57 protein-coding genes and 3 tRNA genes (2 of these 60 running past the window's edge) are annotated in these 56,412 nt (G+C 59.1%); 22 read left to right on the forward strand and 38 right to left on the reverse strand.

The window, feature by feature from the left end; all coding sequences use genetic code 11:
- Nucleotides 1-1,417: the 3' portion of a toxin-antitoxin system YwqK family antitoxin gene (locus FQ192_RS03095; RefSeq protein ID WP_149657317.1), read on the forward strand. The gene continues 14 nt to the left of window position 1, outside the view; only the last 1,417 of its 1,431 coding nucleotides appear in the window; its start codon lies off the left edge, out of view; it ends in the stop codon at nt 1,415-1,417.
- A gap of 108 nt (nt 1,418-1,525) precedes the next feature.
- Here FQ192_RS03095 and FQ192_RS03100 read toward each other — a convergent pair whose 3' ends face one another.
- Complete coding sequence (locus FQ192_RS03100; protein ID WP_149657318.1) at nt 1,526-2,533, reverse strand: DUF481 domain-containing protein; 1,008 nt, start codon at nt 2,531-2,533, stop codon at nt 1,526-1,528.
- 164 nt (nt 2,534-2,697) lie between these two features.
- Here FQ192_RS03100 and FQ192_RS03105 point away from each other — a divergent pair, with 164 nt between their 5' ends.
- The 4 genes from FQ192_RS03105 (at nt 2,698) to FQ192_RS03120 (ending at nt 7,471) form a co-directional block, all read left to right on the forward strand.
- A complete protein-coding gene (locus FQ192_RS03105) occupies nt 2,698-3,051 on the forward strand; it encodes an MGMT family protein (protein WP_149657319.1) in 354 nt (117 codons plus the stop codon).
- Between the two features lie 43 nt (nt 3,052-3,094).
- The gene (locus tag FQ192_RS03110; RefSeq protein ID WP_149657320.1) at nt 3,095-4,654 is read left to right on the forward strand and encodes an AmpG family muropeptide MFS transporter; all 1,560 of its coding nucleotides are present in this window, start codon (nt 3,095-3,097) and stop codon (nt 4,652-4,654) included.
- A 130-nt stretch (nt 4,655-4,784) separates the two neighbouring features.
- Nucleotides 4,785-6,500: a proline--tRNA ligase gene (locus tag FQ192_RS03115; protein WP_149657321.1), complete on the forward strand. Its 1,716-nt coding sequence runs from the start codon at nt 4,785-4,787 to the stop codon at nt 6,498-6,500.
- 17 nt (nt 6,501-6,517) lie between these two features.
- Complete coding sequence (locus FQ192_RS03120) at nt 6,518-7,471, forward strand: hypothetical protein (protein WP_149657322.1); 954 nt, start codon at nt 6,518-6,520, stop codon at nt 7,469-7,471.
- Nucleotides 7,472-7,595: 124 nt separating this feature from the next.
- On the opposite strand, the gene dinB is transcribed toward FQ192_RS03120, so the two are convergent.
- Complete coding sequence (dinB, locus tag FQ192_RS03125) at nt 7,596-8,657, reverse strand: DNA polymerase IV (RefSeq protein ID WP_149657323.1); 1,062 nt, start codon at nt 8,655-8,657, stop codon at nt 7,596-7,598.
- Nucleotides 8,658-8,957: 300 nt separating this feature from the next.
- On the opposite strand from dinB, the gene FQ192_RS03130 reads away from it, so the two are divergent.
- The 5 genes from FQ192_RS03130 to FQ192_RS03150 all read left to right on the forward strand — a co-directional run bounded on the left by FQ192_RS03130 (nt 8,958) and on the right by FQ192_RS03150 (nt 13,868).
- A tRNA-Met gene (locus FQ192_RS03130) sits at nt 8,958-9,034 on the forward strand.
- A 232-nt stretch (nt 9,035-9,266) separates the two neighbouring features.
- Nucleotides 9,267-9,343, forward strand: a tRNA-Met gene (locus tag FQ192_RS03135).
- Nucleotides 9,344-9,573: 230 nt separating this feature from the next.
- Nucleotides 9,574-9,650, forward strand: a tRNA-Met gene (locus tag FQ192_RS03140).
- Between the two features lie 277 nt (nt 9,651-9,927).
- Nucleotides 9,928-12,570: a bifunctional lysylphosphatidylglycerol flippase/synthetase MprF gene (gene mprF / locus FQ192_RS03145; protein ID WP_149657324.1), complete on the forward strand. Its 2,643-nt coding sequence runs from the start codon at nt 9,928-9,930 to the stop codon at nt 12,568-12,570.
- Nucleotides 12,570-13,868 (forward strand): virulence factor family protein, encoded by a 1,299-nt coding sequence (locus FQ192_RS03150; RefSeq protein WP_149657325.1) that lies wholly within the window; start codon nt 12,570-12,572, stop codon nt 13,866-13,868. The genes mprF and FQ192_RS03150 overlap by 1 nt, the downstream gene beginning before the upstream one ends.
- A gap of 790 nt (nt 13,869-14,658) precedes the next feature.
- Here FQ192_RS03150 and FQ192_RS03160 read toward each other — a convergent pair.
- Entirely contained in the window at nt 14,659-15,357 is a 699-nt protein-coding gene (locus FQ192_RS03160; protein WP_149657327.1) for a hypothetical protein, read from the reverse strand.
- 1 nt (nt 15,358) lies between these two features.
- Nucleotides 15,359-16,126 (reverse strand): MarR family transcriptional regulator, encoded by a 768-nt coding sequence (locus FQ192_RS03165; RefSeq protein WP_149657328.1) that lies wholly within the window; start codon nt 16,124-16,126, stop codon nt 15,359-15,361.
- A 504-nt stretch (nt 16,127-16,630) separates the two neighbouring features.
- Here FQ192_RS03165 and FQ192_RS03170 point away from each other — a divergent pair.
- Nucleotides 16,631-16,930, forward strand: a complete 300-nt coding sequence (locus FQ192_RS03170; protein WP_149657329.1) for a DUF3077 domain-containing protein — start codon at nt 16,631-16,633, stop codon at nt 16,928-16,930.
- A gap of 86 nt (nt 16,931-17,016) precedes the next feature.
- On the opposite strand, the gene FQ192_RS03175 is transcribed toward FQ192_RS03170, so the two are convergent.
- Entirely contained in the window at nt 17,017-18,918 is a 1,902-nt protein-coding gene (locus FQ192_RS03175) for a potassium transporter Kup (RefSeq protein WP_149657330.1), read from the reverse strand.
- Nucleotides 18,919-19,207: 289 nt separating this feature from the next.
- On the opposite strand from FQ192_RS03175, the gene rimO reads away from it, so the two are divergent.
- The 6 genes from rimO (at nt 19,208) to tsaA (ending at nt 24,307) form a co-directional block, all read left to right on the forward strand.
- Nucleotides 19,208-20,545 (forward strand): 30S ribosomal protein S12 methylthiotransferase RimO, encoded by a 1,338-nt coding sequence (gene rimO / locus FQ192_RS03180; protein ID WP_149657331.1) that lies wholly within the window; start codon nt 19,208-19,210, stop codon nt 20,543-20,545.
- A gap of 111 nt (nt 20,546-20,656) precedes the next feature.
- Nucleotides 20,657-21,130 (forward strand): GNAT family N-acetyltransferase, encoded by a 474-nt coding sequence (locus FQ192_RS03185; RefSeq protein ID WP_149657332.1) that lies wholly within the window; start codon nt 20,657-20,659, stop codon nt 21,128-21,130.
- An 82-nt stretch (nt 21,131-21,212) separates the two neighbouring features.
- Nucleotides 21,213-21,923, forward strand: coding sequence for an rRNA pseudouridine synthase (locus FQ192_RS03190; protein ID WP_149657333.1), 711 nt, complete (start codon nt 21,213-21,215; stop codon nt 21,921-21,923).
- A gap of 74 nt (nt 21,924-21,997) precedes the next feature.
- A complete protein-coding gene (locus FQ192_RS03195) occupies nt 21,998-22,468 on the forward strand; it encodes a DUF1456 family protein (protein ID WP_054615966.1) in 471 nt (156 codons plus the stop codon).
- 193 nt (nt 22,469-22,661) lie between these two features.
- A complete protein-coding gene (locus FQ192_RS03200; protein ID WP_149657334.1) occupies nt 22,662-23,432 on the forward strand; it encodes an SDR family oxidoreductase in 771 nt (256 codons plus the stop codon).
- Between the two features lie 173 nt (nt 23,433-23,605).
- Nucleotides 23,606-24,307 (forward strand): tRNA (N6-threonylcarbamoyladenosine(37)-N6)-methyltransferase TrmO, encoded by a 702-nt coding sequence (gene tsaA, locus FQ192_RS03205; RefSeq protein ID WP_149657335.1) that lies wholly within the window; start codon nt 23,606-23,608, stop codon nt 24,305-24,307.
- A 180-nt stretch (nt 24,308-24,487) separates the two neighbouring features.
- On the opposite strand, the gene fpr is transcribed toward tsaA, so the two are convergent.
- On the reverse strand, nt 24,488-25,267 hold the full coding sequence (gene fpr / locus FQ192_RS03210; protein WP_003443014.1) for a ferredoxin-NADP reductase: 780 nt from the start codon (nt 25,265-25,267) through the stop codon (nt 24,488-24,490).
- 142 nt (nt 25,268-25,409) lie between these two features.
- On the opposite strand from fpr, the gene FQ192_RS03215 reads away from it, so the two are divergent.
- Nucleotides 25,410-26,336 (forward strand): LysR family transcriptional regulator, encoded by a 927-nt coding sequence (locus FQ192_RS03215; RefSeq protein WP_178128992.1) that lies wholly within the window; start codon nt 25,410-25,412, stop codon nt 26,334-26,336.
- On the opposite strand, the gene FQ192_RS03220 is transcribed toward FQ192_RS03215, so the two are convergent.
- The 3 genes from FQ192_RS03220 to FQ192_RS03230 all read right to left on the reverse strand — a co-directional run bounded on the left by FQ192_RS03220 (nt 26,333) and on the right by FQ192_RS03230 (nt 28,377).
- Nucleotides 26,333-26,695, reverse strand: coding sequence for a diacylglycerol kinase (locus FQ192_RS03220; protein WP_133837290.1), 363 nt, complete (start codon nt 26,693-26,695; stop codon nt 26,333-26,335). The two genes, FQ192_RS03215 and FQ192_RS03220, sit on opposite strands and share 4 nt — an antisense overlap.
- 75 nt (nt 26,696-26,770) lie before the next feature.
- Nucleotides 26,771-27,421 (reverse strand): response regulator transcription factor ErdR, encoded by a 651-nt coding sequence (gene erdR, locus FQ192_RS03225; protein ID WP_149657337.1) that lies wholly within the window; start codon nt 27,419-27,421, stop codon nt 26,771-26,773.
- Between the two features lie 197 nt (nt 27,422-27,618).
- Nucleotides 27,619-28,377, reverse strand: a complete 759-nt coding sequence (locus FQ192_RS03230) for a tRNA-uridine aminocarboxypropyltransferase (protein ID WP_149657338.1) — start codon at nt 28,375-28,377, stop codon at nt 27,619-27,621.
- 190 nt (nt 28,378-28,567) lie between these two features.
- On the opposite strand from FQ192_RS03230, the gene FQ192_RS03235 reads away from it, so the two are divergent.
- Nucleotides 28,568-28,993, forward strand: a complete 426-nt coding sequence (locus FQ192_RS03235; RefSeq protein ID WP_123405872.1) for a PA3611 family quorum-sensing-regulated virulence factor — start codon at nt 28,568-28,570, stop codon at nt 28,991-28,993.
- Here FQ192_RS03235 and FQ192_RS03240 read toward each other — a convergent pair whose 3' ends face one another.
- A complete protein-coding gene (locus tag FQ192_RS03240; RefSeq protein ID WP_054047053.1) occupies nt 28,994-29,188 on the reverse strand; it encodes a hypothetical protein in 195 nt (64 codons plus the stop codon).
- Nucleotides 29,189-29,537: 349 nt separating this feature from the next.
- Here FQ192_RS03240 and FQ192_RS03245 point away from each other — a divergent pair, with 349 nt between their 5' ends.
- Complete coding sequence (locus tag FQ192_RS03245; RefSeq protein ID WP_149657339.1) at nt 29,538-30,656, forward strand: TIGR00730 family Rossman fold protein; 1,119 nt, start codon at nt 29,538-29,540, stop codon at nt 30,654-30,656.
- 51 nt (nt 30,657-30,707) lie between these two features.
- Here the strand turns inward: FQ192_RS03245 and recX are convergent, their stop codons facing one another.
- The 26 genes from recX to FQ192_RS03375 all read right to left on the reverse strand — a co-directional run bounded on the left by recX (nt 30,708) and on the right by FQ192_RS03375 (nt 50,736).
- Nucleotides 30,708-31,175, reverse strand: a complete 468-nt coding sequence (recX, locus tag FQ192_RS03250) for a recombination regulator RecX (protein ID WP_133837286.1) — start codon at nt 31,173-31,175, stop codon at nt 30,708-30,710.
- 8 nt (nt 31,176-31,183) lie between these two features.
- Complete coding sequence (recA, locus tag FQ192_RS03255) at nt 31,184-32,236, reverse strand: recombinase RecA (protein WP_149657340.1); 1,053 nt, start codon at nt 32,234-32,236, stop codon at nt 31,184-31,186.
- 83 nt (nt 32,237-32,319) lie between these two features.
- Nucleotides 32,320-32,820, reverse strand: coding sequence for a CinA family protein (locus FQ192_RS03260; protein ID WP_149657341.1), 501 nt, complete (start codon nt 32,818-32,820; stop codon nt 32,320-32,322).
- 79 nt (nt 32,821-32,899) lie between these two features.
- Nucleotides 32,900-33,418 (reverse strand): lysis system i-spanin subunit Rz, encoded by a 519-nt coding sequence (locus FQ192_RS03265; protein WP_149657342.1) that lies wholly within the window; start codon nt 33,416-33,418, stop codon nt 32,900-32,902.
- Complete coding sequence (locus FQ192_RS03270; RefSeq protein ID WP_149657343.1) at nt 33,400-33,963, reverse strand: glycoside hydrolase family 19 protein; 564 nt, start codon at nt 33,961-33,963, stop codon at nt 33,400-33,402. The genes FQ192_RS03265 and FQ192_RS03270 overlap by 19 nt, the downstream gene beginning before the upstream one ends.
- 3 nt (nt 33,964-33,966) lie before the next feature.
- Nucleotides 33,967-34,326 carry a phage tail assembly chaperone gene (locus FQ192_RS03275; protein WP_256672214.1) on the reverse strand — a complete coding sequence of 120 codons (360 nt, stop codon included), beginning with the start codon at nt 34,324-34,326 and terminating at the stop codon, nt 33,967-33,969.
- 107 nt (nt 34,327-34,433) lie between these two features.
- Nucleotides 34,434-35,450 (reverse strand): phage late control D family protein, encoded by a 1,017-nt coding sequence (locus tag FQ192_RS03280; RefSeq protein ID WP_149657345.1) that lies wholly within the window; start codon nt 35,448-35,450, stop codon nt 34,434-34,436.
- Between the two features lie 9 nt (nt 35,451-35,459).
- A complete protein-coding gene (locus FQ192_RS03285) occupies nt 35,460-35,672 on the reverse strand; it encodes a tail protein X (RefSeq protein WP_149657346.1) in 213 nt (70 codons plus the stop codon).
- Nucleotides 35,665-36,048: a phage tail protein gene (locus tag FQ192_RS03290; protein ID WP_149657347.1), complete on the reverse strand. Its 384-nt coding sequence runs from the start codon at nt 36,046-36,048 to the stop codon at nt 35,665-35,667. The genes FQ192_RS03285 and FQ192_RS03290 overlap by 8 nt, the downstream gene beginning before the upstream one ends.
- The gene (locus tag FQ192_RS03295; protein ID WP_149657348.1) at nt 36,048-38,339 is read right to left on the reverse strand and encodes a phage tail tape measure protein; all 2,292 of its coding nucleotides are present in this window, start codon (nt 38,337-38,339) and stop codon (nt 36,048-36,050) included. Before FQ192_RS03295 ends, FQ192_RS03290 begins: the two co-directional genes overlap by 1 nt.
- A 128-nt stretch (nt 38,340-38,467) precedes the next feature.
- Complete coding sequence (locus FQ192_RS03300; RefSeq protein WP_149657349.1) at nt 38,468-39,067, reverse strand: phage tail assembly protein; 600 nt, start codon at nt 39,065-39,067, stop codon at nt 38,468-38,470.
- 93 nt (nt 39,068-39,160) lie between these two features.
- Complete coding sequence (locus FQ192_RS03305; protein WP_149657350.1) at nt 39,161-39,667, reverse strand: phage major tail tube protein; 507 nt, start codon at nt 39,665-39,667, stop codon at nt 39,161-39,163.
- Entirely contained in the window at nt 39,667-40,833 is a 1,167-nt protein-coding gene (locus FQ192_RS03310) for a phage tail protein (protein ID WP_149657351.1), read from the reverse strand. The genes FQ192_RS03305 and FQ192_RS03310 overlap by 1 nt, the downstream gene beginning before the upstream one ends.
- A gap of 2 nt (nt 40,834-40,835) precedes the next feature.
- On the reverse strand, nt 40,836-41,021 hold the full coding sequence (locus tag FQ192_RS03315) for a hypothetical protein (protein ID WP_149657352.1): 186 nt from the start codon (nt 41,019-41,021) through the stop codon (nt 40,836-40,838).
- Between the two features lie 101 nt (nt 41,022-41,122).
- Entirely contained in the window at nt 41,123-41,677 is a 555-nt protein-coding gene (locus tag FQ192_RS03320) for a DUF4376 domain-containing protein (protein ID WP_149657353.1), read from the reverse strand.
- Between the two features lie 15 nt (nt 41,678-41,692).
- Entirely contained in the window at nt 41,693-44,179 is a 2,487-nt protein-coding gene (locus tag FQ192_RS03325) for a phage tail protein (protein ID WP_256672215.1), read from the reverse strand.
- Nucleotides 44,180-44,815, reverse strand: coding sequence for a phage tail protein I (locus FQ192_RS03330; protein ID WP_149657354.1), 636 nt, complete (start codon nt 44,813-44,815; stop codon nt 44,180-44,182).
- Entirely contained in the window at nt 44,812-45,807 is a 996-nt protein-coding gene (locus tag FQ192_RS03335; protein WP_149657355.1) for a baseplate J/gp47 family protein, read from the reverse strand. The genes FQ192_RS03330 and FQ192_RS03335 overlap by 4 nt, the downstream gene beginning before the upstream one ends.
- Nucleotides 45,804-46,136, reverse strand: coding sequence for a phage baseplate protein (locus FQ192_RS03340; protein WP_149657356.1), 333 nt, complete (start codon nt 46,134-46,136; stop codon nt 45,804-45,806). Before FQ192_RS03340 ends, FQ192_RS03335 begins: the two co-directional genes overlap by 4 nt.
- A gap of 10 nt (nt 46,137-46,146) precedes the next feature.
- Nucleotides 46,147-46,758, reverse strand: a complete 612-nt coding sequence (locus FQ192_RS03345) for a phage baseplate assembly protein V (protein ID WP_149657357.1) — start codon at nt 46,756-46,758, stop codon at nt 46,147-46,149.
- A gap of 3 nt (nt 46,759-46,761) precedes the next feature.
- Nucleotides 46,762-47,274, reverse strand: a complete 513-nt coding sequence (locus FQ192_RS03350; RefSeq protein ID WP_149657358.1) for a hypothetical protein — start codon at nt 47,272-47,274, stop codon at nt 46,762-46,764.
- Nucleotides 47,274-47,645, reverse strand: coding sequence for a phage holin family protein (locus FQ192_RS03355; RefSeq protein WP_149657359.1), 372 nt, complete (start codon nt 47,643-47,645; stop codon nt 47,274-47,276). The genes FQ192_RS03350 and FQ192_RS03355 overlap by 1 nt, the downstream gene beginning before the upstream one ends.
- A 252-nt stretch (nt 47,646-47,897) precedes the next feature.
- The gene (locus FQ192_RS03360) at nt 47,898-48,728 is read right to left on the reverse strand and encodes a putidacin L1 family lectin-like bacteriocin (protein ID WP_149657360.1); all 831 of its coding nucleotides are present in this window, start codon (nt 48,726-48,728) and stop codon (nt 47,898-47,900) included.
- Nucleotides 48,729-48,736: 8 nt separating this feature from the next.
- Nucleotides 48,737-48,922, reverse strand: a complete 186-nt coding sequence (locus FQ192_RS03365) for a Com family DNA-binding transcriptional regulator (RefSeq protein WP_149657735.1) — start codon at nt 48,920-48,922, stop codon at nt 48,737-48,739.
- Between the two features lie 152 nt (nt 48,923-49,074).
- Nucleotides 49,075-49,485 carry a tail fiber assembly protein gene (locus FQ192_RS03370; RefSeq protein ID WP_149657361.1) on the reverse strand — a complete coding sequence of 137 codons (411 nt, stop codon included), beginning with the start codon at nt 49,483-49,485 and terminating at the stop codon, nt 49,075-49,077.
- Between the two features lie 516 nt (nt 49,486-50,001).
- The gene (locus tag FQ192_RS03375) at nt 50,002-50,736 is read right to left on the reverse strand and encodes an XRE family transcriptional regulator (RefSeq protein ID WP_149657362.1); all 735 of its coding nucleotides are present in this window, start codon (nt 50,734-50,736) and stop codon (nt 50,002-50,004) included.
- A gap of 220 nt (nt 50,737-50,956) precedes the next feature.
- Here FQ192_RS03375 and mutS point away from each other — a divergent pair, with 220 nt between their 5' ends.
- Both mutS and fdxA read left to right on the forward strand, forming a co-directional pair.
- Complete coding sequence (mutS, locus tag FQ192_RS03380; protein ID WP_178129017.1) at nt 50,957-53,524, forward strand: DNA mismatch repair protein MutS; 2,568 nt, start codon at nt 50,957-50,959, stop codon at nt 53,522-53,524.
- Nucleotides 53,525-53,666: 142 nt separating this feature from the next.
- Nucleotides 53,667-53,990, forward strand: coding sequence for a ferredoxin FdxA (gene fdxA, locus FQ192_RS03385; protein ID WP_054047139.1), 324 nt, complete (start codon nt 53,667-53,669; stop codon nt 53,988-53,990).
- Between the two features lie 459 nt (nt 53,991-54,449).
- Here the strand turns inward: fdxA and rpoS are convergent, their stop codons facing one another.
- Together rpoS and FQ192_RS03395 are read right to left on the reverse strand one after the other, a co-directional pair.
- A complete protein-coding gene (rpoS, locus tag FQ192_RS03390; RefSeq protein WP_054047143.1) occupies nt 54,450-55,457 on the reverse strand; it encodes an RNA polymerase sigma factor RpoS in 1,008 nt (335 codons plus the stop codon).
- Between the two features lie 105 nt (nt 55,458-55,562).
- Nucleotides 55,563-56,412 carry the 3' portion of a peptidoglycan DD-metalloendopeptidase family protein gene (locus tag FQ192_RS03395; protein WP_149657363.1) on the reverse strand. The gene runs 8 nt beyond the window's last position, so 850 of the gene's 858 nt are visible here — the last part of the coding sequence; its start codon lies beyond the right edge, outside the window — the gene reads right to left on this strand; it ends in the stop codon at nt 55,563-55,565.

Raw genomic sequence — 56,412 nt, forward strand, 5'->3', positions numbered from 1 at the left:
ATGGAAAACCCTGGGCGCAGTGCTGATCACGCTCGCACTCCCCTTCTCGATTCACGCCAATCCCCGCCCCGACCATCCGACCATCATCATCGGCATGGATACCCACGCCACCTATATCGGCCAAGGCCCTGCCATCCAGGGCATTCCCCAGCCAGAACTGCGCGCGGCGGCTTTGCTGGAACTCTCTACGCCACACACTTGCGGCAGCAACGAGGTCTACCTCACACCGGAATCGGTGGGCGTACCCAACGAATCGTTTGGTCGACTGCTCAATGAAGTCCAGCAACTGATAGACGACGAAACACCACTGTTGATAACGCTCTCGGAATGTGACGGCAAACGGGCTTTTTTTGAAAAGGTCCGTCCGTGTACGCCCGAAGAGTGCGGCAACCTGACCGCCTCCCTGGTGGACGGAAAGCTGTATCTGGACGAAGACTACGCACCAACCAGCAAAGGTCAGGCGGCTTACTTCCTGAAAATGCCGATGGCCTACGTCAGCAAACGCAAGGCCTGGCACGCCAAAGTCTTTTACGTCGAATCTGGCAAACTGCGCCGCGACTATTACGTCAACGCCAAAGACTTTGTCTCAGGCAGGCCCGTCCTCGCCTCAAAAACCTACTACTCGAGCGGAAAGCTCGGACAAAGCTATCAGAACGATGCCAAGGGCCAACGCCAGGGCGAGGCAATCACCTATTCCGAAAGCGGGGTTGTCATCAAGCGCGCGAACTACTTGAACGATGACCTGGAAGGCTGGGAAACCACCTACCACGATAACGGCAAGAAGGCAGAGGCCTACAACTGGCACGCCGGCAAGCATGTGGATGGCGAGTACCTGGAGTACGACGAAAACGGCGCGATCATCGGCCGCCTCACTTATCACAATGACGTGCTGGACGGCCCGATCCTCGGCTATTACCCCGATGGCAAGATCAAGTCACGTGGTCAGTACGTCAACGGCAAAATGGCCGGCCCCAACCTTTCCTACTTCCCGGACGGTTCGCTGCAAAGCAGCACGGACTACGTCGACAATGCGCCGCGAGGCTGGCAAATCGAGTATCACCCCAACGCCACGGTGAAACAGAAAGTCTTTGTCGACGAGCATTCCGTGCAGCGCAGCCATGCCAGCTGGAACGATCAGGGCGTACAAACCGTGCAATGGCAGTGGGATGAGCAGCACCGCGAACAGGGCGACTTCAAGGAGTGGTACGCCAACGGCCAGCTCAAGGAACAAAAATCCTACAAGGACGGCAAACTGGAAGGCCCGACCATCACCTGGTATGAAAACGGCCAGATGAATACGTCCGTCGATTACGTCGAGGGGCGTGAGCAAGGCGTGATGCGCCTATGGAAACAGGATGGCAGCCCGAACGGCGAATGCCGATACGAGGCCGGCGTCCGTCAAGGTGAATGCACCTGACGCAATCACATCAAAAAAAAGATCGCAGCCTTTGGCAGTGCCTGCAGGATGAACGTTGATTCATCGTAGGCATTGCCGAAGGCTGCGATCTTTTGATCTTTGAGCGTTTTACCAAGCCACGCCAAACCCTGCGGTATAGCGCGTCTTGTTCAAATCAGCATCATTGGTGCCGCTGATGATGTCGCGCTCGGCCTTGAGGTTAAGCGAAGCCCAGTCGGTGACTTTGTAGCGCAAACCCAATTCGGCATCGAGCGCGTAATCGGCCACGCCGGACAGCGGCTTGCCCACTTCGCCATTAGTGAAGAACTCGACCTTCTTGCCCACCAGATAGCGGTTGTAGTCCCACTTCATGGCCACGGAATAGAAGTTGTCCTTGCCGCCATCGCGGTATTCGTAATCGGTGCGGTTGAGCAGCGAACCCAGCGAGAACGCGCCCAGCTCGTTGTCCCAGAACTGATACCCCGGACCGGTACCGACCACACGCTGACGGGACAACTCTTCGACCTTGTCGCGCTTGTAGTTCACGCGACCATCCCAGTACCAGTGCTCGGTGAGGAATCGGTCAAGGGAGTACTCGGCACGCCAGTTGTCGGTGGTCACCACGTCATCCTGGAATTCGCGGTTGTACTCGCCCTCGGCCGTATGCCGCCAGCGGCCATGACGGGCCGTGGTCTTGAAGCCGATATCGTAGTCGTCGGTGTCCTTCTCGGCGCGCTGGTAATCCAGGGCCATGTCGACATTACCCTTCCAGACCAGGTCTTCGACCACCGGTTTAGGCTTGAGAATCTGCTGGATACTCGCCAACTCGACGGTTTTCGGCGCCTCGCCATTGGCCAAGGTCACCTTGCCATCTTCGGCAGCCTTCAAGGATTTGGCCTTCTCGCCGTTGTAGGCATCCTGCTTGACCAACAATTCCTGATCACTTTCCAGGGTCTTGACCTGCTTCCAGTCGATTGGAACCGCACCGGCGTATTCGGTCTGGATCAGCAGTTTGCCGCCATCGAACACGGTGATCTTGCCGCTCAATTTGTCACCGTTTTTCAACCATACGGTGTCGGCGAGCAAAGGCGTGGAAGCACTGAAGACAGCGAGGCACAACAAGGTTCTGGACAACATAAGCAGATCGAAGGCTCTGGTTTGCGAAAAAAAGTCGGCATTATCCCAAGGAACAAGGCGCTAGCAAGGACTGACCCGACTATTTCTATTGAGTTCATTTCTCAATTGCTGCTTCTGGACTTAATCTGTGGGCGCAAAATCGAATTTCTTCAGGAACTGCGGACGTGACAGACGAAACGACGGAAAACGAAAGCCCGGCGCAAATCCGACGCACGGCGCTGTACCTGACCTTGGCCCAAGTGCCCGAGGGCAAAGTGGTGAGTTATGGACAATTGGCCGAGTTGGCAGGGTTGGGGCGCGCGGCACGCTGGGTCGGGCGCACGCTGAGCCAGTTGCCCGGCGACACCAGGTTGCCTTGGCACCGCGTGCTTGGTGCCGGCGGTCGGATCAGTCTGCCGGCGGGAAGCCCATCGGGGGATGAACAACGGGCGCGTTTGCGCACCGAAGGCATTAGTATCCTGAACAATCGTGTTGATATTCAGCGTCATGGCTGGCGCCCGGTAGAGCACAGCGGTTAGAGTGCGCGCTTTGTTTCCGTAATCTTGAGGCAGACTCCAGCCCATGCCCCGTAAAACCTGGCGCGCCGCGCTCGCCGCCTATGCCAGCCCATCAACGCTTGTGCTGTTGTTGCTTGGTTTCGCCGCCGGCCTGCCCTACATGCTGGTGTTTTCGACGCTGTCGGTCTGGTTGCGCGAGGCCGGTGTGGCCCGCGAAACCATTGGCTATGCAAGCCTGATAGGCCTGGCCTACGCCTTTAAATGGGTGTGGTCCCCGCTGCTGGATCAATGGCGCCTGCCATTACTCGGCAAGCTCGGTCGACGCCGCTCCTGGCTGGTGCTGTCCCAATCGCTGGTGATCCTCGGCCTGATCGGCATGGGTTTCTGCGACCCGCAAAAGCATTTGTCCTGGTTGATCGCCATCGCGGTGATCGTGGCTTTCGCTTCGGCGACCCAGGACATTGCCGTCGACGCCTATCGCCTGGAAATCGCCGAAGACAGTCGACAGGCGGCGCTGGCCGCCAGCTACATGTCCGGTTATCGCATCGCCGCGCTGCTGGCCACCGCCGGCGCGCTGTTCTTCGCCGAAGGCTTCGGCTCCACGGGTTTCAACTACCAACACTCGGCCTGGGCCGGCACGTATGTGCTGTTCGGTGCGCTGATGATCCCCGCACTGCTGACCAGCCTGTTCATGCGCGAGCCGCCGGTGCCGTTGCGCACTCAGTTGCAGGCGGGGCGCTACAGCTTTGCGCATCAATTGGCCTCGGTGTTTGTGCTGATCGTGCTGCTGGTGTCGGTGCCGGCCATGTTCACCCAGCTCTACAACACGGATTTCGCCGCCGTGCTGTTCCAGGGCGAGAGCCTGCTCGACCTGCTGCTCGAAGACCGCGCGTTCCTGCGGGCCATCCTCTATATCACGCTGACCGCCCTGTGCCTGTCGGCCATGGGCCGCCGTGGCCTGGCGCCGGTGCTAACGCCGGTCAACGACTTCATTCTGCGCTACCGCTGGCAAGCGTTCCTGTTGCTCGGCTTGATCGCCACCTACCGGATGTCTGACACGGTCATGGGCGTGATGGCCAACGTGTTCTACATCGACCAAGGCTTCACCAAGGATCAGATCGCCAGCGTCAGCAAGATTTTCGGCCTGATCATGACCCTGGTGGGCGCCGGCATGGGCGGCCTGCTGATCGTGCGCTTCGGTATCCTGCCGATCCTGCTGATCGGCGGTATCGCCTCGGCCGGCACCAACCTGCTGTTCCTGATGCTCGCCGACATGGGCGCCAACCTGAACATGCTGATCCTGACCATTTCCCTGGACAACTTCAGCTCGGGCCTGGCGACATCGGCGTTCGTCGCGTACCTGTCGAGCCTGACCAACCTCAAGTTCTCCGCCACCCAATACGCCCTGCTCAGCTCGATCATGCTCTTGCTGCCGCGCCTGATCGGCGGCTACTCCGGGGTCATGGTGGAGAAATTCGGCTATCACAACTTCTTCCTGATCACAGCCCTGCTCGGCGTGCCGACCCTGCTGCTGATCGCGCTGCACTGGTTCCAGGAGAGCCGCAAGGCCGGCCCGACGCCGACGCCCGAACCGCTCCAGACACCGGCCGTGGAAGAGTCATAGGAAACGTCCCGAATGGCGGGAGGTTTCCCGCCATCGAGCCACACCGCCGGCCGCACTTCTGTACGTCAGCAGATCTCGCCCGTACAATGCTCCGTCATTTCTCGTCATCAGCAACCGACAACGGCCAACCATGCGCACCAGTCAATTTTTGCTTGCCACACAGAAAGAAACGCCTTCCGATGCCGTCGTAATCAGCCATCAGCTGATGCTGCGCGCCGGCATGATCCGCAAACTCGCCTCGGGCCTGTACACCTGGCTGCCCATGGGTTTGCGAGTGATGCGCAAGGTCGAAGCCGTCGTTCGTGAAGAAATGAACGCCGCCGGCTCGCTTGAAGTGTTGATGCCGAGCACTCAACCGGCTGAGCTGTGGCAGGAATCCGGGCGCTGGGAAGAATACGGCCCGGAATTGCTGCGCTTCAAGGATCGCCACGGTCGCGACTTCTGCGCCGGCCCGACCCACGAAGAAGTGATCACCGACCTAATGCGCAACGAGTTGAGCAGTTACAAACAGCTGCCAATCAACGTGTATCAGATCCAGACCAAATTCCGTGACGAAATCCGTCCACGCTTCGGTTTGATGCGCGGTCGCGAATTCATCATGAAGGACGCCTACTCCTTCCACGCCGACCAGCCGTCGCTGCAGATCACCTACGATCGCATGCACCAGGCTTACTGCAACGTGTTCACCCGTCTGGGCCTGAAGTTCCGCCCTGTTGAAGCCGACAACGGCTCCATCGGCGGTGCCGGCTCCCACGAGTTCCACGTACTGGCCGAGTCCGGCGAAGACGATATCGCCTTCAGCAACGGTTCCGACTACGCCGCGAACATCGAGAAAGCCGAAGCCGTACCGCGCGAAACCTCCCGCGCCGCTCCGGCCGAAGAGCTGCGCCTGGTCGACACCCCGAACGCCAAGACCATTGCGCAACTGGTCGAAGGCTTCAATCTGCCGATCGAAAAAACCATCAAGACCCTCGTGGTTCACGCAGAAGAGAAAGGCAAGCTGATTGCCCTGATCATCCGTGGCGACCACGAGCTGAACGAAATCAAGGCTGCCCAACAGCCAGGCGTTGCCAGCCCGCTGGTCATGGCCTCGGAAAGCGAATTGCGTGACGCGATTGGCGCCGGCGCCGGCTCCCTCGGCCCGTTGAACCTGCCGCTGCCGATCATCATCGACCGTTCGGTCGAGTTGATGAGCGACTTCGGCATTGGCGCCAACATCGACGACAAGCACTACTTCGGCGTGAACTGGGAACGTGACCTGCCGGTTCCGACCGTGGCCGACCTGCGTAACGTCGTGGCCGGCGACCCAAGCCCGGATGGCAAGGGCACCCTGGAAATCAAGCGCGGCATCGAAGTCGGGCACATCTTCCAGCTGGGCAACAAGTACAGCAAAGCGATGAAGTGCGAAGTGCTGGGCGAGAACGGCAAGCCGGTGACCCTGGAAATGGGCTGCTACGGCATTGGCGTGTCCCGCGTGGTGGCTGCGGCCATCGAGCAGAACAACGACGCCAACGGGATCATCTGGAGCGACACTCTGGCTCCCTTCCAGATTGCCCTGGTACCGCTGCGCTACGACAACGAGCAGGTTCGCGAAGCCACCGACACGCTGTACGCGCAATTGACCGCGGCAGGCTTCGAAGTGCTGCTGGACGACCGCGACAAGAAAACCAGCCCGGGCATCAAGTTCGCGGACATGGAGCTGATCGGCATTCCGCACCGGATCGTGGTCAGTGACCGCGGCCTCGCCGATGGCAATCTGGAATACAAGAGCCGCACCGAGGCCGAGGCGCAAGCCCTGCCGGTCGCTGACGTGCTGTCCTTCCTCCAGGCCCGAATCCGCCGCTGACACCAGATAGAGAAGTCATGTTCAAGCGAAACACCTTAGGCCTCGGTGGTGCCGCCCTGTGCGGCACCCTGCTGGTCAGCGGCTGTGCCAATCAGATGTCACAACGCAGCGAGCACGAGGAACGGGTCGAGCGCAAATTGCTCGATCACAGCCTGCAGATCGATGTCGGTGAGCCCAAGGTCCTTGAGCTGCCGCAACGTCGGGTGAAAATCCACGAGCAAAAGACCTTCGAAGTCACTGAGTTCGAAGTCACGCGTCACTACGACCGCTACACGCCTTACCAACCCTGGCGGGAGGTCTACGAGATCCCGCTGGGCATGGTGGCCGTGGTGGCCGGTGTCGGCGCGAACGTGGTCAACGTGTTTGCCCTCGGCAACTTGCCGGACAGCGTGACGAAGGATTGGCTGAGCTACGGTGTGGCCGGGATCAACCCGTTCATGAACGTGCAGTCTCACGGTCGTGCCCAGCAAAACCTGGCCGGCATCGACGAAGTCCAGCGCGACAAACGCACGGAATACTCGAGCCTGCCCTGGAGCGAGCGCCCGGTGCAGGTCAAGGCTGGCAAGGAAACCTTCGAGCTGACCACCGACAAAAACGGCGTATTGCGCCTGAACCTGTTGGACAGCCCGTTCGCCGAACATGACATCAATCATCTGAGCCGGCTGTTGATCACGGTCGAAGATGCCCAGGACGACGTGCACACCGACTCGTCCCTGGCGGTCAGCAGTGGCTTGCGTGGCAAGTTGCTCGAAGCCCACGGGCTGATTTACGACGACCTTGAAGACGACGAAGTGAGCCAGTGGGTACACCGGGTCAAACGCCTGTCGGAACTGGGTCTGGAAGAAGAAGCCAGCGAGCTGGAACAGAGCCTTATCGAACTGACGCGCAACGATCCTGAGCTGCAGACCGAATTCCTCAAGTCGTTGACCCGGGATGCCGGGCGACTGGTGGCGGATCCGAACCCGAATTAACAGCAGAAACTTCGCGGGCAAGCCTCGCTCCTACAGGATTTATGTCGTACGCGAAATCGCGTTCAACCTGATACCTGTAGGAGCAAGGCTTGCCCGCGATGAGACCCCAACATTCAACACCGAACTACCGCTCAAACAACTCCATCTGCTCAAACCCGCCCCGCAAATCCTCCAGCCGCACCCCGACCCCCAACAACCGCACCGGCTTGCCACCGCGATTGAACGCCTGGGTCAACAACAACTGATAGCTGCCCAGATCCCGCCCTGCCCCGGCCTGCTCCAGCGTGGTTTGGGTGAAATCGTGGAATTTCACTTTGACGAACGGCTTGCCCGGCCGATAGCTGCTATCGATCCGCGCCATGCGCCCGGCGAGGGTTTCCAGTAGCTCAGGCAGTTTATCCAGGCAACTCACCAGGTCCGGTAGATCCACGTCGTAGGTATTTTCGACGCTGATGGATTGCCGACGGTTGTCGTTGTGCACCAGCCGCTCATCGATCCCATGGGCCAGACTCCATAGTCGCTCACCGAAACTGCCGAATTCGCGCACCAGCGCCAACTTGTTCCACTCACGCAGCTGCGAACAATCAACGATGCCGAGCCTGCCGAGTTTGTCGGCGGTGACCTTGCCCACGCCGTGCAGCTTGCTCACCGGCAATCCGCTGACGAAGTCTTCCACCTGATCCGGGGTGATGACGAACAAGCCGTTGGGCTTCTTCCAGTCACTGGCGATCTTGGCCAGGAACTTGTTCGGTGCCACGCCCGCCGAGACGGTGATGTGCAACTGATTGGAGACCCGACGGCGGATGTCCTGAGCAATCCGCGTGGCGCTGCCGCCAAAATGCGCGCTGTCCGACACGTCCAGGTAGGCCTCGTCGAGGGAAAGCGGCTCGATCAGGTCGGTGTAATCGCTGAAGATCGTCTGAATTTCCTTCGACGCTTCTCTATAGGCGTCCATCCGCGGCTTGACGATGGTCAGGTCCGGGCACAGCTTCAAGGCATGCCCGGACGACATCGCCGAACGCACGCCGTAGGCCCGCGCTTCATAATTACAGGTGGCAATCACCCCACGCCGGTCCGCCGACCCGCCCACCGCCAATGGCTTACCGGCCAGGCGCGGGTCATCACGCATCTCGATGGCGGCGTAGAAACAGTCACAGTCGACGTGGATGATTTTGCGTTGGGTCATATAAAAGCGGTGTTCATGGCAAGGAAATGACGTAATGACGAGCCGGATCGGCAGTATCTCACTGGCACCTGTATATAGCACCAGTACTCTGAATGTTCTTTTCCCCCGCAGGAAAAGTACCAGTTGAATTTATTTTTTCAATCGTAAAGCCTCACCCGATAGAGCTTAAAGCCTTGCCACACCGACCTTGCAGCCAATCACCCAGCTCTAATTTCAAGCTAAGCGATTGAACGGGAAGAGGTTTTCTCTGAGTTGAAGGTTGACAGATCGCCGATCCTCTGTAGAATGCCGACACACAGACGCGGGATGGAGCAGTCTGGTAGCTCGTCGGGCTCATAACCCGAAGGTCGTCGGTTCAAATCCGGCTCCCGCAACCAAATATCAAGAAAGGCTACTCGAAAGAGTGGCCTTTTTTGTGCGCGTCGCTTTTGTAAATCCTGGATAGGAAAGAGCAGGTAACGGCTGACGGTGCAGAAACGAGAAATCGTTCCGATTCCGCAACTTAAGTCTCCCTAGCGTCCGTTCGCCGCTCAATTTACATTTATTTGACCCTATTCAGGATTAACGGTGGACACTCAGGCGTTCGCCTGTAGAATGCCGCCACACAGACGCGGGATGGAGCAGTCTGGTAGCTCGTCGGGCTCATAACCCGAAGGTCGTCGGTTCAAATCCGGCTCCCGCAACCAAACATCAAGAAAGGCTACTCGAAAGAGTGGCCTTTTTTGTGCGCGCCTCTTTTATAAATTTGAATAGAAACGAGCAAGTAACAGCTGGCGACGCAGGAACAAGAAATCGTTCCTATTCCGAAACTTAGGTCTCCCCCGCGACCGTTCGCCGCCCACTTACGCTTATTTGACCCTATTCAGGATTAACGGTTGACACTCCGTCGTTCGCCTGTAGAATGCCGCCACACAGACGCGGGATGGAGCAGTCTGGTAGCTCGTCGGGCTCATAACCCGAAGGTCGTCGGTTCAAATCCGGCTCCCGCAACCAAACATCAAAAAAGGCTGCTCGAAAGAGTGGCCTTTTTTGTATCTGTTGAAAAAGTCCTTTCGCAACAATGATCTGTCACTGTGCAGTGAACCGTTCAGGATCACCGAGGCTCTGAGTTCAGACTATGCTCTGTGCCAGGCAGGCCCTCTACGACCGATGACGCGCCATCGCCTCGAACCGGCGAGAAGCGTTAATATTTGTGATTATTTTTTTCTACAGGGATTGGTAACTTGGCTCGATACCTCCATCCTGTCGCGCACAATCCAAGAGGTGATTGATGCGCGCCAACTCGTCTGATCCACAAGACACCGTCACAGCGACACAACCTATCAAGGCCGAGCGTTTGCGCCTGCTTGATCTGGTCAGCAAATACCGCCAACCCATCGGTCTTGCGGTCACCTTGCTGTTGTTCGCTATCGCGCTGATTGCCTGTCGCCATTTATTAAGCGAACTCGATCTGTATGCGCTCCACGATTCGATCCTGGACGTGCCAAAACCGGCATTGATTGGCGCACTGGGCGCGACCATCGTCGGCTTCATTATTCTGCTGGGCTACGAATGGTCCGCCAGCCGCTACGCCGGCGTAACCCTGGCGCCACGCACCCTGGCCCTGGGCGGCTTCACCGCGTTTGCCATCGGCAATGCCATTGGCCTGTCGATGCTGTCGGGCGGTTCGGTTCGCTACCGTCTATATGCACGTCATGGCCTCGGGGCTGCGGACGTTGCGCACATGACGCTGTTCGCCAGCCTCTCCCTGGGCTGCGCCCTGCCCCCGCTGGCGGCACTGGCGACCCTGAGCAACCTGCCCGCCGCCTCCGCCGCACTGGGCCTCTCGGAGACCTTGCTGGGCGTGATTGCCGCCGCGGTGTTGCTGCTCACGACCGCACTGGTCGTCGGCATCTATCGCCGTCGCCTGCCAGAGCAGCCTTACCCGGATAATCTGCTGGTCAAGGCTGGACGCCGCACCCTGCGCCTGCCGGGCCGTCGTTTGACGCTTCTGCAACTGGTGATTACTGCCCTGGACGTGGCCGCCGCCGCGACCGTGCTTTATCTGTTGCTGCCGGAAGCCCCACCCTTCGGCGCCTTCCTGCTGATCTATCTGCTGGCCCTGGCCGCTGGCGTGCTCAGCCATGTGCCCGGCGGTGTCGGGGTGTTCGAAGCCATTCTGCTGGCCGCGTTCGCTGACACCCTCGGCGCTGCACCACTGGCCGCTGCGCTTCTACTGTATCGCCTGATTTATGTGGTGCTGCCGCTGCTGGTGGCCTGCGTGTTCCTGCTGATCAACGAAGGCCAACGGTTGTTCCAGTCCCGGCAGTCACTGCGGGCGGCCTCAGGTTTGGCGGCACCGATTCTGGCGCTGCTGGTGTTCCTGTCCGGCGTGGTGCTGCTGTTCTCCGGCGCGACCCCGGAAATCGACACGCGCCTGGAGCACATCGGCTTCCTGATTCCGCATCGCCTGGTGGATGCCTCGCACTTCGGCGCCAGCCTGATCGGCGTGCTGTGCCTGTTGCTGGCCCAGGGTCTGCGTCGTCGCCTGTCGGCCGCGTGGATGCTGACCACCATTCTGTTGCTGGTCGGCGCCCTGCTCTCGCTGCTCAAGGGTTTCGACTGGGAAGAAGCTTGCCTGATGACTCTGACGGCGAGCCTGCTCGGGGTGTTCCGCCGCTCGTTCTATCGCGCCAGTCGCCTGACCGAACTGCCGTTCTCGCCGCTGTATCTTGTCGCCAGCCTGTGCGTGCTCGGCGCGTCGATCTGGCTGCTGCTGTTTGCCTATCAGGACGTTCCGTATAGCCATCAACTCTGGTGGCAGTTCACCCTCGACGCCGACGCGCCCCGTGGTTTGCGTTCGCTGTTGGGCGCTGCGGTGTTGCTGGTGGTGGTGTCCCTGACCTGGCTGCTGCGCACCGCACGCCCGATCATTCACCTGCCGACGCAGGACGAACTGGATCGCGCGGTAAAGATCCTCATGGCTTCGTCGCAACCCGACGGTGGTCTCGCCCTGACCGGTGACAAGGCGCTGCTGTTTCACCCCAATGATGAGGCGTTCCTGATGTACGCCCGCCGTGGCCGCAGCCTCGTGGCGCTGTACGACCCGATCGGCCCGACCCAGCAACGGGCGGAGATGATCTGGCAGTTCCGCGACCTCTGCGACATCCATCATGCCCGTCCGGTCTTCTATCAAGTGCGCGCCGAGAACCTGCCGTACTACATGGACATCGGCCTGACCGCGATCAAGCTTGGCGAAGAAGCCCGGGTCGATCTGCTTCGCTTTGATCTCGAAGCCAAGGGCAAAGAGATGAAAGACCTGCGCTACACCTGGAACCGTGGCACCCGTGACGGCCTGTCGCTGGAGATCCATGAGCCGGGCCACGCGCCGATGGATGAGCTGAAGGTGATTTCCGATGCCTGGCTGACCGGCAAGAACGTGCGCGAGAAAGGCTTCTCCCTCGGCCGTTTCAGCGATGACTACCTCAAGCATTTCCGCGTCGCGGTGATTCGTTTCGAAGGACGCCCGGTGGCGTTCGCCAACCTGCTCGAGACCTACGGCCATGACTTGGCCAGCCTTGACCTGATGCGCGCACACCCGGACGCCCCGAAGCTGACCATGGAGTTCATGATGGTCGGCCTGATTCAACATTATAAAAATCATGGATACGCCAAGTTCAGCCTGGGCATGGTGCCGCTGTCGGGTCTACAACCCCGTCGCGGCGCACCACTGACCCAGCGCCTGGGCTCGATGGTCTTCCGCCGTGGTGAGCAGCTCTACAACTTCCAAGGCTTGCGCCGCTTCAAAGACAAATTCCAGCCTGACTGGGAACCCCGTTATATGGCCGTGCCCGCCGGACTCGATCCGCTGGTTGCCCTGGCCGATACTGCTGCCCTGATTGCGGGCGGCTTGACTGGATTGGTGAAACGCTGATGATTCAACGCTCCTTGCGGTACGTACTGGCCACACTGGTCGTGTTGGCCCTGATTGTCGGTGGCGGCTACTGGTACATGAAACGCCCGGCACCCGAACCGACCCTCGAACAGCTGACGCCGGCTGATGGCGCCGCCATGACCCGGGTTATTCCGGGCACTACGCCAAAAGCCCAGGTGCTGGTGGCGGTCACGGCTGAACAAAAGCTCAGTGATCAACAACTGAAAACCCTGAGCCGCAGCGCGTCGGCGCAGATCGTCCAGGTCATCCTGCCCAAAGACTGCCTGCTGCAAAGCCGCGCCCTGCAATCCGGCCTGCGGGAACTGAAAGGCCCGGCGACCCTGGTCAGCGGCATCGGCCCTGGCGCCGTGCTGGCCTGGCGCTGGTTGTCCGAGCAGAAAAACGACAAGGCCCAGGCCGTTTCGGTGGACCTGGCCCTGGAAAAACCCGGTTGCACCCACCTGCTGCCAAAAAGCGCCGCCCACGGCCATTGGCTGGTGGCCTGGAACGACAACCCGGATGACGCCAGTGCGGGCTTCGTGCGTGATCAACCGAACGCCGAAACCAGCATCAGCGACTACGACATCAACCTGCCGCAAGTGCTGAACAACGAACTGCGCAAGATCCTCGTCGGTGGCGACAAAGCCGCGGGCGGCCTGCAGATTCCGGTCGTCGAAGTCCCGGCTGGCCAGGCCAAGGACACCGTGACCCTGTTCCTGTCCGGTGATGGCGGCTGGCGCGACCTCGACCGCGACGTGGCGGGCGAGATGGCCAAGATCGGCTACCCGGTGGTCGGCATCGACACCCTGCGCTACTACTGGCAGCACAAGAGCCCGGAACAAAGCGCCCTGGACCTCGCCGAGCTGATGCAGCACTACCGCCAGAAATGGGGCACCAAGCGCTTCATCCTGACCGGTTACTCGTTCGGTGCCGACGTCCTGCCAGCAATTTACAACCGCCTGGCGGAATCGGAACAGCAACGGGTCGACGCCATCATCCTGCTCGCCTTCGCCCGCACCGGCAGCTTCGAAATCGAAGTCGAAGGCTGGCTCGGCAACGCCGGCAAAGAAGCCGCCACCGGCCCGGAAATGGCCAAGCTGCCTGCCGACAAAGTGGTGTGTATCTACGGCGAAGAAGAAGTCGACGAGAGCGGCTGCACAGACAAGACCGCTGTCGGCGAAGCCATAAAACTACCTGGCGGCCATCACTTCGACGAGAACTACCCGGCGCTGGCACAGCGCTTGGTGGACATCATCGTCAAGCGTCAGGCCAAGGAAGAGGCGACGGCGCAGGAGTGATCTGAGCCCCCGCCGAATAAAAAGCCCCCGCAGCTTGATGGTTGCGGGGGCTTTTTTACATGTACTGATTTGAAGCAACTCCAGCTAGCCGGACTTTATGCAGATCATCTGTATTTCCAAGGCTAAAGCTGAACATCTATCCACGTTACGTCATCTTCAACAGCGATAAAGTCGCTATCCGGTGCTGACAACAACCTGCTTTGCTGCGACTCCGTTAACTCGGCCCAGAAGCCATCGGTTACGAACACAAGTCGCTCACCGACGGCCAATGGGAGAGATACAAAGTCAGGGTCCGGGGCACGATTAACCTTCATGCATCGAGTTACCCGATTTCGAGCAGGATCTTGCGCCAGCTCCCGGTGCGAACGGTCGCGCCTCCAATTAGCTTTACAGTGGGGCGGTGTAATCCATTCGATTGAGCCTGTCGGAGTCACTACACCGCACGAACAGTCACCCTCATACGCAAGTGTGAGCTTCCCACGAGCAGCGAAACCGATCAGGTAACACACGCTCCCCGTCTGGCCCGCAAACAACGTGGAGTGAAGCTCGGCCAGCACTGAACCAAGTAACAGCTCAACAGCTCCGTGCTTAGTGATATCGCCTCCCTGATCCATGTGTTTCGGGTAGGCCGCTAAAACACCTTTTACGAAGCATTCCGCTAACTGGCCGCTGCCGGGCAGCGACGTACCATCCGTGACGACGAACAGCCCTCTGTCACCATCACAGATAGCGCCAGCAGAATCATGATTGGCTTGCCTGGCCCGTCCGATTACTGACCTGGTGTTGTATCTCATGCGTTGCCCAGATCTTTCATACGCCTGTGAATGATTCGCCCTCTATTCGGATTAGCCTGCACCGAGCCCGAACTTTCAATTACGTAGTCGATATCCCTGAGCATCACGAGCTCTCGAATTGCAGACGTGATGAATGCCTTGAGCTCAGGCTCGGCTTGGCGGACCTCTTCCAAAAGTTCTGTACGACCATCAATCAAGATAAGGATATCTTCGACGTCCTTGTGGTAAGGATCGCCCCCACCGCGACCGCTGAAAGCCTCTAGTTTCGTGGCAAGAAAGTAGGTCGGTTTGAATATCTGGATGACTACCCCACTAGGCAATGTAAATTTATCGGCCCTCGCCAGCCCCTCCACGAACCAACGGTTGGAATATCCCAGAACAGCGGGATCAGAAGGCATCACGTCAACAACGACGTCGTTGAAGCGGAAACGACAGTTGACTTCGTCTTCACCAGTGATCTTGAAGTTCTTGGCCGCCAGACGTTCTATGAGGTGTTGCCAAGCGCTAATGCCTGCCAGCTCGATCACCAAGTCAACATCATCAGTGAAACGAATGTCGTCCAGCACAGCCGCATCCGTGACCAGCATGGCTGTTGTGCAACCGCCGACAAAAGCCACCTCAGTCAGAAACGCCTCCCCCAAGCCGTCTGCAACAAATTCTATGAGCTCGTAGTTGTGATCAGAGTTTGATGACATGTTATTTCAGCCCCATCCCTGCCTTCAGAATGTTAATCGCCACGCCACACTCTCGCGGGCCACCAAGGCGGATCGCATCAGCCAGCGCAAGATAGTGATAAAGGGTTCTGTCGCGCTTCACCGCTTCCGGCACCGTCTTGTAGAGCGGCTCTATCGCTTGACCTCGCTCAGTTCCAAGTGCATCCGGCCAAACCGGAATCAACCCGCCAGCGCTCTTGATGCTTTTGGACAGCGCTGGTGCGGCGAAGCCTGTTGGAATGCCGCGAACCATTGCGCCCGGCTTCACAGGGAAAAAGTATTTCAGAGCGTGCTCGGTGATTTTAAGCAGCTCTCGCCGATTAACTTTTGCAAGTCCGGTGTCGTAGTCATTGGTGAGCAATCCTGACTCACGACACCTGGCTATTGAATTGGAAACCTCGCTTTTGCTGAGTCCAAGTGACGCAGACAACGCCCGCAACGAGTAGCCTTCACTCCAGCTCGCCAGTGGCGCAGAAGGGACAGGCTCCGACCACCCCTCCCACCCCTCTTCGTCATCCGTGGATGAATGGTATTCCCGACGGTGGAATACAGTTTCTTCACTGTCAGCGGGGTAGGAGACTAGCGGTTGCCCCACTCGCCCACCTGCTGTCATTCGGCTTAACTGCAGGGGCTTCAGTAATTCCTCAACCGTGTTCGAATTCGACTCAGACTCCATCCTCCCAAAGAGGTTTTCTTCCTGAGCGTGTAGGCTCGCCATCTTGAACAAAAGCAAAATATCTTGACTCTTCATGGAGCTAGAAACCTCAAGTGTCCACATTCCATAAAACGTGGACACTTGTCTCATTACAAATATTGAATAGTCAAGTACTTTCGATTTTTCTCATTCGCCTGCTACAACGAAAAAAACTACGACTTGTAAAATCACTTGCCACGCTACTTTCATTTACTGAACGGTGTCGCAATATCAGATGACGCCGACAGACCTCGTAGGCAAACTCCGAATCGTGGTTTTTGGGCACTTTGATGCCTTGTTGCGCTTTTCTTCGACGGGATACTCTCCGGACGTCGCTGACCATTCAGCGATCGGGCTTGGAAACCCGTCGAAATTAGTCGCAACAGCGTGCCCTTCACGATCGCAAAGGCTTTTTATTTTGCGCTCTTGAGTTATGGCGGCTGTGCGCGGGACGTCTTCGGACGTGCCGGTTTCCTAATTTCCCGGTTTTCCAACCCGCGCATAGCTGTCACCCATTCGCTTGGAAACGAATGTGACAGCCCTTCAAATTAGGAATTACATATGACTAAAGTTGATTCGACCGCGATTTCAGAACTAAAAACTATCGGCTTCACCCCCGTCATCTACTGCTCGAACCAGGCGTTATTCAACGTCCGCGCCGGCGTCCCCATCGTTGATGCCTTGTCACAAGCCTGCGACCTGTTATTCCTCGCCAAATCCTTCGCCAAGGAGGCCGCCTACGCCAAAGACACTGACCGCCATGCCTGGGCCGCACATTACCTGACGGCAATGGGCAAGGCCGTGATCGATGATGTGGTGAAGGTGCTGACGCCGCGACCTGCGCGGACCAAGACCGAATAGGAAGTAGAGCGGCCTGAAAAAAAATTAAAGACACAAAAAAACCCCGCCAGCCACAAGGCTGACGGGGGCTTTTTGCTAGCGCCGGTTTACATCTCCACCTGCGTCCCCAACTCAATCACCCGATTCAGCGGCAGATTGAAGAACCGCAAATTGCCGTTGGCGTTCTGCAACATGAACGCAAACAACGCCTCGCGCCAGCGGGCCATGCCTTCGAGTTTGGAAGCAATGACGGTTTCGCGGCTGAGGAAGTAAGTGGTGCGCATCGGGCTGAAGTCCAGGTCATCCAGGTGACACAGTTTCAGCGCTTGCGGCACGTCCGGTTCGTCGACGAAGCCGAAGTGCAGGATGACGCGGAAGAAGCCTTCGCCGTAGGAGTCCACCTCGAAACGCCGGGAGGCCGGGACGCGCGGGATGTCTTCGTAGACCACGGTCAGCAGCACCACTTGTTCGTGCAGCACCTGGTTATGCAGCAGGTTGTGCAACAGCGCGTGGGGCACGGCGTCCGGGCGTGCGGTGAGGAACACGGCGGTGCCCTGGACGCGGTGCGGTGGTTGCACAGCGATGCTGCTGATGAAGATCGGCAGCGGTAAACCACCTTCGTCAAGGCGCTCGACCAGCAGTTGCTTGCCGCGTTTCCAGGTGGTCATCAGCACAAACAGAACGATCCCGGCGATCACCGGAAAGGCGCCGCCCTGGGCGATTTTCGGCACGTTGGCGGCGAAGTACAGGCCGTCGACCAGCAGGAAACCAATCGACAGCGGCACGGCGAAAATCGGCGGCCATTTCCACAGCAGCAACATCACAGCCGACACCAGCACGGTGGTCATCAGCATGGTCCCGGTCACGGCGACGCCGTAAGCCGAGGCCAGGGCGCCCGAGGATTCGAAACCCAACACCAACAGGATCACGCCGACCATCAGCGCCCAATTCACCGCGCCGATGTAGATCTGGCCCTGTTCGGCGCTGGAGGTGTGGCGAATGTGCATGCGCGGAATGTAGCCGAGCTGGATCGCCTGACGGGTCAGGGAGAACGCGCCGGAAATCACCGCTTGCGAGGCAATCACCGTGGCCATAGTCGACAGGCCGACCAGCGGGATCAACGCCCAGCTCGGCGCCAGCAGGTAGAACGGGTTGCGCGCGGCTTCCGGGTCGCCGAGCAGCAAGGCGCCCTGGCCGAAGTAGTTCAGCACCAGGGCCGGCAGCACCAGGATGAACCAGGCACGGGCAATCGGCTTGCGGCCGAAGTGGCCCATGTCGGCGTACAGCGCTTCGGCACCGGTCAGTGCCAACACCACCGCGCCGAGAATCGCCACGCCCATGCCCGGGTGGACGATGAAGAAACGCACGCCCCACACCGGGTTCATCGCGTTCAACACTTCCGGGTGCTGCACGATGCCGTAGACGCCCAACGCACCGAGCACCAGAAACCAGGTGACCATAATCGGCCCGAACAGAATGCCGATGCGCGCGGTACCGTGGCTCTGGATCAGGAACAACGCCACCAGCACCACCAGCGACAGCGGCACCACCCAATGGTCGATGCCATCGAATGCCAGCCCCAGGCCCTCAATCGCCGAGAGCACGGAAATCGCCGGGGTGATCATGCTGTCGCCATAGAACAGCGCCGCACCGATCAGCCCGCAGACCACCAGCAAGGTGCGCAACTTCGGATGCCCCGCCGCCGCCCGCCTGGCCAGCGCGGTCAAGGCCATGATCCCGCCTTCGCCCTGGTTGTCGGCGCGCAGCACGAACATCATGTATTTGAACGACACGACCCAGATCAGCGACCAGAAGATCAGCGCCAGGATGCCCAACACGCCGTCATGGTTGACCGGTACGCCATAGCCGCCGGAGAACACTTCTTTAAGGGTGTACAGGGGGCTTGTGCCGATATCGCCGTAAACCACCCCGACCGCCGCGACCAGCATGCCGATCGGCTTCGCCACCGAATGCTCGGCGCCCGCCGCCTGACTACTTGCCTGACCCATCCACAACTCCTACTACCCAGACTCGGACTTTTTATAAGAAGCACTATGCTTTGCCGTGCAGCATGCGCTGTTTTACTTAAGGTTACAGACGATTTGTTGACTGTAAAAATTCGGTAAAGCGTACCGGCGCGAAGCATAGCGCAGCACTCGTCGTATTTCCCTGCATAAAGCTGGTCAAGTGCGCCTCTCATCGCTAGAATTGCGCACTTTTTGATCAGAGGCGCAACAAAGCGCCCGTTTGTCGCCTTGCCGATCACGGCTGGAGGCGTCACAAATACCGAGGTTAGACATGTCCACCACTCCCGCCACGGCCAATCCAAAGGTTGGCTTCGTATCCCTGGGTTGCCCCAAAGCACTGGTCGACTCCGAGCGCATCCTCACCCAGCTGCGCATGGAAGGCTATGACGTCGTGTCCACTTACGAGGACGCCGATGTCGTGGTGGTCAACACCTGCGGTTTCATCGATTCGGCCAAGGCCGAGTCTTTGGAAGTGATCGGCGAAGCCATCAAGGAAAACGGCAAGGTCATCGTGACCGGCTGCATGGGCGTCGAAGAAGGCAACATCCGCAAGGTGCACCCAAGCGTGCTGGCCGTGACCGGTCCGCAGCAGTACGAGCAAGTGGTCAACGCCGTGCACGACGCCGTGCCGCCGCGCCAGGATCACAACCCGCTGATCGACCTGGTGCCGCCGCAAGGCATCAAGTTGACCCCGCGCCACTACGCGTACCTGAAGATTTCCGAAGGCTGCAACCACAGCTGCAGCTTCTGCATCATCCCGTCGATGCGCGGCAAACTGGTCAGCCGTCCGGTCGGTGACGTGCTCGACGAAGCCCAGCGCCTGGTCAAGGCCGGCGTCAAAGAGCTGTTGGTGATCTCCCAGGACACCAGTGCCTATGGCGTCGACGTGAAGTACCGCACCGGTTTCTGGAACGGCGCGCCGGTGAAAACCCGCATGACCGAACTCTGCGAAGCTTTGAGCAGCCTCGGTGTCTGGGTCCGTCTGCACTACGTTTACCCGTACCCGCACGTCGACGAGCTGATCCCGCTGATGGCCGCCGGCAAGATCCTGCCGTACCTCGACATCCCGTTCCAGCACGCCAGCCCGAAAGTCCTGAAAGCCATGAAACGCCCGGCCTTCGAAGACAAGACCCTGGCGCGGATCAAGAACTGGCGCGTGATCTGCCCGGACCTGATCATCCGTTCGACCTTCATCGTCGGCTTCCCGGGCGAGACCGAAGAAGACTTCCAGTACCTGCTGAACTGGCTGACCGAAGCGCAGCTCGACCGCGTCGGCTGCTTCCAGTACTCGCCGGTTGAAGGCGCCCCCGCCAACCTGCTGGACGCGGCCATCGTGCCGGACGACGTCAAGCAAGACCGTTGGGACCGCTTCATGGCGCACCAACAGGCCATCAGCTCGGCACGCCTGCAACTGCGCGTCGGCCGTGAAATCGAAGTGCTGGTCGATGAAGTCGACGAGCAAGGCGCCGTTGGCCGCTGCTTCTTCGATGCCCCGGAAATCGACGGCAACGTGTTTATCGACAACGGCAGCAACCTGAAGCCAGGCGACAAAGTCTGGTGCAAAGTGACCGACGCCGACGAATACGACCTGTGGGCTGAACAGATCTAAACGCAAAAAATACGAAAAGCCCCGCTCTCTTGACGAGATGCGGGGCTTTTTTACGTCTATCGTTTTGTGGAGAACGGATTCGCTTCATTCATCCATGAGAGGCAGGCGGGCATGCGCCACCATTCGGCCATCCACACACCGAAACACAGCGACTACGAAGAACTCACCCAAGTGTGGGAGGCCTCGGTGCGCGCCACCCATGACTTTCTGCCGGACAGCTACATCGAGCTGCTGAAGAACCTGGTGCTGACCCGCTACCTCGACGCGGTGATGCTGATCTGCACCAAAGACCCGCGCCAGCGCATTACCGGGTTCGCCGGCGTGGCGGCGGGCAAGATCGAAATGCTCTTTATCGACCCGGCCCATCGCGGCCAGGGCCTGGGCAAACAGTTGCTGCGCTATGCCCTGGAAAACCTGCACGCCGATGAGCTGGACGTCAACGAACAGAACCCGCAGGCGCTGGGCTTTTACTTCAAACAGGGGTTCGAGGTGATCGGTCGTTCCGAGCATGACGGCATGGGCCAGCCTTATCCGTTGCTGCACATGCGCATGAAACAGGCGAATCAGCGCGTTCAACGCGGCTAAAAGCCACATGGCGCAAATGGACCCGCGATTAACCGGCGCCCAGCAGGTACAATGCCCACCCCTTTTTTGTTACGGCCCTGTCATGACTGACCCGATTCGTCTCTCCAAACGCCTCATCGAACTCGTCGGCTGTTCCCGTCGGGAGGCTGAGCTGTTCATCGAGGGCGGCTGGGTCACCGTGGACGGCGAAGTCATCGACGAGCCGCAGTTCAAGGTCGAGAACCAGAAAGTCGAGCTCGACCCCGAGGCCAAGGCCACCGCGCCAGAGCCGGTGACCATTCTGTTCAACGTGCCCGTGGGCATGGATGCAGACACCGCGATGGCGAGCATCAGCGCCGAGACCCTGAGCGAAGAACACCGCTTCAGCAAACGCCCGCTCAAGGGCCACTTCCTGCGCCTGACCGCCAGCACCGACTTGCAGGCCAATGCCAGCGGTCTGCTGGTGTTCACCCAGGACTGGAAGATCCTGCGCAAGCTGACCGCCGACTCCGCCAAAATCGAGCAGGAGTATGTGGTCGAGGTTGAAGGCGACATGGTGGCTCACGGCCTCAACCGCCTGAACCACGGCCTGACTTACAAGGGTAAGGAACTGCCGGCGGTGAAGGCCAGCTGGCAGAACGAAAACCGTCTGCGCTTTGCGATGAAGAACCTACAACCGGGCGTGATTGCCCTGTTCTGCCAGGCCGTGGGCCTGAAGGTCGTCGCTATCCGCCGCATTCGCATCGGCGGCGTGTCCATCGGCAAAGTGCCGCTGGGGCAATGGCGCTACCTGTCCGGCAAAGAGAAGTTCTAAGACTTTTCACGCCGCCCTACCTTTCGGCGCCGCTGCTTATGCGGCGCCCACTGCCGATATCAGGATTGCACACCATGATTCATAACGACGTACTGCGCAGCGTGCGCTACATGCTCGACATCAGCGACAAGAAAGTCATCGAGATCATCAAGACCGGCGGCATGGACGTGTCCATGGAAGACCTGCTGACCTACCTCGACAAGAAAGAGGAAGACGAAGAAGGCTTCGTGCGCTGCCCGGACGAAGTCATGGCGCACTTCCTTGATGGCTTGGTGATCTTCAAGCGCGGCAAGGACGAAAGCCGTCCGCCGCAGCCGATCGAAACCCCGGTGACCAACAACATCATCCTGAAGAAACTGCGCGTGGCCTTCGAACTGAAGGAAGACGACATGCACGCGATCCTCAAGGCTTCGGAGTTCCCGGTGTCCAAGCCTGAGCTGAGCGCGCTGTTCCGCAAGTTCGGCCACACCAACTACCGCACCTGTGGCGACCAGTTGCTGCGTAACTTTCTCAAGGGCCTGACCCTGCGCGTTCGTCCGCAGTAAGTCCATCGCCCCGTAGGAGCAAAGCTTGCTCGCGATGGCGTTTTCGAAATCGCCATCGCGAGCAAGCTTTGCTCCTACAAGGGCAGCGGCAAGCGCAACGTCGTATAGAGCTTCATTCCTCGCAAAAATAGTGGCTCCGCTTCCGGCGGCTGACGACTAGGGTGTATTGACCCTTCAGTTTTCAGGACTCGCCATGCACCCCTACTTTTCCCTGCAAGGCCGCACCGCTCTGGTGACCGGCGGCACCCGTGGTATCGGCAAAATGATCGCCAAGGCTTATGTCGAGGCTGGCGCGACCGTGTACGTCTGCGCCCGGGATGCTGAGGCCTGCCTGCAAACTGCTGAAGAATTGAGTGCGTTCGGCCTCTGCCACGGTATTGCGGCGAATCTGGCGACCGAGGAAGGCGTGCTGCAACTGGCCACGCGCCTGGGCGAGCAGATTGAACATCTGGATATTCTGGTCAACAATGCCGGCACCACCTGGGGCGCGCCGCTGGAAAGCTACCCGATCAAGGGTTGGGAAAAGGTCATGCAGTTGAACGTGACCTCGGTGTTCAACTGCATCCAGCAATTTTTGCCGCTGTTGCGCAAAGCAGGTTCCGAAGCCAATCCCGCGCGAATCATCAACATCGGCTCGGTGGCGGGGATTTCATCCTTTGGTGAGCAGGCGTATGCCTACGGGCCGAGCAAGGCGGCCCTGCATCAATTGTCGCGGATCCTGGCGCGGGAGCTGGTCAGCCAGCACATCAACGTCAATGTGATCGCGCCGGGGCGCTTTCCGAGCAAGATGACGGCGCACATCGGCAATGATGAGCAGGCGCTGGCGCAGGATACGGCGCTGATCCCGATGAAGCGCTGGGGCCGGGAGGAAGAGATCGCGGCATTGGCGATCAGCCTGGCGAGCACGGCCGGGGCTTATATGACCGGGAATATCATCCCGCTGGATGGTGGGTTCAGCCTCTGACTCGATCTGTGGCGTCTGATCGTTCCCACGCTCCGCGTGGGAATGCAGCCCGGGACGCTCCGCGCCCCAAAGCGGACGCAGAGCGTCCAATGAGGCATTCCCACGCAGAGCGTGGGTACGATCTGTGGGTGGGTTATCATGCCCGCCTCTTCCCCCGCTTCGATCCCCCAACCATGACCTACAGCGTTTCCCCCATCGGCTTCGTGCGCTCCTGCTTCAAGGAGAAATTCGCCATCCCGCGCCAACCGCAACTGGCCCCGGCCGCTCGCGGTGTGCTGGAGTTGGTGGCGCCGTTCGATCAGGGCGACGCGGTGCAAGGGCTGGAGCAGGTCAGCCACGTCTGGCTGCTGTTCCTGTTCCACCAGGCCCTGGAAGAAAAGCCACGGCTGAAAGTCCGCCCTCCTCGTCTCGGCGGTAACAAATCCATGGGTGTGTTTGCCACTCGTGCGACCCATCGGCCTAACGGCATTGGTCAGTCCGTGGTCAAACTGGACAAGGTTGAAGCCAATCGGCTGTTTATCTCCGGCATCGACTTGCTGGACGGCACGCCGATCCTCGACATCAAACCCTACGTGCCTTACGCCGATATCATCGACAGCGCCTCCAACAGCATCGCCAGCGCCGCGCCGCAGTTGATTCCCGTGCAGTGGACGGATGGAGCACTGCAACAGGCTCACGGGCATGCTCAGCGTCTTGAAGAGCCGCTGGTTGAGTTGATCGAGCAATGCCTGGCACAAGACCCACGTCCGGCGTACCAGATTCCCACGCCGGAACGGGAATATGGCGCGCAATTCTGGGATCTGGATGTGCGCTGGCATTACCCGGAGGCCGGGGTGATTCGCGTCCTCGAAGTCATCCCCATCTCTCACCCGTAGGAGCAAAGCTTGCTCGCGATGGCGCTCTCAGGGACGCCATCGCGGGCAAGCCTTGCTCCTGCAGACTTTGCGTCCGGGCATAAAAAAGCCCCCATTGCCTGACTGGCAACGGGGGCTGATCGTTCCCACGCGCTGCGTGGGAATGCATCCAGTGACGCTCTGCGTCACCCGGATAACAGCTTACTTCTCGACGAACGCCCGCTCGATCAGGTAATCACCCGGCTCACGCATCCGCGGCGAGACTTTCAGGCCGAAGCTGTTCAGCACTTCGCTGGTCTCGTCGAGCATGCTCGGGCTGCCGCACAGCATGGCGCGGTCGTCCTGCGGGTTGATCGGTGGCAGGCCGATGTCGCTGAACAGTTTGCCGCTGCGCATCAGGTCGGTCAGGCGACCTTCGTTCTCGAACGGTTCGCGGGTCACGGTCGGGTAGTAGATCAACTTGTCACGCAGGGCCTCGCCGAAGAACTCGTTCTGCGGCAGGTGCTCGGTGATGAATTCGCGGTAGGCGACTTCGTTGACGTAGCGTACGCCGTGGCACAGGATCACTTTTTCGAAACGCTCGTAGGTTTCCGGATCCTGGATGACGCTCATGAACGGCGCCAGACCGGTACCGGTGCTGAGCAGGTACAAATGTTTGCCAGGCTTCAAGTCGTCCAGCACCAACGTGCCGGTAGGCTTCTTGCTGATGATGATCTCGTCGCCTTCCTTCAGATGCTGCAACTGGGAAGTCAGCGGGCCATCAGGTACCTTGATGCTGAAGAACTCGAGATGCTCTTCCCAGTTCGGGCTGGCAATCGAGTAAGCGCGCATAAGCGGGCGGCCATTGGGCTGTTGCAGGCCGATCATCACGAACTGACCGTTCTCGAAGCGCAGGCCCGGATCGCGGGTGCACTTGAAGCTGAACAGAGTGTCGTTCCAGTGATGAACACTGAGGACACGCTCGTGGTTCATGTTGCTCATGTACGTGGGACTCCTGGAGATTGGGTCTGCGCTGCTCTTCTAAAGAAAGAGAACCAGCCGCGCGCAATTGCATCGCATTCTAATGGCAGCCACAATATCTGTTAACTGGATTATTAAGATAAGGGTTATCGGTTATATAGATATGCGATTTACTCTACGTCAACTTCAAGTCTTCGTCGCCGTCGCACAGCAGGAAAGCGTATCCCGTGCTGCGGGCCTGCTCAACCTCTCGCAATCGGCGGCCAGCACCTCGATCACCGAGCTGGAGCGTCAGTCCAGCTGTCAGCTGTTCGACCGCGCCGGCAAACGGCTGAGCCTCAACGCCCTCGGTAAACAGCTATTGCCCCAGGCCGTGGCGCTGCTCGACCAGTCCAAGGAAATCGAAGACCTGCTCAACGGCAAGTCCGGTTTCGGCTCCCTGGCGGTCGGCGCGACCCTGACCATCGGCAATTACCTGGCGACGCTGCTGATCGGCAGCTTCATGCAGCGCCATCCCGAAAGCCAGGTGAAGCTGCATGTACAGAACACCGCCAACATCGTGCAACAAGTCGCCCACTATGAAATTGATCTGGGTCTAATCGAAGGCGACTGCAGCCACCCGGACATCGAAGTACAAAGCTGGGTCGAGGATGAGCTGGTGGTGTTCTGCGCGCCCCAGCATCCGCTGGCCAAACGCGGCATCGCGACCATGGAAGAACTGAGCCATGAGGCCTGGATCCTGCGCGAGCAAGGCTCTGGCACACGGCTGACCTTTGACCAGGCCATGCGTCACCATCGCAGCTCGTTAAATATTCGCCTGGAGCTGGAACACACCGAAGCGATCAAACGCGCGGTGGAATCCGGCCTGGGGATTGGCTGCATTTCGCGGCTGGCGCTGCGTGATGCTTTCCGCCGCGGCAGCCTGGTGGCGCTGGAGACACCGGACCTGGACCTGGCCCGGCAGTTCTATTTCATCTGGCACAAACAGAAATTTCAGACGCCGGCGATGCGCGAATTCCTCGACCTGTGCCGCGCCTTCACCGCCGGGGTGCAGCGCAGCGACGAGATCGTGCTGCCCACCATCGCTTAAAGCAGAATCACCGCCCACACCAGCGCAATCATGGTCAACGCTACGAACTGCGCAGCGCTGCCCATGTCCTTGGCGTTCTTGGACAGTGGGTGCAACTCAAGGGAAATGCGGTCGATGGCTGCTTCTACCGCCGAATTGAGCAACTCGACGATCAAGGCCAGCAGGCACACGGCGATCAGCAGCGCCTGCTCGACCCGGCTGACGTTCAGGAAGAACGAAATCGGAATCAGGATGACGTTGAGCAACACCAGTTGCCGAAACGCCGCTTCACCGGTAAAGGCTGCGCGCAGGCCATCCACGGAGTAGCCAGAGGCGTTGAGGATGCGTTTTAGGCCGGTCTGGCCTTTGAAAGGTGACATAGGGTAGGCAACTGACCAAAAGGGAGTGGGAAAGCTAGAGTAAATAAGGTCAAAAAAGCGTGAATACGTAGCGCTTTAATGGCTGGCAATTGACTCAAGTTGTTGCAAGAGCAACGCCGCCTGGGTCCGGGTCCGCACATTGAGCTTGCGGAAGATCGCCGTCACATGCGCCTTGATCGTCGCTTCTGACACGCTCAACTCATAGGCGATCTGCTTATTCAGCAACCCTTCACAGACCATAGTCAGCACCCGGAACTGCTGGGGCGTCAAGCTCGCAAGCCCCTCACTGGCCGCTTTGGCTTCGGCAGACACGCTGACCGCTTCGAAGGCCTGGGGCGGCCAGAAGACGTCGCCATCGAGCACCGCACGCACGGCTTTCTGAATGACACTCAGGTCGCTCGACTTGGGAATGAAACCGCTGGCCCCGAATTCACGGGACTTGACCATGATCGAGGCTTCTTCCTGGGCCGAGACCATCACCACCGGAATCTGCGGGTACTGACCGCGCAACAACACCAGCCCGGAAAAACCGTAGGCTCCCGGCATGTTCAGGTCCAGCAGCACCAGGTCCCAGTCGGATTTTTCGTCCAGGCGGGTTTCCAGTTCGGCAATGCTCGCCACTTCCACCAGACGGACATCCGGGCCCAGGCCCAGGGTCAACGCTTGGTGTAATGCACTTCGAAAAAGAGGGTGGTCATCGGCAATCAGGATTTCGTATGTGGCCATTTTTCAAATGATCCTGTTTTTCAAGCAACTCAAGGTACAGCCACGGAGCTGGACCAACAGGGCACGTTCAACGCCAATTACGTGATCACACGGCGTTTCAAACTCTGGCCGCGCCCTAATCGGCGCCAAGCATGCCCAGCGAAGACGGGGTGGTCAAGGTGCTTGGCCGGTACAGTTCTTTGCAGTATGGGCGACAATCAGCCGATGACCGGAACCGTTTTCTGCACGAAGGGCATCAGCTCGGCGTGGGCCGGTGTTGCAACGTTCATATCCAACTGGTGCTTGGCGTCCAGGTAATGCTGGCTGAACACGTCGAAGTAAGCGTCCAGCGCCGAGGCCGCGTCGGTATCGCCCGCCAGGTTCAGGCACAGCGCCGCCACTTCGGCGGTGCACAGGTGCTCGCTGCGGGTCGAGCGGCGCAAGCGGTAGCGGGAGAGTTTTTCGGGGAGCAGGCTGAGGATCGGCAACCGGTCGAAATAGGGGCTTTTGCGAAAGATTTTCCGGGCTTCGGTCCAGGTCGCGTCCAGCAGAATGAACAATGGCCGCTTGCTGCTCTCAAGGTCGACGGTGTTGGTCACGCGCTCAGGCTCGACGTACTCGCCCGGAAACACCAGGTAGGGCTGCCATTGCGGGTCGGCCAGCAGGTCCAGCAGCTTTTGATCGGTTTCCGTGCGCGACCAAATGAAGGCATGGTTGTCACGCACGACGTCAGCAATCAGCCAACCGGTATTGCTCGGCTTGAACACTTCCTTGTTGGTCATGATCAGGCACACGCCGGAACGGGTCTCGACCTGCGGACGCCAGGCGCACAAGCAATGGCTCTCGATCACTCGGCAGGCACGGCAACGGGTTGCGCGCCAGCCGCGCGCCTGAATCGGCTTGATACCCTCCTCTTCGCGCTCATCGCGCAAGCGGGCCACGGCGTTTGCGGCAAAGCCTGGGAGTTGAAGGTTCATCGCAGGCGACGCCGACAGGTAAGGAAAATCGACACAAGAAACACTCGGCAGGGTGGAAAGTGCCGGCAGTTTATCAGAGCGGCCGGCGCAAGCCTGTACCGTCCGGGCCCGCTCCCCTATAATCCGCCGCCACTGAACGCACAGTCACGTGACGGGTCGAACCAACCAGTCACTGAACCAGGAGAGTTTCATGCTGCGCCTTATCGTTCCCACCGCTGCCGTTCTATTGGCGTCGTCCTTCAGCGCTCAGGCTGCTTCCTTGAGTGAGCAGAACCTCAACAGAGAGCTGCGCAACGTCGCCGTCCAGAGCAGCGTCGGCACACCGCGGGCGATCAACGAGGACATTCTTGATCAAGGCTACACCGTCGAAGGCAATACGCTGATCAACCACTTGAGCGTACAAAGCAGCCACGCCGACAAGATGCGCGCCGATCCGAAAGCCGTGTATTTCCAGCTGGGCGCCTCTGTCTGCAACAATCCATCGTTCCGCAAACTGATGGCCAAGGGCGCGGTCATGCGTTACGACTTCACTGAGGTGAAGACTAACCGCTCGGTCGGTTCCGCCAGTTATCAGGAATCGGATTGCCCAAAAGCAACCCCGGCCAAGAAGAAGTAATCATCGAGAATTGGCGCGCCGCTGTTCATCCTCGGCGCGCAGTTCTGCCAGCAAGGCCTGCAAATAACGGGAACGGCGCTCGCCCCCACCCAAACGTCGGCAGCACTCCTCTTCAAGACTCAAATGATTGGTCTCGGCTGACGATTTCAATAATCGATACAGTTGCGCATCGATCTCCAGAATCAATCTGGCCATGATTTCCCGCCTCCCTGCCCACTCAAATCCCTGAACCGCATGAACTTCGCGTACTGCCTTTGACGCAAAGTTGTCGCGTCACGCCTGTAATTTAGTAAATCAGAGCCACAGCCAGCGGGCCTGCGTTCAGACGAGCGGTGAAACCACCTTGCAAATCGTCAATAAGCGGTTGCCAGGAAAGACTTAGCGGCGCAATGATCAAGGCAGCGCAATTGATCCAGAGGAACTAGATTTAGCGTATTCACATTGACTGCCAGGCCGAAAAGGAGCGGCCCGCTATGCGTTTGTTGTTGCGAAGGTTTTTTTCACTCGCTGGAAAAAACACAGCCTGAATGCAAGGAGAAGTTGAATGCCTTACCAACCGAATGACCTCCTCAGCCGTCATTTTGAAGAAAGCGGCCACGACCTCACCAGCAAGGTCGAAGAGCAACTCAACCTGGTTTCACCCAATAGCCCCAACATCCCGATTTACCGCGACATGATCCTGACCGTGCTGCGCATGGCCCAGGAAGATCACAACCGCTGGAACGCCAAGATCACCCTGCAGGCCCTGCGCGAACTGGAGCACGCGTTCCGTGTGCTGGAGCAGTTCAAGGGGCGGCGCAAAGTCACTGTGTTCGGCTCGGCCCGTACGCCGATCGAACATCCGCTGTATGGCATGGCCCGAGAGCTCGGCGCTGCGTTGGCACGCTCGGACCTGATGGTCATCACCGGTGCCGGCGGCGGCATCATGGCCGCCGCCCATGAAGGCGCGGGCCTGGAACATAGCCTGGGGTTCAATATCACCCTGCCCTTCGAGCAGCATGCCAACCCGACCGTCCAGGGCACCAGCAACCTGCTGTCCTTCCACTTCTTCTTTACCCGCAAGCTGTTCTTCGTCAAGGAAGCCGACGCACTGGTCTTGTGCCCGGGCGGTTTCGGTACGCTGGACGAAGCGCTGGAAGTGCTGACGTTGATCCAGACCGGCAAAAGCCCATTGGTGCCGGTGGTGTTGCTGGATACGCCGGGCGGCACGTTCTGGCAGGGCGCGCTGGACTTCATCCACCATCAACTGGAGGAAAACCGCTACATCCTGCCCACCGACATGAAGCTGGTCAGCCTGGTCTACAGCGCCGAAGAAGCGGTGGAGGAGATCAACCAGTTCTATAGCAACTTCCACTCCAGCCGCTGGCTCAAGCATCAATTCGTGATTCGAATGCATCATCAGCTCAGCGATGGCGCGCTTGAACACATGCAGACGGCGTTCGCCGACCTGTGCCTGAGCGACCACTTCCATCAGCATGTGTATAGCGGCGAGGAACACGATGAGCCGCAGTTCAGCCATCTGGCACGACTGGCCTTTACCTTCAATGCCCGTGATCATGGGCGCTTGCGGGAGTTGGTGGACTTCATCAACCTGCCGGAAAACTGGGCGCAGCCCAAACCCCAGGCGCAACAGCGCACCCGGGAACCGTCCAAGGTGACGTAAACAACAGGCAAAAAAAAACGGCCCGCTATCGAAATAGCGGGCCGTTTTTATTTAGTCGTCCATCCCTCGACCGCTGAACAAGCGGTTGATCATCTCCATGGAAAACCCCCGATAAGCCAGGAAGCGCCCTTGCTTGGCGCGCTCGCGCATGTCTATCGGTAGATGCCCGGCAAACTTGCGCCGCCAGGTGTCTTCCAGTTGTTCCTGCCAGTTGATACCGCTTTCGCGCAAGGCAAGCTCGATATCGGGACGTTGCAGGCCGCGCTGGCCCAGCTCTTCGCGAATGCGCAAAGGGCCATAACCGGAACGGGCACGGTAGGAAACGAAACTTTCGAGGTAACGGGATTCGGACAGCAAACCCTCTTCCGTCAACCGGTCGAGTGCTGTGTCGATCATTTCCGGGAGGGCGCCGCGCTGACGCAGTTTACGCGTCAGCTCGACCCGACCGTGCTCGCGTCGTGCGAGCAGGTCCATGGCGGTTCGCCGCACTGCGACGAGTGTATCGAGTACGGCGGTCATCGGATCAATCAGATATCAGCGTCGGCCAAGTCACCAGCCGTCTCTTTGACTGGCGATGCTTTGACGTCCGGTGCTGGAGTCAGCAGCTTGTCACGCAGCTGCTTCTCGAGCTTCGCGGCGATTTCCGGATTGTCTGCCAGGAACTTGGCCGAGTTGGCCTTGCCCTGACCGATCTTGGTGCCTTCATAGGCGTACCAGGCACCGGACTTCTCGACGAAACCGTGCAACACACCCAGGTCGATCATCTCACCGTTGAGGTAGATGCCCTTGCCGTAAAGAATCTGGAACTCGGCCTGACGGAACGGCGAAGCGACCTTGTTCTTCACAACCTTGACGCGGGTTTCGCTACCGACAACCTCGTCACCTTCCTTCACCGCACCAGTACGACGGATATCCAGACGAACCGAAGCGTAGAACTTCAGCGCGTTACCACCGGTGGTGGTTTCCGGGCTGCCGAACATCACGCCGATTTTCATACGGATCTGGTTGATGAAGATAACCAGGCAGTTGGCGTTCTTGATGTTACCGGTGATCTTGCGCAGCGCCTGGGACATCAGACGGGCTTGCAGGCCCACGTGCATGTCACCCATTTCACCTTCGATCTCGGCCTTCGGCACCAGAGCGGCGACCGAGTCGACGATGATCACGTCAACCGCGTTGGAACGCACCAGCATGTCGGTGATTTCCAGGGCCTGCTCGCCGGTGTCCGGCTGGGAAACCAGCAGGTCGTCGACGTTGACGCCCAGCTTGCCGGCGTACTCAGGGTCGAGGGCGTGTTCGGCGTCGACGAATGCGCAGGTGGCGCCGGCTTTTTGAGCCTGGGCGATCACCGACAGTGTCAGCGTGGTTTTACCGGAGGATTCAGGACCGTAGATTTCAACGATACGACCTTTTGGCAAGCCGCCAATGCCGAGCGCGATGTCCAGACCCAGAGAGCCAGTGGAGATAGCCGGGATCGCCTGACGGTCCTGATCGCCCATACGCATTACGGCACCCTTGCCGAATTGACGTTCGATCTGACCCAGGGCCGCAGCCAAGGCTTTCTTCTTGTTGTCGTCCATTAAAGTCCTCACGTAATCAATAAGGCCTGACGGCCAACACCTGTATAAGTAGCCAGTATTATTCCACAGCGTTTCAGGATCGCCTACCCCTGATTTGAGATTTCTCCAGTGGCATGGCGCAGCAGCCCCTCTAGCGCGGCCTTGACCGTTTGTCGGCGGACCTCGTCGCGGTTACCAGGGAAGTGCTGGACCTCACTGAACACGGCCTCCCCAACGCCCCAGGCCAACCAGACGGTCCCTACTGGCTTGCTCGCAGAACCACCGTCCGGCCCCGCCACACCGCTGACCGCGACGGCAAACCGCGCGTGACTTTTGTCCTGCGCGCCACGGACCATCGCCTCGACCACCTCGCGACTGACCGCCCCCACCGTCTCGAACAACCCCTCGGGCACATTCAGTTGCAAGGTTTTCTGGCGATTGGAATACGTCACATAGCCGGCCTCAAACCACGCCGAACTCCCGGGAATGCGGGTGATCGCCTCGGCGATTCCGCCGCCAGTGCAGGACTCGGCCGTGGTGACGTGGGCATTGAGAACTTGCAGGCGCCTGCCAAGTTCAGCGGCCAGTTGGGTGATTTCTTTCACGGTCCTCTCCTGATCGGGCTGAATGGAACCACCGTACACGAGCACATCGCGCTTGCAAGATACAGAACCGATCAAAATGTTAGCGAGCGATGGCCTTGATATAGGCCTGACAAGCCTGCAAGGCAATCAATCCGCGATCGCCGGCGTCGGTGATGGCGATAATTCGTTGAGCATGCGCCGGGTCAAGTCGGGCTCTTGGGGTGCCATGATCCACGCCGCCGGTGCCGGCGGCGGTTGGCATTGCACAGCTAGCGGCAACGTCATGGGCATCGAGGAGGACTGACAGGCGCACATCAGCAGTGGCAAGACGATCGCGCAGGCGACCTTGATCACGTTGGGCATCGCTAAGCGCTCGATAATGGGTTTGTTCACTGGCCGACAACTGTTGCTCCAGGGCCAGACGCTTGTCCTGCTCGGCCTGTTGTTGCGTAGCGGCGGCCTGGGTCAGCTGATTCAGCGTCTCGGTCTGCAACCTGGCTTGTTCCGCCAGTTGCCCGCCATAACGCCAATCCTGAACCTGCCAGACCAGCATCGCCGAGAACCCGGCCAACACGACGACGCCCATCTCTCGCCAGGAGATCAGGCCGAAGGCTGGCATAGCACCGCCCTCGCCCGCGCCCAGAGTTGCAGGCGATCCTCGAGCCCATTCAACCCGCCGTTGATCCGGCGCGTGATGCTGTTGAACTGGTCGCGGTCGGCCAGTTCGTTGAGGCCGTTCAGCTCCCAGAACCAGGCGGCGGACTCGGCGGCCCACTGCGGCTGCTCCAACAGTTCCGGCAGCGCCAGCAGACGCTCATCGCCAAACAGGCCGAGGCTGCACTCTCGGTAATTGCTCCGACCGGTAATCTGGATCAGGCCACGACCGCGGTATTTCTGGCCATCACCATCAGCCTCTGGAGTGTTGCCCAAACGCAAGGCCAGGGTGCCGGTGTCGTACTTGCTCAGATACTGGTTGTTGCCCAGTTCCCGCACGTACTGCAACTGCCCCGATTCGTGGCCGACTTGGGCGAGGAACGCGGCGATGCGTTTGGGGGTGTTGATGTTGCGGCGGGTCACGGCGGTGTTGAGAGGGGAAATGAAAACGCCCGCTTGGGAGCGGGTGTTGGGGAATATCTGTGTCAGTTGCTGTTGTTCAAGAGGCATTGCTCACACTCCTTGGAGCATTCTCATCAGCCAATCCGGGGCCAATGGTTTCGTGGTTTTTTTGGGGAAACCGGGGCGCTGAGGCCAGTCCCGCAATTCCTGTCGATACTCAATCAACTCGTAAAAATCTTCTGTCGTCAGTGTGAGCGGGATACCCGCTGCGATTTCATCACGATCTCGATCCAGCAGCCACTGACTGGCCATAAGTTGTTCATTTCGCCATTTGCGCGCCGCATCTCGCAGGTTGTTTTCCACTTGATCTTTATTAATCACCTCATCGGCAACCCCAGTGTTCCAGGAAATATCATCTGCTGACTGCTCCTTAACCCCAGCAGCGCCGACTGCACTTTTCAGATAATCCACAACTCCCCCTATCCACCAATTCATAAGGAGTGACCCGCTAAAAGCAGCGCCACGGATTAAAATCCAACGATTTTCATCACGCCAAACCCGGGCATGACCGGCTTTCGTTACTGCCCCGGATCCAGGCAATGGGCCGTAACAACGCATCGATAGCTTTCCTTGCGGGTGCCACTGGCCGTCAGATTGTTAATCGACCATCGACCCTGCATGATTCGGGGCCAACTGGCGTCCAGATGAATAACCCCCTCGGCCGCCAGGTCCGGATGCCCAGGACAAGTAATGGTCAGCGTGTAAGCCTCACGCTCCAGCCGACGCAACTCACCCTCGACGGCGGCCTTGGCCTGGTCTTCATTCTGAAAACGCCGTGGGAATGTCTTGAACGGCTTGATACCCCGGTGAAACTCACGCACCTTGCCGGCCGCCGCGTCCCACCAAGTGGCGATACAACCCTTGAATTTCGACCGGGCCTTTTCATCGATAGTGGCGCTGATAAAAGCCTGGTCGCCTGGCCGGTTGTCCTTTGTCACAGAGAGCAGCACTTCGGTGACGGTCTTCCCGGAAATCGACGTCAGTTGACCGCGCAAGGCCAACACATACAGGCCATTCACCGGTTTAGTGACTGCGCCATAGATGCCGGCGACGCGCGTCAGGAAGCCCATGTCCGTTTCGTTGCACTGGTCGATATGATCAATTTTTTGTGTCTCCAGCAGCGGTGCCACACGCGGTGAAAACCCATGCCGCATGGTCAGCTCGCGAAACAGCGCACCGAGTGTCGTGGGGCCGTAGCTGGCGGATCGGCGCTGCATGAACTCAGTCTCATCGTGCTCGCTGAAAGGCGCCGACATGGCGACGAGCGACAACTGCAAGGGATACAAGTAGGGGGTGCGCTGGGTGATGACAAACACACCCTTGTCCACCAGGCCCGACTCTTTGTAACCCACCTGAAAGCCGATCCTGCCGCCCAGGCTGGGCAGGCCCTCCAGCCCTTCAAGATCGATGAGGAGCTTGATCTGGTCGGACTGGATCCCGGAAGCATCGATATATTCCCATTGCACCAGCCGCTCGTTGAGCAGCGCAGCATTGGCCCCGTAGATTTGCACGGCGGGCGTAAATCCAAGTGTCATACGTCCTCCTTAATCCCAGGCCGACACGGGAGCCGTGGCCGTCGTCTGCGTGGTCATCTCGGGCAGCACCACCCAAACTCCCGCCGGCAAAACCGCCCCTTGTTCGGCCAGGGTCGGATTGAGTCGCCAAAGGGCTTCCTCGGCGGCGTCGTCACTGCGGCCAAGCTCACGAAAGAGCAACAGGTTGACCGAGTCGCCGGCAATACTCCTGACCCTACGCATGGATGAACTCCGTCAACTCGATAGCCCAGGCATTCAACATCGCGGTCCCGTCATCAATGATCTCGCTTTGGGTTTCCGTCACGCTGGTTATTCGCCACAACCCCCAGTTGCGCCCGATACCGTCAACCAATGGCAGCGGCACGCGCAGCGCCTGCAGCGCACGCAACTCGTCGAGTCGTTCCATGGCTACCGCATACATCGACTTCCCCGTGATGCTCAGCGTCTCCAGGGCCTGTCCGACCTGACTGGATTTAGGCTTGCTGATGAGGATGTTCAGATCCACCCAACCGCCGTCCGTCTTACGAACCAGGCCGCTGTAGGCGAAGTCTCTGGACAGGCCAAAAATGAAGCTGCCCAGGGCCATTTGCTGTCGCATCAAACACCTCCATCAGTCAGGGCCGCATTACGTCGCGCGGCGAGTGGATTGCCCATCATCATGGGCACGAATTGCGCCTGAATCGTTTGGGTGACCAGGTTGGCGATCTGCCTGGCCTGGGTCGGATCCTGGCCAGTGATGTGAATGACCGGCGCGAAGTTGATCTGCCGGTTATTCGCCTGGGCGCCGACCAGGTTTTTGCTCACCTGGTCCGGCGGGTCGAGGCGGTCGACCGGCCTGCCGAGCTTCTCGCCCAGCCATGAACCAGACCTATGCCCGACCTCACTGCCCGCTGCGCCGCCCAACACCCCGCCGAGCAACCCGCCAACGACGGTCATCGCGACCGGAAAGATAAACGTGCCGAGTGCCGCGCCCGCCGCGGCCCCGGCGTAAGAACCCGCCAGCCCACCCGCTGCCGAGCCGAGGCCGCCGCCGACCAGTCGGGCATCGTTCTTGCGGACACCTTCGGCCACTTCAAGGCCGGCATCGACCAGCACCAGCGGACGGGCCAGCGGGCCCGCCACGCGACCAATCCTGGTCCCCTGGCTTATCAAGCGCCGGCCGGAGCTGGACATCAGGCCCGCCATCCGGCTGTTGGCGACGGAGGCAAGCGCTCGGGCTCGGGCCGTCACGTCAGCCTGAACGGTTTGAAGTCGGGTCAGCGCCAGACTACCCAGCGCCGATGCCCGGCTCATCAATCTGCCGCCGAGACTGCCCGCGCCAGCGCCACTGCCGGTGCCTTGGCCGGCGCTGCTACCGCCTCCCCCGCCCAACCAGTCTTTGACCTTGTCGACGATTTTCACGCCCTTGAACGCCGCGGCGCCCACCAGGAGTGCGCCGGTCGCGACCGGGAATGCTTCGGCAAAACGGCTAAGGCCATCAATGGCCGCACCGGTTGGCGCCAGCAATGCATCGAACACCGGCAGCACCGTGTTGCCGCTCGAGGTCTTGAGACGGTCCAACTGGGCGTTGAAAACGTTCCAGTGCGATTGCGAACTGTCCGAGAGTTTCAGCGCCGATTGCTGGGCCGCTCCCTGATCGTGCAGCTCTGACGTCGCATACTGTTTTTTGTTGGCGACCAACGAAAAGGCACGCTCGACTTCGCTCGTGTTCTGCAGCATCTGCAAGATCGGTCGGTCGACCGAGAACAACTGCGTGGCCAGCCCTGCGCGTTCCGCGGCGGGTTGCGCCTTGAGCGCCTCGAGTACCGAAACGATGGTGGCGGGTGCGTCCTGTTGCATCCCACCCGCCAGCGCCTTGGGATCGAGCCCCAGTTGCGCCCAGGCGGCTTGCTGACCTGGCGTCGTCGCCTCGCCCCGCGCCAGCGTCGTGGTGATTTTCTCGAAGGCGACACCCGCATCGGCCGGTTTAACGCCCGCATTGAGCAAGGCTGCCGAGAACGCAGCGGCTTGTTCGGGGGCCAATCCTGCGTTGGTCGCTGCGGCTCCATAGTTGCCGAGAATGGCGCCGATATCCGCCTCGGAAGCACTCAGACTATTGCCGAGCACACTCGTGGCATCCGCCAGATCCTGAGTCTGCAAACGATCGAGGTTCATCGAGGTGCGCCAGCCGATCAACAACTCGGCGGCATCCTGGACCGGCAGTTTGAACGCCGACGCCGTGATCGCCGCATCGCGGGTGAACTCGACAATCGTGGCCTGCCGGGCAACCGTATCGACGTTGCCTTGTTTGTCGCGCTGGTCGTTACCTACGCCGGCCTTGGCCGCGGCGTATTCGACCCGCGCCAAATCAACGGCTGTTGCCTTGCTCGGGGCCACCAGCCGCTCACTGGCCATTTTCTCGTTGGTGATTGCCAATGCCTGGCGTTGATCGCCCTCAAAGCGAATCACCAACCCAAGCTCGGCCATGGCCGCATCCAGACTAATCGCGGGCCTGAGGGGCTCATACGGCGGATTGTCACCGCCCGCACCCTTGGTTTTCTGTGCATCGCCAGAGCCTGAACTGCCCGTGGCGGCAGGCTTGTCATTCATCGCCTGCAACAGCGACCGCTGGGACGAGATCGACGTATTGATCGACTCAAGCACGGTTCTGAGCCGGCCCTGCTCCGCCGACAATGAATTGATTTCCAGACTGGCTTGCGTCAACGCCAGACTCAGCCCGGTAAACGCCTGATTTAAACCGGGCATTGGCTGACCAGCAGCCGAAGCCAGCTGTTGCGAACCGGCAGACGCATCAGGTGGCATCTGATCGGCGGTTTTGCCGGCGCCACTCAACGCCCAGTCGTCTTGATTGACTGCTGTGAACTTGAGCGAATAGGTATCTTCCGCCATCCCGCTCTACTCCTGTTTCACGCCAAGGCGAGTGATCGCGATGTCGTAGCGGCGCAAGGCCTTGCCGGCGTCCCACTCCAGAATCTCCGCTTCACTTACCGGGTAAATGAGCGGCACCACATCGAGGATTACTTCGATGTCGCGCTCCGAAAGAAGGCCGCCGGTTTGTTTAAAAAATCGTCGATGCGTACCTGCAACTGCGTCCAGTCGGGGACGGTCAGCGCGGCCAGATCGGGCAGCATCAACCCGGTGCAATGCGCGGTGATGAACTCGGCGCGCTCCTTGGCCGTCTTCAGTTTTTTCATGGCTTTGGTGGCGCGCAGCACGGGCATTTCCAGGCTAAGCGAGATCATGCTGCGGCCCGCCACGTTGAGCGGTTGCAGCAGTCGCACCTGATCGGGATCGTCCGACAGCTCGACGTCCGATACTTCATCAGCCTCGCCAGCCTGTTGCAGAAAATACGACGTTGGCTGAGTCGACATCTCGTGCACGTACTGCGCGATGCTCACGTAGTCCGGGCGCTTGAGCTGATCCAGTTCCTTGATCGACAGGCCCGTGGCCAACTTCGCCAGCTCGAAAAACTGATCGTCCTCATCCTCGCCGGCACGAGCCAGGGCCTCTTTTTGCGCGGCGTAAAACAGCGGCTTGAGTTGGATTTGCTCGATCTGCGACTCGTCGTCACTGGTGATCGGCGACAACAGGACATGTTTAGGAGGCATCCAGGACATGAAAGAAAATTCCTTATGGGTACAAAAAAGCCGCCCGCAGCAGACCAGGAGATCGGCGGGTGAAGGCGGCCAGACAGGAAGGTGTCGCGAGGGTTACGGCAGCAATACGGCGCGGCGGGCGTCGCCCAGAATGTCGACGCCGTTGAGCATGAACTTCTGGGTGCGCACGTCGATGTCGATCACCGGGATGCCGTTTTCAATACGGTTGTAGGTGCGGCAGGAGAGCTCCAGCGCCGTCGTGGGTTTTTTGCCCATTTCCATCTTGGTCTCGGTCAAGGTTTTCAGCTTGCCGCCAACGGTGTGGTAGGTGAACCAAGTGTTACCGTCCTGATCCTGACCGGCCTCGCGGACGTTCAGCAGGATGTCGTCACCCAGTTTTACACCCAAGGCCAGCATGATTTCCGGGCCCATGCCTTGGAGGGTCAGGATGCACGTGAGCGCTTTGGCGCTCTTGGCCATTTGCTCGGTGATAAAGCGCCCGCCGCGCATATCTTCCATATCGAATTCAATCTTCGGCGCGGTGAAATCTTCCACCGTCGCCGACAACGGCAGGCCTTGCAGGGTGGCCGCGATGGCCTGTCTTACACGGTTGGTAAACATTAGAGAACATCCTCCAGGAACTGCTCGATGATTTCATCGCGGGCGTTGAGTTGATAAACCATGTGTTCGTTCGGCGCGTAGCGGCCGTAGTCGATGACGATGAACCAGGTGCCGTTCTTGTACTTCTCGACGCTGTTCAATTCCGGGTGCAGGTAAACGCTACCGCCGGGGATGGTTTCGTCGGCCACCAGGGTTTGCAGCCAGTCGTTGATGCGCTTGACCTCTTGATCCATGAAGGACTTGGTGAGGTTCTTGGCCATGGCTTTCTGGCCGGCTTTTACCAACTTGCGGCTGATCGCATCTTCGAGGCCGACGTAGCTGATGAACTTGCCGGTGATCGAGCGGTTACCCAGCAGCGAGAAACCGCCGAGGATGGTGCGGGCGTAGTAGCTGATGCCGTAGCGATTGAGCAGATCGCCTTCGGTGGAGGTGTCGAGGATGTTGTATTCCACGACCCTCGACACGTCTTCGGCGTAGGTCACCTGGTTGCCCGGGCTTTCCCATTGCTTGACCTTGGCCAGTGCGGCAATCGCCAGGCTGGAAGGCGCCAGGAACACGTTTTTCTTCGCCGCTTTGGAGTAGACGGCCGGCATGTTGTGCACCACCAGACAGCGGTCGAAACCGAGGTCAGCGCCGCCCAGTTCCTGGCTGTACGCCACTTGATCAGCGACCGCGGCGTCCTTGCCGTCGAGCACAACCCGCGCCTTGATGCGTTTGCCGAACGAAGCGAATTCGCTGGCCACAGCCTTGGTGCCGGTGAAGCCTGGGGCACCGATGATGGTCAGGTCTTCCGGCACGCCGCCCAGCGCAGCCAGGCCGAGTTTACGACCGGTCACCGGCTCGATGCCGCCGATCACGTTGTTGAGGGTGTCCGCCGGGGCGGTACCCTCTTCGACGATGACCACGTAGACCGGCACCTTCACCACTTTGAGGATCTGGTACACCGCGTGATACAGCGTGCCCGACTCGGCGCCGGTCGGATCCAGCAGCGCCTGGGTGGTGAAGCTATTGATGCGAAACGGGGAGTTACGCGGAATCAGCGGATCGGCTTTCGGCGCGGTGCCGACCAGGCCAATGACGTTGTCACCCAGGCCACCCATGGCCTCGGGAGATTCAGTGGCATTGACGGTAATGCCGTTGTGCTCGAAGTTCAAAACCTCAGCCATGGTTATTCAGCCTTCTTGGCAGCGGCCTTTTTGGCCTGGGTGGAAGTGGATTTCAGCTCCAGGCGACCGGCGCTGAGCAGTGCATTGGCTTCGACGTCGAGCAGGTCGAGGTCCTGGCCGGCGGTCGACCAGTGGCCACGCCCGACAGGGAACGGGACGAGGACGGTGTAGGTTTGGCGTTCTGCCATTTGGGTTTCTCCAGAGACGAAAAAGCCCCTTGGTTTTAGGAAGGGGCTTTCGGGTGTTGTTGGGATTTGGTGGATAAGAAAACGCCCCGCGGTGCGGGGCGTTATTGAAGCGCTGGGTTCGATGCGGGTGGAGATGAGTCTGGCCAGCCTTCACCGAGCATTTCGTCATGGTAGGTTCCGGCTTCAAGTGCAAGGAGCAATGTCAATTCACGATCAAAGCAGGCCTGGACGTGTGCCCGGACAGCCTTCGCAATGGTGATAATTTGCTCCGCGCCGATCTCGACGAAACCGTTGAGTGTTTTGAAGTTGCAGCGGTATTCGGGGTCGAGGATGGCAGATAAGCCGGTACCGGCAATCAACGCCTGACTATCGCGAGTCGTCTCAACTTGCAAACCGTCAACGGCAACGCCTGATGCCTCGCGGCTAAAGCGCTCCTCGGCAATCAACGCCGCTCGATCAAGAACTACATCCGCAAAAGGGAGTTTGAGTATCTGGCCTTCTTGTAAAGACCAAGTACCATCAGCTTCGCTGATCGTTCGAAAAAACAAATCGGCATCAACTTCAATAGCCCCATCGGGAATAGAGCCTTGGTGCAGATCAGTGTTATAGCGCCCATTCAGTGCAAGTTCAGATCCAAAAGTAACGTAATACTTCATTGCGACAGCCCTCTATCAACGCCCAATTACGAGCCAGCGAATGGAAGCGTTTAGCGTTTTTGGCGTGATTGCTCCACCGCTTAAAATGTACGGTGCGGCAAAAATGGTGATTTCATTGAGAGTCGAAGCGGTAATGCCCGAGGGGTAGCAAGTACCGCCACCATCCGAACTTATAGCCGCTAATGTTTTGTTGGGAAATGCAATTGGAAGGGCCTGCGTGAGCGATGTCGTGTTACCTGGAATAGCCCCCCACCCCCATTGAACTATCCAACCACCGAGCCAGCTCGGGAAAGCAATAAAACCAATAGGGTTAAAGAGTGCCGAAAAACCGAAACGTAGTTTTTTTGGCGTCACAATCGAAGCATCGTCAGAACCAGAATCCGTAAGGAGCTGCGTCGCGACCCTGACCGTACCCAATTTAATTTCTGTCGCTTGCGTGGCCAAAACCTCCAGCGCAGCGATATCAATATTTCCCTGATTGACCGGCGCGTTCCAGGCCTTGATGCACCACATTACCGCCAGGTTTCTCGGGCGGGTTATCCCTAGATAAACATCGTCCTGAGAAAGAGTTAGTAAACTTCCAGAGTTGCTGTATCCAACTTGAGCAGCGTAAGCGTCTCCAGATTTAGATAGTAAATCCAGGCCAAAAAACTCCCCCTTGCTTCCGCTAGGGCCACCCATTCCTACGACCGCTGTAAAGCCATTACCGTCGGAATCATATGAGACGAGGGAACCTTTCTGACGACTGCCAATTGCCCGGCCGACATCGACTCCCCGCCCATGGTCCCAACCGCGCAAGAATTCGCCACGAGACTCCGGCAAACGAAAGTTACCAACACCCTCATCACCTTTGTTGTAAGTCGTCCCAAGGTAAGCGGCTAAATCCGGGTAGACCGCAATGCTCTGCACGCTGCCATCCAACTCAAGATAACCAGGAGCAACGATACCCATAGGGAATGACAAAACAGCGCCAACCGGGATGGCAGATTTCAGCCTTTCGACTTCTTTGACCAGTGCAGCAACATCAATATTTCCTTGATTGACCGGCGCGTTCCAGGCCTTGATGCACCACATGACGGCAACGTTGCGCGGGCGGGTGGATCCGTAAACAGAGGCCGTCCCAAGGGCTGCCGCAGTAGATGGAACTCCAGACTCCGCAACACCGGGGTAAAGGGCCGACGACACTGCATCCGCCCCAAAAGCAGAAACAACGTCCGCTGATGCATCAGATGCCCTAGGCGCCTGAATCCCGACCCCGCCAGCCGTTGTGTCAAAGCTAGCCATCGTGCCCTTTTGCCAGCTACCAACCGCTCGCCCAGGGTCAACCCCACGTCCATGATCCCAACCACGCAAGAACTCCCCACGCGCCTCCGGCAAACGAAAGTTACCAACGCCCTCATCCCCTTTATTGAACTTGCCCGCCAAGTAGGCGCTCAAGTCGGGATAGGTTGCGCTGCTCTTGACGCTGTTATCCAGCTCAAGAAACCCCGGCGGTGGCGTATCAACCGGGAACGCAACAATCGACCCCACCGGCAACGCCGAAGCCTTGGCAATCAACGCCTCGATTTCAGGTTTGGTGTAAGTGTCCTTGATCCCAAACCCGGCTAGCGTCTCAGGGTTGGCCCCGCCGGTGGCCCGACCGTATTTATCAACGGTCAGACTTTTGTAGGTGCCGGGTTGAATCCCCGTCCGGCCCGCCAACATTTCAAACGTCAGCGCAGTGGCATCCAGCGTAATAGGCCCGTTAGTGGTCAGGTGCCACAGCGAGTCGCCATTGGCTGTGCCCTCTTCAACCATCACCGTCAGGCCCGGCGTTACCTTGGCGCTGGTGTTGGCGTCAGTCGTGCGTATCCAGGCGCCGTTGGCGACTACCCATAGGCCGTTGTCCTTGGCCAACGTCTGAGACGTCAGCAGGACGCGATCACCAGCAACAACCGCGACACCATCAATCTGCTGCGCACCGTTCAGCACTAGGTTGCCAGTCGCGGCAACGCGAACCGATTGCTTGCCGTCGAGTTTGCCGAGTTCCTCGGCGAGGTAGCTCATGACCCAGGCACGGGTGGCCTTGACCACAGTGTCATCGATCAGAAGCGTCACTAAAGCTGCGTTACTGGTCTCAAAAATCGAGCGAATGTAAAACTCTTTCCCCGATCCCGACGTCGCCAGCACCGGCTTAAACGACTCCGGGTATTTGACAATGGCGTAGAGAATCCCGGTATCGGTCCAGATCCCGGCTTCACGCACATACCAGCCGCCAACATCCGGCGGGATGGTCACTTCCGCCAGCAACCAGCTCGGATTTTTCTCATCCTGGAACAGTGCATTGAGCGGACCGCGCCAGACTTCGCGCTTCAGTGCAGTGGCCGTGGCGGCCGGGTTGTAGACAGTGCCAGCGCCGTCACCGACGGAGATCTGTGACAACTTGATCGGCAGGCCCGCCGCTTTGCAGGCCGTTTCGTAGGCGATCCCCGCGTTGGTAAGCAGGGTGTAGTAGTCGGCCATTTAGGACCCCTGAGGATAAATAGTGGAGGTTTCGACGGTGTAGAGCCCGGCGGCCATGAAGGCCTGACCCCAGGCTTCGAGCCCTTCGATGACAATCGGATAAACCGTGGTCAGTTCGCCGCACACGGTGGCAGCGCCGATGACGTGATTGCCGAAGGCGCTCAGGCCGACGGAGACGGTCAAGATGTCGCGCTCGCTTCTGGCATCGGCCAGGCGTCGGTCAAGACGTGCATCGATTTCTTCGCTGTAGGGCTGCTCGGAAAAAGCCCTGACGGAAAAACTGTAAGGCTGGCCCGGCGGTGTTTGTTCGTACCAGGCCCGCACATCAGGTCGCAATTGCAAACCCTTGGCAGCGTTCTCCAGTGCTTTTCGAGTACCGGCCTGCCGTGCAGTGGGCCAGGCGAGTTCTACTGTTAACCGTTTTTCAGATTCACCAGCCTCAGAGCTCCATTCACTGACCCCGCGATCCGCGCCGAGGTACGGCAGGAACGCCAGCGGTGTTTCGGCGGGGTTCATCAACTCCGGAAACGGCGGCGTGATGCGTTCAAGCAATCGACCGAAACCCAGATCAAGCGCCCGTTCCAGCGCGGAACTGTTGGCCGGCAACAGGCTCGGGCGAGGTGTGTGGTCACTCATAACGTGTCCACCTCGACCTCGACGCCCGTGCAATACGGGGCCTGGAACGCCGTTGTCACAATCGGCGCCAGTGGTTCAAGAATCTGCAGTTGAACGGCGCCGGCGCTGTGCAGCGTGTAGTCGATCCAGCTCGGATCAACTCGTCCTTCCAGGCGATGGCAAGTGTCGGCATACGCCTGCAATTGCTGCTGCGCGGCAACCTTGGTCAGCCCCGAATCGGGACCGGCGTTGATCTTCGCCACCACACGAATTTTGTAGTTTTTGATTTGCGCACCCTGCACGGTGACCCGGTCGGTTTCGGGCCGTACATCCGGCCGGGCAAAATGTTGGCGAACGCCGTCAAGGAGGTCGGCGGACGGCGTGCCATCGCCCTCCCGGGCCAGCACGGTGACCATCACTTCGCCGGGCGCAGTGCGGCGTCCGTTGCCGTCCTTGACCTGCGCGGCATAGCCGTCCGGGTCGAAGGTGTAGGTGACGGTCACCACGCCCGCCGCAGCGGTTTCGACCTTCACCGCAGGCCGTTCGCCGAGGGTGAAGACCTCCCGGCGATACTGCATCCGCGAACCCGCCGCCGGGGCATGGGGCGCCAGGTAGTAACGCAGCCGGGCGTCGTCATCGCTTTCAAAAACCGCGGGGATCGGCGGGAAGGCCGCCGGGTCGCCCGGGTCCAGCAGTTGACGCTCAAGCCCCATGTCAGCCAACCGTGCATCGAGGTTACTGCCGGTGGCCCACCACGCCAGCATCTGCTTGATCCGGGCGTTGTATTTGCGTTCGTGGGTTTGCAGCCGTACACAAAAAGCCTCAAGCGCCAGGGTCAGCAATTCGCTTTCGTTTTCCAGGCTGACCAGCAGTTTTGCCGCGCTCTCGGGAGAGCGGGCGCCGACGTATTCAACGACAAAGGTCTTGAACTCGGCGAGCAAGTCCTCAAACGCTTCGACGGTGACGATGGCTGGCTCGGCCAACTGGTTCTGGCCGGGGATCAACATACTCATGTCACCACCTCGAAGGATTGTTGACGGTTTTTCCAGGTGCCGGCAAAGCGCAACAGCAACCCCGCGCCCTGGCGGCTGGCCACAATGACTTGCGGCTCAAAATCATCGATGCCGTTCTGCTTGTTGTAGAACGCCTGCGCGGCATGGCTCTGGGCAAGAATCAGTACATCGTCGCCGAGGTTCTGCCCCAGCAATTCAGGAAGTGTGCTGCCGTACAAAGGACGCTTCTGACGGGTGCCCAACGGCGTGGTCAGTGCCCGGGTCGCGCGCTGCACAAACTGCAACCAGTCGTCGACGGTGGCTCCGGTATTTCTATCGATTCCGATCATGGGAAACCTTTTATTTGGGGCTGATGACACGCCCCTGGTGATCCACCACCGGGCCGCTCAGGTGCACGCCGGCCGCGTCGATCAGCAAACCGACTGCGCCCAGTTGCAAGGTGATCGCCTGGGGTGTCATCGCCAGTCGGGCCGGGCCGATGCTTAATTCAAGTGATTCGCGAGAACCGGTAAAAACCGCCGGGCCGTTGTTCCAGTGCAGGACATGACTGGCGTCGTCGTAGCCGCTTTCCGTGCCGTCCTGATGGAGGCGACGGGTCAACGAAGCCAGGGTCGAGGCCGGTGGGAACTGGTCGCCGTTAAGGCCGAACAGCGCGACGGACTGTCCGCCGCCCTCACCGCCGCCGTGGTTGAGCAATAGACATTGCTCACCGACCGAGGGGATGCGCGACTCACGCTGTGCCCCGGCACTCGGGTTGAAAAAGCGAATGGCCGGCGTCAGCAATTCACCGTGGCGGACCTTGCAGGTGTTGCTGGCGGCATCGACTTCCTGGCACACACCGATCCGACAAAAACTGTCGGCGCGGCGATACAGGTCCTCCAGCTCGGTCTCCATTTGCGCCAGGCGCTCGATGATCGGACCCAGTTGCATGCGTAACAGCGCGTCAAACATGGGCTAGTCCTCGAGGGCGGTGTATTGATCCGGGTCGTCGATGTTCGACACCTCCCAGGTCCGGGCGAATTTCGGGATGCCGGTCGGGTCTTCCAGCAGCAACGGCCCGAGGTACAGCGTTTGGGTGAACGAAACGGTCCAGGCGTTGTAATTCCGCGTACCTCTGAGGGAAATGGCCGGCAGACCATCGATGTCCTGCGGCAGATCGCATTGATCGGCCGGCAGTTTCCAGCGGTTGTCGGTGACGAGGTTTTTCAACTCGCAGCCCAGGTCGCACACTTCGGGTCCCTGCGTCGGCAACACGGCCCGCAACGAAACCGTCAGCACATGAGCGATGCGTCCGTTATTGGCGCGGTGTCCCGGCGCATCGTGATCGATCGAAATCAGAACCCATGTCGAATCGCCAGGGCTGTCGACATCTTGATGGCTGCCGACCCTCACGCCAGGCAGGGCGATGTGCAACGCCTCGGTAATGGCGCTAACAAGTTGCGATGGTTTTTCGATGACAACGGGCATTAATGGCCTCCTGTGCCGTCGTTTGGTTGATCCGTATGGGAATCACGGGGCGGGACATCACAGACGCCGAGGCGCTTCGCCGCCCAGCGCTCATAAAGCCCAATAGCCACGTCCGCCCCGGCCATCGCCGTGAGGCAGCCAAACGCACACGCGGTCCAGATCGACACACCGGCGGCGTACAGCAACATGATTGCCGAGACCCCGCAGATCACGCAGGCTCCGGAGCGCAGCGCCAGGCGCCGCAGCAGCGCCCAGCCTTTGGCGCCTTCCTTGTCGGCGCGCCACATTTCGCCGGACACCCCGCCCACCAGGGCGAGGACGATGACAAGCCAGATCGGCATGTCCAGCAACGCTTGTTGCTCGTTTGTCATGTCACGCCTCCTGGGGGGGCTTGATAAATCAATGAGGGGTTCAGTAATGAAGCGGTTAAATCAGTAACCCGATGTCTCAACATCTGTCCTCTTGTTGCCAACCCTTAAAGAACGCACTGAATGCGTGTTGCACGTCCCTTTTCCACAGCAATACAACCCGCTCACACTGAGTGAGCGAGTTGTACGATTGGTTGATTCAAGTAGGGCAATGACTCGTCGAGGCAAGGGTTCAAAACGAGTTCAACAAGCCGCTCAGATTTTCCAGGTCCAGATATCAAAGGTTTTGAAGGAAGAACCGTCGATCAGGCGGATTGGACGGTAGGTCGGCTGATACCCGAATCGGGCCCAGACTGGCGTCTCTTTAACGATGGAGAATCCACCGTTGGGTTGCAGACGCAGAACGGTGCCTGGCTGACCCGCTGTGCCGGAATTCCACAAAGGGACATTGTTAGCGGCATAAACAACGAAGTTGCCATCCGCCTGAACGACAGCCTGAACCGCTCCTTTGTTCTGCGTGTAACTGGCCCAACGAATGCTCCAGTTCGGACCGTACACAACAACGTTCCCGTCACCCTGGAAAATCAGGGCGCTGTCACCGGAAAAATAGGGAATACCCCTGGCAATCTCATTCGGCCCACCGATCACCACCGAAGAGTTGGCGCCAGCAATGAGCGGGATAGACGGGGTGCCGTTCCAGATGGCCTGAGAGTCAAGAAGTACGATATTCCCGTCGTCCTGCAATACAAGGTGAGTTCGGTTCCACTGGTCCTCACTGGTAAAGGTGGAGTTGTTGGACAACCAAGTGCGCTTGCGAACCGGATCATCCAGAAACGCGCCATATTGGATGTAGAACTGTGGCGCCACGTTGTAACGCAGTGGAACGGTTGAACTGTAAGGCTGTGCCTCATTAGCCACCCATACAACTACGCCATTATCCTGCAGGACCAGATTGCCATCAGCCTGAAGCAACAGCTTGAATCGGCCGTTCGGCGAGAGGAGAAATTGACCAGCCGTCATTGTCTGGTAAGCGGGGAGAATCGAAGTGCCGCTACCTTGAAACGGAGTACGTGTACGTCCTGCCATTTGATCACCTATAAAGTCGAATGATTTTTTGCGGAGGATTCCGCTTTCATGTCGCTCACAGGCGATCGCTCGAGGCTCGCAGCCTTCTCATGATTCAACGTCCCACAGCGGGAACACTTGATCTGGAGTTCGGTGTACTCACCCACTCGGGCGAGTAGTCGTTTGCAATGTCCACACCTGCAATCTCTCAACATCTTCAATGCCTTTTGATTTTTGCCGGATCCTTCCTCTTGCCCGGGCGACGCCGAGACTTGAAATGCCTGACGGTCGGTAGGCATTCCAAAAAGCCCGGCGATTAACCGGGCTTTTCAATAATGCACCCCTGCTTTCGTCTGCGGTGCCTTTCTTAAGGGCGTTCAGGCCACACGATGGTTAGCGGATAACCCGACTGTTTATTGACCTCGCTGAAAGCAACGCAGTACCGCGTGTAAGCCAGCAAGTACGCCTGATCGGCCTCAGTGGCGAGCCCCAGGTCGACCTTGGCAAGCAATGCAGTGGTAGTAAGGCTGTTGATAACTTTGTCGAGCCGCGCAGCTCGCTCACGGCGCAGTTGGTTGCCCAGTTCGGACTGCCAGTAAGGGGAACCGTCGAAACTCCAGACGCCATTGGTGTTGACGGCCTTATAGGAGTAATCAACCAGGGTATCGCCGATCACTTCGACCCAGAACTGATCAGCCGGAAACTCTTCGGTGATGGGATTGTTGGTTTCATAGATGTTGTCGACCAGGTCATCAACAATGCGTGCGTACTTTTTCATTTGCATATCCTTATGGGTTGCCGGTAAACGGCAGACGTGATCTGCCTGTGTCAGGTAGGCATTCCAAAAAGCCCGGCGATTAACCGGGCTTTTCAGTAATGCGGTCCTTCGCCTTCCCTTTAATCCTGTGTGCAAAAAAGGAAGCTGACTTTTCGGCGCTACTGGCGCGGTACGAGTCCATTCAAATTGTTTTTCCGACCGCGGTCCCTGCCCGCCGGATAACTGCTTCTGGTGCTTTACGCTGCACACCCGGGTCAGTTGCCAACCCTCTGAACCGTTGAGGCCGGTTCATCGCTGCCTTTGTGGTGGAACTAAAGAGCTTCGTTTCGAGCTGCTTTGTTGAGCGGCTTGAGACAAGAATATGCATGGATGCATATACAGTCAATGCATAAATGCATTTATTTATGCACAACAAATGCACAGGCGCATGGGAGCCCCGCCAGCCAAGGTGTTGGCCGTTTTCGACAGGCGAAAAAAAACCCGCCGGGTGACGGGTTTTATCTGACAGCGGTTGGGTCAGCGGGCGTACATGCCCCACCAGAATACGTGACCGAGGATGACGATCTGCTCTTCCTGGATTTCCTGGAAGGTGTAGTCCTCGTCCGGATGCTCGTCGCGATTGAAGCTGCGCAGGCGGATACCGGTGGGCAGGCGATAAAGCTGTTTCACCCGCAGCTGGCCGTTATGGTTGATGGCGTACAGGTCGCCATCGACGATGTCGCCAATCCCGCATTTACCGGCATTCACGCCGACGGTGGCGCCATCGCGCAGGACAGGCAACATGCTGTTGCCCCGTACCGTCACGCACTTGGCCTGGTCGAACTGCACGCCGTTGTGACGCAGACTGCGCTTGCCGAAGCGCAAGCTGGAGCGCTCGCTTTCTTCGATGACGAATCTTCCTGATCCAGCAGCCAATTCAACCTCGCGAAGAAAGGGGACCGACACCTCGTCGTCATCGACAGGGGTATCGTCGTCCCACAAGCTTATGTCCTTGAGTTCGGAATGTATGGACTCGCGCCCCGCACCGGCGGCCGGCGCGACATCCGCGCGCCCGCGCAATTGATCGGTGCTCACGGCGAAGTACTCGGCGATTTTCGAGATGTGCTTATCCGAAGGATCGACGATCTTCCCGCTCAAGATGCGCGAGAGTGTGGATTGAGGCACGCCGGTGCGACGGTGAAGCTCCGTAGGGGAGATCCCGTGCTGATCGAGCAGCGCTCTTAAGACTGAAGAAACATTGCGTTTTTGCATAACGCGAATAGTGCTTGAACTTTTTCCGGAAAACAAATGCAGAATTGCATAAAGTGCGCATAAAACGTCAATAAAAGCGCAATGGGTCTTGGGCCTTTCATGCCTGCGTCCGGCAGACCGCTCATGTTAACCTTGCGCCCATCGCGGAAAAGCCGGGCCGATGCCCCTCCTTTGCCCTACACCTTTCAACGAGTTTTCCTGATTTCCGATGAATAAAGCTATCTCCGATCTGTCCTCACACACGCCGATGATGCAGCAATACTGGCGCCTGAAGAATCAGCACCCCGACCAGCTGATGTTCTACCGCATGGGTGACTTCTACGAGATCTTCTATGAAGACGCGAAGAAGGCCGCCAAGTTGCTGGACATCACCCTGACGGCCCGTGGGCAGTCGGCGGGCCAGGCGATTCCGATGTGTGGGATTCCTTACCACGCCGCCGAGGGTTACCTGGCGAAACTGGTCAAGCTCGGCGAGTCGGTGGTGATCTGTGAGCAGGTCGGCGATCCGGCCACCAGCAAGGGGCCGGTGGATCGTCAGGTGGTGCGGATCATCACCCCGGGTACGGTCAGTGATGAGGCGTTACTGGATGAGCGTCGGGACAACCTGATTGCGGCGGTGCTGGGTGACGAGCGTCTGTTCGGTCTGGCCGTGCTGGACATCACCAGCGGCAACTTCACCGTGCTGGAAATCAAGGGCTGGGAAAACCTGCTGGCGGAGCTGGAGCGGGTCAACCCGGTAGAGCTGATGATCCCGGATGACTGGCCGAAGGATCTGCCGGCGGAAAAACGCCGTGGGGTTCGTCGTCGGGCGCCGTGGGATTTTGAGCGCGATACGGCGCTGAAAAGTCTCTGCCAACAATTCTCGACCCAAGACCTTAAAGGCTTCGGCTGCGAGAACCTGACCCTGGCCATCGGCGCCGCCGGTTGCTTGCTCAGCTACGCCAAGGAAACCCAGCGCACCGCCCTGCCGCACTTGCGCAGTTTGCGTCATGAACGCCTGGACGACACCGTGGTGCTGGACGGCGCGAGCCGTCGCAACCTGGAACTGGACACCAACCTGGCCGGTGGGCGCGAGAACACCTTGCAATCGGTGGTTGATCGCTGCCAGACCGCCATGGGCAGCCGCTTGCTGACCCGTTGGTTGAACCGTCCGTTGCGGGACTTGACCGTGCTGCTGGCGCGTCAGACGTCGATCACTTGCCTGCTCGACGGCTACCGTTTCGAAAAGCTGCAACCACAGCTCAAGGAAATCGGCGACATCGAGCGGATTCTGGCGCGGATCGGTTTGCGTAACGCCCGTCCTCGCGACTTGGCGCGTCTGCGCGATGCGCTCGGCGCACTGCCCGAGTTGCAAGTGGCGATGACCGAGCTCGAAGCCCCGCACATCATCCAACTGGCTGCGACCACCAGCACCTACCCGGAACTGGCGGCGTTGCTGGAAAAAGCCATTATTGACAACCCGCCGGCGGTCATCCGTGACGGCGGTGTGTTGAAAACCGGCTACGACGCCGAGCTTGACGACCTGCAATCGCTCAGCGAAAACGCCGGGCAGTTCCTGATCGACCTCGAAGCACGCGAAAAGGCTCGCACCGGCCTGTCGCATCTGAAAGTCGGCTACAACCGCATTCACGGTTACTTCATTGAATTGCCGAGCAAACAGGCCGAGTCGGCGCCGGCGGACTACATCCGTCGCCAGACGCTCAAGGGCGCCGAGCGCTTTATCACGCCGGAACTGAAGGCGTTTGAAGACAAGGCGCTGTCAGCCAAGAGCCGTGCCCTGGCCCGCGAGAAGATGCTCTACGAAGCGCTGCTCGAAGACCTGATTTCACAATTGCCGCCGTTGCAGGACACCGCCGCCGCCCTGGCTGAGCTGGACGTGCTGAGCAACCTCGCCGAACGCGCACTGAACCTCGACCTGAACTGCCCGCGCTTCGTCGACGAGCCGTGCATGCGCATCAGCCAGGGTCGTCACCCGGTGGTCGAGCAAGTGCTGAGCACGCCGTTCGTGGCCAACGACCTGAGCCTCGACGACAACACCCGCATGCTGGTAATCACCGGTCCGAACATGGGCGGTAAATCCACCTACATGCGTCAGACCGCATTGATCGTGTTGCTGGCGCACATCGGCAGTTTCGTGCCGGCGGCCAGTTGCGAATTGTCGCTGGTGGATCGCATCTTCACCCGGATCGGTTCCAGCGACGATTTGGCGGGCGGTCGCTCGACGTTTATGGTCGAGATGAGCGAGACCGCGAACATCCTGCACAACGCCACCGAACGCAGCCTGGTGCTGATGGACGAAGTCGGACGCGGTACGAGCACCTTCGACGGTCTGTCCCTGGCCTGGGCCGCCGCCGAGCGTCTGGCGCACCTGCGCGCCTACACGTTGTTCGCGACCCACTACTTCGAACTGACCGTGTTGCCGGAAGCCCAGCCACTGGTGGCCAACGTGCATCTGAACGCCACCGAGCACAACGAACGTATCGTGTTCCTGCACCACGTGCTGCCGGGACCCGCCAGCCAAAGCTACGGCCTGGCCGTTGCGCAGTTGGCCGGTGTGCCGAGCGAAGTGATCGTGCGTGCTCGCGAGCACCTGGGTCGCCTGGAAGCCACCGCCCTGCCCCACGAAGTTCCGAAGCCCGTCAAAGGCAAACCGGCCGCGCCGCAGCAGAGCGACATGTTCGCCAGCCTGCCGCATCCGGTGCTGGACGAACTGGCCAAACTGGACCTGGACGATATGAGTCCGCGTCGCGCACTCGAAATGCTCTATACACTAAAGACACGGATCTAACGCACTTGCCTGCAAGCTGTTAGAATCTCGCGCGGTTTGGGATGCTGCTGGTTCATAGCCTGGCCAGCAGACTATCGCTCCCGAACCTGGCGACCCCAACGTGAAGGGGCTCCGCTGCCGCCGCCTGAGGAGAAAATTAGAAATGACCTTCGTCGTCACCGACAACTGCATCAAGTGCAAGTACACCGACTGCGTAGAAGTCTGTCCGGTGGACTGCTTTTACGAAGGCCCGAACTTCCTGGTGATTCACCCGGATGAGTGCATCGACTGCGCACTGTGCGAACCAGAATGCCCGGCCGTGGCCATCTTCTCCGAAGATGAAGTCCCGGAAGAGATGCAGGAATTCATTCAGCTGAACGTTGAGCTCGCCGAAATCTGGCCGAACATCACCGAGAAGAAAGAATCGATGCCCGATGCCGAAGAGTGGGATGGCGTCAAAGGCAAGATCAAAGACCTCGAACGCTGATTGACCCCGCGTTCTTGAAAAGGCCCCTCGTGGGCCTTTTTGTTTTTCTGCAGGCAAAAAAAGGGGCGGTTTGACCCGCCCACATATTTCCCTATTCCCTGTACTCCTTTTCATCGTCCTGATGAATCGCGTCCTGCGATGTCCTTTCCCCTCATCCTTGAAGGGCGTGTCTATCCGTCGACACACCCCAGATACTAGAGAATTCCCCGGTATGAGCAACCGCCCTTCACGGCTGAAACGGCTTGTCACATGCTAGAAACAAAACAAAATAACCTTATAAAACAGTAATTTAAATCCGTGCCGCAGACAAAATAGACAACTGCCAACCTGTAAAAATAACGAACACTTACGAAAGAGTAAGCAAAGTCTTACAGCGCGAGTCTACGAACCCGAGATTTCTACCAGACAGCAAAAAGCCCCGAACCAGTCGGGGCTTTTGGGTGCCGTTGAGTGAATGCCTTATTGAAACAGCGACTCACTCGACAGGCCGTTCTTCTCGAGAATCTCTCGAAGTCGCTTAAGGCCTTCCACCTGGATTTGCCTGACCCGCTCCCGGGTCAAACCGATTTCCAAGCCTACATCTTCGAGCGTACTGCTCTCGTGACCGCGCAGCCCGAAGCGGCGTATGACCACCTCGCGTTGCTTGTCGGTCAGCTCCGAGAGCCACTGATCGATGCTCTGGGACAGGTCATCGTCCTGCAGCAGTTCGCATGGATCGGTTGGACGATCGTCGGTTAGGGTGTCCAGCAGGGTTTTATCCGAATCCGGACCCAGCGAGACGTCGACCGAAGAAACCCGCTCGTTCAGGCCCAGCATGCGCTTGACCTCGCCTACCGGTTTTTCCAGCAGGTTGGCGATTTCTTCGGGTGAGGGTTCGTGATCGAGCTTTTGCGTCAGTTCCCGTGCAGCCCGCAGGTACACGTTGAGCTCTTTGACCACATGGATCGGCAACCGGATGGTCCGGGTCTGATTCATGATCGCGCGCTCGATGGTCTGACGAATCCACCAGGTTGCGTAGGTCGAAAAGCGAAAGCCGCGCTCGGGGTCGAACTTTTCCACGGCCCGGATCAGCCCGAGGTTGCCCTCTTCGATCAGGTCCAGCAGCGACAAGCCACGATTGACGTAACGTCGGGCGATTTTCACCACCAGCCGCAGGTTACTTTCGATCATGCGCTTGCGCCCGGCCGGATCGCCACTTTGCGACAAGCGCGCAAAATGAACTTCTTCTTCCGGAGAGAGCAGTGGTGAAAAGCCGATTTCATTGAGGTACAGCTGCGTGGCATCGAGTGCCCGCGTGTAGTCGATGTACTTGTGTTGCTTTAGCGAAGCGGAGTGTTTGGATTTGGCACGAACGGAAGGTGGAGCAGCCCCTTCATCATTCGACATCGAATCCGTAGCGATGCCGGTCTCCATAAGGAGAACCTCATCGTCGATGTCAAACTCCGGCACTTCTTTACTGAGAGCCATTGTTATAGTCCTTTGGTGAGTTCGACCCCAAGCTCAAGCGGCGCCTTTATCCTTGGCAACGCTGGAGCCTGTCCCCTCTACGTGACGGAACAGGCTGACAACAAATCAACGACGTGGCAGGAATTGCAGCGGATCTACAGGTTTACCTTGTCGGCGAATCTCAAAATGCAGTTTCACCCGGTCTGTTCCCGTTGACCCCATTTCGGCAATTGTCTGTCCGACTTTGACCTGCTGCCCCTCCCGAACCAACAGCCTGCGGTTATGTCCGTAGGCACTGACGTAGGTGTCGCTGTGTTTGATGATGACTAATTCGCCGTAGCCCCTTAAGCCACTCCCGGCGTATACCACCGTCCCATCAGACGCAGCTAAAACAGGCTGTCCCAAATCCCCGGCGATATCAATTCCTTTATTCAAACTACCGTTTGAAGAGAATTTTCCAATTAATATGCCATTAGAAGGCCACCCCCAGCCGGTCGGGGCCGGGCCTGCAGGAGGCACTGGTGCGGGTGCCGGCTTGTTCGCGACGGACGGTGCAACCACCGCTGTACTGGTCGTTACGCCATTCGGCTGGCGCCGGATTACCGTGGTTTTCAGCGACGATGAAGGCGTTGAATTTGCCGAACTGACGACCGCCGTCGGCGTTGAACCGGTACGACCATCGAAGCGAATCGTCTGACCCGGATGGATCGTGTAGGGCGTAGGAATATTGTTCCGGGCGGCGAGGGCTTTGTAGTCCCAACCGTAGCGAAAAGCGATGGAGAACAGGGTGTCTTTAGGTCGAACGACATACTGACCCGTGGTCACTGCCGGACGCTGGGCGACGCTGTTGTTGCGATCCACTACGCCGACGGTGCTCGACTTGGTGCTGGAGCAACCGACCAGCAACGTGCTCAGGACAAGGCCAGTCACCAGGCGCTGAAAGCTTGTTGTACCCATACGCTGCGCAATGACTGTG

Origin of the sequence: Pseudomonas sp. ANT_J12 (assembly GCF_008370045.1) — a bacterium.
GTDB lineage: Bacteria > Pseudomonadota > Gammaproteobacteria > Pseudomonadales > Pseudomonadaceae > Aquipseudomonas.

Coding starts and splice junctions, on each gene's coding strand:
- fdxA (WP_054047139.1), top strand. CDS start 53,667: ATGACCTTCGTCGTCACCGACAACTGCATCAAGTGCAAGTACACCGAC.
- FQ192_RS03185 (WP_149657332.1), top strand. CDS start 20,657: ATGCGCCACCATTCGGCCATCCACACACCGAAACACAGCGACTACGAA.
- FQ192_RS03235 (WP_123405872.1), top strand. CDS start 28,568: ATGCTGCGCCTTATCGTTCCCACCGCTGCCGTTCTATTGGCGTCGTCC.
- FQ192_RS03330 (WP_149657354.1), bottom strand. CDS start 44,815: ATGAGTGACCACACACCTCGCCCGAGCCTGTTGCCGGCCAACAGTTCC.
- FQ192_RS03230 (WP_149657338.1), bottom strand. CDS start 28,377: ATGAACCTTCAACTCCCAGGCTTTGCCGCAAACGCCGTGGCCCGCTTG.
- FQ192_RS03290 (WP_149657347.1), bottom strand. CDS start 36,048: ATGCGACAGCAAATGGCCCTGGGCAGCTTCATTTTTGGCCTGTCCAGA.
- FQ192_RS03355 (WP_149657359.1), bottom strand. CDS start 47,645: ATGACAAACGAGCAACAAGCGTTGCTGGACATGCCGATCTGGCTTGTC.
- recA (WP_149657340.1), bottom strand. CDS start 32,236: ATGGACGACAACAAGAAGAAAGCCTTGGCTGCGGCCCTGGGTCAGATC.
- FQ192_RS03100 (WP_149657318.1), bottom strand. CDS start 2,533: ATGTTGTCCAGAACCTTGTTGTGCCTCGCTGTCTTCAGTGCTTCCACG.
- FQ192_RS03365 (WP_149657735.1), bottom strand. CDS start 48,922: ATGTTGAGAGATTGCAGGTGTGGACATTGCAAACGACTACTCGCCCGA.
- FQ192_RS03340 (WP_149657356.1), bottom strand. CDS start 46,136: ATGATCGGAATCGATAGAAATACCGGAGCCACCGTCGACGACTGGTTG.
- FQ192_RS03170 (WP_149657329.1), top strand. CDS start 16,631: ATGACTAAAGTTGATTCGACCGCGATTTCAGAACTAAAAACTATCGGC.
- FQ192_RS03310 (WP_149657351.1), bottom strand. CDS start 40,833: ATGGCTGAGGTTTTGAACTTCGAGCACAACGGCATTACCGTCAATGCC.
- FQ192_RS03245 (WP_149657339.1), top strand. CDS start 29,538: ATGCCTTACCAACCGAATGACCTCCTCAGCCGTCATTTTGAAGAAAGC.
- FQ192_RS03335 (WP_149657355.1), bottom strand. CDS start 45,807: ATGAGTATGTTGATCCCCGGCCAGAACCAGTTGGCCGAGCCAGCCATC.
- FQ192_RS03375 (WP_149657362.1), bottom strand. CDS start 50,736: ATGCAAAAACGCAATGTTTCTTCAGTCTTAAGAGCGCTGCTCGATCAG.
- FQ192_RS03220 (WP_133837290.1), bottom strand. CDS start 26,695: ATGTCACCTTTCAAAGGCCAGACCGGCCTAAAACGCATCCTCAACGCC.
- FQ192_RS03270 (WP_149657343.1), bottom strand. CDS start 33,963: ATGCCTCTTGAACAACAGCAACTGACACAGATATTCCCCAACACCCGC.
- FQ192_RS03150 (WP_149657325.1), top strand. CDS start 12,570: ATGATTCAACGCTCCTTGCGGTACGTACTGGCCACACTGGTCGTGTTG.
- rimO (WP_149657331.1), top strand. CDS start 19,208: ATGTCCACCACTCCCGCCACGGCCAATCCAAAGGTTGGCTTCGTATCC.
- FQ192_RS03195 (WP_054615966.1), top strand. CDS start 21,998: ATGATTCATAACGACGTACTGCGCAGCGTGCGCTACATGCTCGACATC.
- dinB (WP_149657323.1), bottom strand. CDS start 8,657: ATGACCCAACGCAAAATCATCCACGTCGACTGTGACTGTTTCTACGCC.
- FQ192_RS03200 (WP_149657334.1), top strand. CDS start 22,662: ATGCACCCCTACTTTTCCCTGCAAGGCCGCACCGCTCTGGTGACCGGC.
- mprF (WP_149657324.1), top strand. CDS start 9,928: ATGCGCGCCAACTCGTCTGATCCACAAGACACCGTCACAGCGACACAA.
- FQ192_RS03215 (WP_178128992.1), top strand. CDS start 25,410: ATGCGATTTACTCTACGTCAACTTCAAGTCTTCGTCGCCGTCGCACAG.
- FQ192_RS03320 (WP_149657353.1), bottom strand. CDS start 41,677: ATGAAGTATTACGTTACTTTTGGATCTGAACTTGCACTGAATGGGCGC.
- FQ192_RS03345 (WP_149657357.1), bottom strand. CDS start 46,758: ATGTTTGACGCGCTGTTACGCATGCAACTGGGTCCGATCATCGAGCGC.
- FQ192_RS03160 (WP_149657327.1), bottom strand. CDS start 15,357: ATGTCATCAAACTCTGATCACAACTACGAGCTCATAGAATTTGTTGCA.
- FQ192_RS03165 (WP_149657328.1), bottom strand. CDS start 16,126: ATGAAGAGTCAAGATATTTTGCTTTTGTTCAAGATGGCGAGCCTACAC.
- FQ192_RS03110 (WP_149657320.1), top strand. CDS start 3,095: ATGCCCCGTAAAACCTGGCGCGCCGCGCTCGCCGCCTATGCCAGCCCA.
- FQ192_RS03325 (WP_256672215.1), bottom strand. CDS start 44,179: ATGGCCGACTACTACACCCTGCTTACCAACGCGGGGATCGCCTACGAA.
- fpr (WP_003443014.1), bottom strand. CDS start 25,267: ATGAGCAACATGAACCACGAGCGTGTCCTCAGTGTTCATCACTGGAAC.
- FQ192_RS03360 (WP_149657360.1), bottom strand. CDS start 48,728: ATGGCAGGACGTACACGTACTCCGTTTCAAGGTAGCGGCACTTCGATT.
- FQ192_RS03315 (WP_149657352.1), bottom strand. CDS start 41,021: ATGGCAGAACGCCAAACCTACACCGTCCTCGTCCCGTTCCCTGTCGGG.
- FQ192_RS03190 (WP_149657333.1), top strand. CDS start 21,213: ATGACTGACCCGATTCGTCTCTCCAAACGCCTCATCGAACTCGTCGGC.
- FQ192_RS03240 (WP_054047053.1), bottom strand. CDS start 29,188: ATGGCCAGATTGATTCTGGAGATCGATGCGCAACTGTATCGATTATTG.
- recX (WP_133837286.1), bottom strand. CDS start 31,175: ATGACCGCCGTACTCGATACACTCGTCGCAGTGCGGCGAACCGCCATG.
- FQ192_RS03120 (WP_149657322.1), top strand. CDS start 6,518: ATGTTCAAGCGAAACACCTTAGGCCTCGGTGGTGCCGCCCTGTGCGGC.
- FQ192_RS03295 (WP_149657348.1), bottom strand. CDS start 38,339: ATGGCGGAAGATACCTATTCGCTCAAGTTCACAGCAGTCAATCAAGAC.
- FQ192_RS03370 (WP_149657361.1), bottom strand. CDS start 49,485: ATGAAAAAGTACGCACGCATTGTTGATGACCTGGTCGACAACATCTAT.
- FQ192_RS03175 (WP_149657330.1), bottom strand. CDS start 18,918: ATGGGTCAGGCAAGTAGTCAGGCGGCGGGCGCCGAGCATTCGGTGGCG.
- erdR (WP_149657337.1), bottom strand. CDS start 27,421: ATGGCCACATACGAAATCCTGATTGCCGATGACCACCCTCTTTTTCGA.
- FQ192_RS03285 (WP_149657346.1), bottom strand. CDS start 35,672: ATGCGTAGGGTCAGGAGTATTGCCGGCGACTCGGTCAACCTGTTGCTC.
- tsaA (WP_149657335.1), top strand. CDS start 23,606: ATGACCTACAGCGTTTCCCCCATCGGCTTCGTGCGCTCCTGCTTCAAG.
- FQ192_RS03280 (WP_149657345.1), bottom strand. CDS start 35,450: ATGACACTTGGATTTACGCCCGCCGTGCAAATCTACGGGGCCAATGCT.
- FQ192_RS03115 (WP_149657321.1), top strand. CDS start 4,785: ATGCGCACCAGTCAATTTTTGCTTGCCACACAGAAAGAAACGCCTTCC.
- FQ192_RS03350 (WP_149657358.1), bottom strand. CDS start 47,274: ATGCCCGTTGTCATCGAAAAACCATCGCAACTTGTTAGCGCCATTACC.
- FQ192_RS03300 (WP_149657349.1), bottom strand. CDS start 39,067: ATGTCCTGGATGCCTCCTAAACATGTCCTGTTGTCGCCGATCACCAGT.
- FQ192_RS03305 (WP_149657350.1), bottom strand. CDS start 39,667: ATGTTTACCAACCGTGTAAGACAGGCCATCGCGGCCACCCTGCAAGGC.
- rpoS (WP_054047143.1), bottom strand. CDS start 55,457: ATGGCTCTCAGTAAAGAAGTGCCGGAGTTTGACATCGACGATGAGGTT.
- FQ192_RS03265 (WP_149657342.1), bottom strand. CDS start 33,418: ATGCCAGCCTTCGGCCTGATCTCCTGGCGAGAGATGGGCGTCGTCGTG.